The following is a 57,671-nucleotide window of genomic DNA, read 5'->3' as shown; positions in this document are numbered from 1 at the left end:
TCCATCTCGGTTAAATAACTGCACCAGACGCAATCGTTGGTCCCCAGCAATTAGACCTAACTCAACACCAAACTCCGCAAACGGCCCGAACTGCATGGAACCTTGCGAGAAAGCACCATTTTCAAAGAAGAGGGTCCCTCGATTGAGAGAGCTATATTCTAAAATTTTGTCCTGGATTTCTGGCTTTCCAGAAGCGTCTTGACTTGGCAGAAAACGACGCACCAATTGCCGCATCGTTTGATTATTGTTAATCCCTTCAAAGGCAACCAGGGTAGGCGTATTCGCTAAGACTTCTCCGTCAGGCCCAAGCTGGGTAAACGATCCCCGCCAGTCCCCCAGATTTTCTAGCAAGCATTCCCACTGAGACTTCATCTTCACCCTTAGCGAACGGCAAAGCGACGCACCGCAAATAAACTACCCATGAGACCAACTAACCCGCCGAAGCTGAGGAGGACTAGCGGCAATAAGAGCAGCTTAATAGGGCTGAGTTGTACGCCATCTGTTAGAAACTGGATCAGGTCGGGTTGTTGAGCTAACAGGTTTCCGAGGAAATGCTGAACAGCGCTAATCAAACCCCAAGCCACCACTGCACCAGCAATGCCAAAAGTAATCCCTTGCAAGATAAAGGGTAGATAAATCCAGGCTGTAGTGGCTCCTACCAACTGCATGATCTCAATCTCCCGTCGCCTGGCCATCACAATTAGGCGGATCGTGGTTGTAATTACGGCGATCGCAGTCAGTGTTAATACGCTTGTAATCGTGAAGCTAATCCAATTCAATCCCTGATTGAGCTGAGCAATACGCTTAACGGCTTCATCCACGTATCGAACTTCTTCAACACCTTGCAATTTTCTCAATTGCTCGGCTAAAGTTGGTACGCCCTCAGAGGTGCGGGCTTTCACCTTGAGTTCATCTACAAGGGGATTGCCGTTTAATTGCTGCGTTGCACCTGCAATGTCTGAGATTCCCATTTCTTTGACTAACGCGGCCCAAGCCTCCTCTTTAGAAATTGCTTTTACAGCAATTACTTCTGGCAGTGCCTCCACAATAGGTTCCAGTGTTGTTGCCTCCACCCCTGTATTCAGGTAAACCGACACCTCTAACTGGCTACCAAATTGACCCAACAGGCCTTCCAGTTGCCAAGAAGCTTGTAAGCTAATGCCAAACAGGAAGAGCAACACAGTTACTGTGCTGACCGCAGCCCAGTTCATCCACCCTCCCCGACGAAGGCCAAGCAGTGTCTCTCGCAATAAATAGTCCAACTTCGTTAGAAATCGAAACACATTTCCCTACGCCTTTGGAGTTACTGACAATTCGAAATAATTTTTAGATCGTCACAGTGTTAATTTTGACACCAATTCTGTCCATCCTGATTCATATTGGTGCCTCTTTAAAAATTTTCAGTTTTTTTGTATTTCAGCTTTTCATCTTAACTTCGCGCTTCAGTAGTAGGTAAATTGCATGACCCTGAGTATCAGCGACCTGTTCGAGGAGAGTTATTACCTCTTCAACAATCCAGATGTCGCAGAAGCCGTTCGCCAAGGATTTTTTAGCAGTGGTTTTGAGCACTTCATTCAGTTTGGCCAGTTTGAGTTAAGTAGCAGCCCTAGTCGTGCTCCTAGCCCTCTCTATGATGAAGGTTATTATCTAGCCAACAATCCAGATATTGCAGCAGCTGTTCAAGCAGGAGTGTTTAGGAGTGGGTTTCAGCACTTCATTCAGTTTGGGCAATCTGAGTTGGGCCAAAATCCTGGATCAGTAGAAGCTCCCTCCACGCGCTCTCCCAGTCCTATATTTAATGAGGCTTTCTACCAAGCCAATAACACAGATGTCACCTCAGGGGTTCAAGGCGGGCAATTCAGTAGTGGATACGAACATTTTGTTCGCTTCGGTCAGTTCGAGACTGATACAGTCGGCACCCGCGATCCTAGTCTTCTCTACAATGAGCAGTTCTATTTAGCCCACAACCCAGATGTAGCCAATGCGGTTACAAGTGGATTCTTTGAGAGTGGTTTCCGGCATTACATCCTATTTGGTCGGCGAGAAGGTCGCGCTGCTATTAATACGCCGCCAGTTGCTAATGGGGATAGTTTTACTGCAAACGAAGATAGTGTCACGATCACGCCTGTCCTGGTAGCAAACGATGGCGATCGCGATGGAGACACACTTGCGATCGCAGGTTTCACGCTCCCTGCTAATGGGACGTTGGTTGACAATCGAGATGGCACATTTACCTACACTCCTAGCCCCAACTTCAGCGGCACTGATTTCTTTACCTACACAGTCAGTGATGGTTTTGGTGGAGTAGCGAGCAGTACAGTCACCCTCACAGTCAATCCAGTCAATGATGTTCCTACTGCTGGAAACGATACTGCCACAGGGAATGAAGATACACCTCTCATTCTTAGCTTTGCTAACTTACTCATCAATGACACCGATGGGGATGGGGATACTCTCTTAGTAACAGGGGTCGGTCGTCAGCCTACTAACGGCACGATCACTAGTAACAATGGTGCTTTTACTTACAACCCTACAGCAAGATTTTTTGGTACTGATAGCTTTACCTATCTCGTTAGTGATGGGAAAGGAGGAACCGCCACTGCCACCGTTAACTTAACCGTTAACTTAGTTAACCTAGACCCAGCCGCAAACAATGATGCGCTGACGATCAACGAAGATACACCGGGCACAGTCAATCCCTTGGCCAATGACAGTGACCCAGATGGTAATCCACTGACCCTGGTTAGTTTTGGTCAACCTAGCAAAGGTAGTGTTACCAACAACAACGGTACCCTAACTTACACACCGAACGCTAATACTAGCGGCAACGATAGCTTTACTTATGTCGTTAGCGATGGGCGCACAGGAACAGCGACTGCCACAGTCAACATTACTGTCAACTCCATCCAAGACGCACCGATCGCTGGTAACGACGCGTTTACGACGAATGAAGACACACCATTCCCCTTCAGGTTTACTGACTTAACCAGGAATGATACTGATCCGGATGGCGATCAAATCTTCCTAAACGGCTTTACTCAGCCTAGCCAAGGTAGCGTCGTAGGCAATGGGGATGGCACTTTCACCTATAACCCTGGCTCCAACTTTAACGGCAGCGACAGCTTTACTTACACCATTCGTGATAGTGCAGGCGGCAGTGCAACCGCCACAGTTAGGCTAATCGTTAATTCCATTAACGACGTCCCTGTAGCAACCAATGATGCTGTTAGCGCGACTGAAGATACGGCATTCGCCATTAGCACTGCTACTTTATTAGCAAATGATTCCGATGCCGATGGAGATCCCAAGATCATTACTGGATTCTCGCAAGCAGGGAATGGTCGAGTTGTTGACAACGGCAATGGATTCCTGACCTATACGCCCAGCCCTAATTACAGTGGTACGGATAGCTTTACTTACACCATCACCGACGGCAAAGGTGGTAATGCTTCTGCCACAGTCAATATTACAGTTGCTCCAGTTAATGATGGACCTCCCGTACCTGGTAGTGACGCCTTTACCACGAACGAAGACACAGCAGTTCTGATCAGCGGTGCGGCGCTTCTAAATAATGACACCGATCCAGATCCGGGTGATCGCCTTTCCATTACGAGCGTAGGTTTGCCCTCTAGGGGTTCGCTAACCAACAACAACGGCACCTTTACTTACACACCGAACGCCAATGTCAACGGCACGGATAGCTTTACCTACGTTGTCAGCGATGGCAATGGGGGTACTGCCTTGGGAGTCGTTAATCTGACTATTAATTCAGTTAACGATGGACCTCCGGTTGCTAATGCTGATAGTGTCACGACGGATGAAGATACGGCTAGCGCTAGCTTCAACGTACTTGCCAATGACACTGATACTGAGGGTGATCTAATTACGCTGCTTAGTAACACGCAGCCAGCCAATGGATCACTAACTAGCGCAGGTGATGGCACGTTTGTTTATACGCCTAGGGCTAACTTCAATGGCTCGGATAGCTTTAGCTACACCATCAGTGATGGCAATGGTGGCGTAGCTTCAACGACTGTTCGCATCATCGTCAACTCTGTTCAAGATCCTCTGGTTGCCAATAACGATACGATCGCAACTAATGAGGATGCACAACTCAGTTTCGGCAGTAATCTTCTTACGGCGAATGACAATGATGGTGACGGCGATCCGTTTAGCATCAATACGTTTAGCCAACCTACCCAAGGCAGTCTAAGCCGTAATGGCAGTGGGACGTTCACATACACGCCTAATGCCAACTTTAACGGTAGTGATAGCTTTACCTACACAATTAGAGATAACGCTAACGGCGGCACAGCTAGCGCAACGGTTAACATTGTTGTCAATTCGACTAATGATGCTCCCATTGCGGGCAACGATGCGATCGCTGTCAATGAAGACACTCAAACTCTGATCACGATTGATCCGACGTTGCTCGGTAATGATTCTGATCCAGACGGAGACATCCCGTTTATTACCAGCTTTGCTCAACCAGGTCGGGGCTCACTGGTAGATCAAGGAGATGGCACCTATCTCTACACACCAAATGCCAACATCAGTGGGACAGATAGCTTTACCTACACGATTAGTGATGGTCGAGGTGGTACTGCAAACGGCGTTGTCAATCTTACGATCGCGCCCGTTAACGATGCTCCTACAGCGCGGAATGACGCCTACACCGTTAATGAAGACACTCGGCTCTCGATCACTGCTACGAACGGGGTACTAAGAAACGACACTGATATTGATGGCGATCGCCTGATTGTTAGTGTTTCTGACACTAACAGCGCCCAAGGCGGAACTGTCGTTGTCAATAACAATGGCAGCTTCACTTACCAGGCTCCCACTGACTTTAGTGGGACAGATAGCTTTACCTATACCGTTGCTGATCCAACCGGTGCCATCAGTTCAGCTACGGTCATTATGACGGTCAACCCAATTAATGATCGGCCTACAGCAACGCCTGATGCAGTTACCACGAATGAGGAAGAAGCAATCACAATTGACCTCACTGATAACGCCAGTGATGTTGATGGAGATGTTCTCACGTTTGCTACTGCAACCAATCCTAGAAATGGAGCGGTTACTAACAACGGTGATGGAACTTTTAACTACACACCAAATGTTAACTTCTTTGGCAGTGATAGCTTCACCTACACGGTCAGCGATGGTAGGGGAGGAACGGCTACTTCTAGGGTTTCAATTACTGTTGATAATGTCAACGATGCTCCAGTAGGCCGGAATGATAGCTTCACCACCAGTGAAGACCCAGTCCTTGGATCTGTCACGATTCCAAATGTATTAGCCAACGACAGTGACGTTGATCGTGACCCCCTCTCCGTATCAAGCAACACTGACCCAACTAACGGCACTGTTGTTAATAACGGTGACGGTACGTTCTCGTACACACCAACTACTAACTTTAGCGGCACTGACAGCTTCACTTATGTAGTTGATGATCTTCAAGGGGGTACAGCTGAAGCAACGGTTCTGCTAACAGTCACACCTGTTAATGATCGGCCTGTCGCAACGAATGAAGATGTCAGCACTGGTGAAGAAACCGCGATCGCCATTAACCTGCTAGATAATGCCAGCGATGTCGATGGTGACTCACTAGCATTCTCTGTAGGGACTAATCCTAGAAATGGTACCGTTGTCAACAACAACGGCGTCTTTACTTACACACCAAGGCTCAACTTCTTCGGCAGCGATAGCTTTACCTACCGAGTCAATGACGGCAGAGGCGGCACCGCTCTAGCCACCGTCAACATTACCGTAGAGGACGTCAACGACGCACCAGTTGCTAGAAATGACAGGTTCACGGGTAATGAAGACACAGCGTTCACCTTTAATGTGATAGCTAACGACACTGACCTTGAAGGTGATCGGCTCAATGTAGCTGAGTTTACTGAAGTTGCCAATGGTACCCTGACACCCAATACTGATGGCACCTTCACTTATCAAGCCAATGAAAACTTCAATGGCTCAGATAGCTTCACCTATGTCATTGATGATGGTCGGGGAGGCACAGCCACAGCAACCGTCAATCTCACCATTCGGCCTGGCAACGACGCTCCAACAGCCATTAGTGATGATCTAGTTACCAACGAAGACACCCTAGGCAGCATCAACGTCCTAGCCAATGATAGCGACGTTGATGGCGATACATTAGGTGTTCTCACCTTCACCCAAGCGGCTCGTGGCACGGTGAGGAACCTCGGCAACGGCAACTTCTCCTACCAGCCGCTGACCAACTTCAACGGCTCTGACAGCTTCACCTACACCGTTCGTGATAGCAGAGGCGCTACTGCCACAAGCACAGTGAATGTCACTGTCAACTCGGTTAACGATGCTCCCATTGCCCGCAATGACACCCTGACGATCAACGAAGACGCTGGGGCTACTCCTATCAACATCCTGGTCAATGACACGGATGCTGATGGGGACACGTTGACTGTGATTAACTTCACAGAAACCACCAAGGGGACGCTACTCGCCGACAACGGCACCTTCAGCTACCAGCCGAGTCCCAATGCTAACGGCTCTGACAGCTTTACCTACGTCATCGATGATGGGCAAGGTGGCTCTGCTTCTGCCACGGTCAACATCGTCATTCGCTCCCTCAATGATGCTCCTCTGGCCGTCAATGATGAGCTAACCCTAGACGAAGACACCCTAGGCAGAATCAACGTCATTGCCAATGACACGGATGCTGACAGCACCTTTAGCGTTCTCAGCTTCACTCAAGCGGGTCGTGGTACGGTGAGAAACCTCGGCAACGGCAACTTCTCCTACCAGCCGCTGACCAACTTCAACGGTTCTGACAGCTTCACCTACACCGTTCGTGATGCTGCTGGTGCCACTGCCACGGCCACGGTCAGCGTTGGGGTTAACTCGATTAACGATGCTCCCATTGCTCGCAACGATAGTCAGACGATCAACGAGGACAACGCAGCGATTCTCATCAATGTCATTGCCAATGACACCGATGTAGACCGCGACCCCCTCACCATCGTCAGCTTCACAGATGCCACCCGAGGGACACTCACCGACAACGCCAACGGCACCTTCACCTATCAGCCGAGTCCCAATGCTAACGGCAGCGACAGCTTCACCTACGTCATCGATGATGGGCAAGGTGGCTCTGCTTCTGCCACGGTCAACATCGTTATTCGCTCCCTCAATGATGCTCCTCTGGCGGTGAACGACAGCTTGACGCTAGACGAAGACACCCTAGGTAGCATCAACGTCATTGCCAATGACACGGATGCTGACAGCACCTTCAGCGTCCTCAGCTTCACTCAAGCGGGTCGCGGTACGGTGAGAAACCTCGGCAACGGCAACTTCTCCTACCAACCCCTGACCAACTTCAACGGCTCTGACAGCTTCACCTACACCGTTCGTGATGCTGCTGGTGCCACTGCCACGGCCACGGTCAGCGTTGGGGTTAACTCGATTAACGATGCTCCCATTGCTCGCAACGATAGTCAGACGATCAACGAGGACAACGCAGCGATTCTCATCAATGTCATTGCCAATGACACCGATGTAGACCGCGACCCCCTCACCATCGTCAGCTTCACAGATGCCACCCGAGGGACACTCACCGACAACGCCAACGGCACCTTCACCTACCAGCCGAGTCCCAATGCTAACGGCAGCGACAGCTTCACCTACGTCATCGATGATGGTCAAGGCGGCTCTGCTTCTGCCACGGTCAACATCGTTATTCGCTCCCTCAATGATGCTCCTCTGGCGGTGAACGACAGCTTGACGCTAGACGAAGACACCCTAGGCAGAATCAACGTCATTGCCAATGACACGGATGCTGACAGCACCTTTAGCGTCCTCAGCTTCACTCAAGCGGGTCGCGGTACGGTGAGAAACCTCGGCAACGGCAACTTCTCCTACCAACCCCTGACCAACTTCAACGGCTCTGACAGCTTCACCTACACCGTTCGTGATGCTGCTGGTGCCACTGCCACGGCCACGGTCAGCGTTGGGGTTAACTCGATTAACGATGCTCCCATTGCTCGCAATGACACCCTCAGCCTCAATGAAGATGCTGCGGCTACTCCTATCAATATCCTGGCCAATGACACGGATGCGGATGGGGATACGCTGACTGTGATTAGCTTCACGGAGACCACCAAGGGAGCATTGACGTTCAACAACGGCGCCTTTAGCTATCAGCCGAGCCCGAATGCTAACGGCAGCGACAGCTTCACCTACGTCGTTGATGATGGCAATGGTGGCTCTGCCAGTGCAACGGTTACGATCAACATCGCCTCTGTCAACGATTTACCAGTGGCTGTCAACGATGTCTTGACCGTCAATGAGGATGCTTCTGGCACGATCAATGTCATTACCAATGACACGGATGCTGACGGTGACCCAATCACGCTGTTCAATTTTGGTCCAGCTAGTCGGGGCGTGGTGCGCAATAACAACGGCACTATTACATACACACCAAATCCCAATGCTAACGGTACAGATAGCTTTACCTACAGCATTACAGATGGCAGAGGTGGCACATCAACCGGTACTGTGAATGTCACGATTAATCCTGTGAATGACGCTCCGCTCGCGGGCAACGATAGTGTGACCACTAATGAGGACACCCCAGCGACATTTAATGTGTTTACTAATGACACTGATGCCGATGGTGATTCGCTCATTGTGATTAACTTCACTGACCCTGGTAAGGGGAGTATCACAAGCGCAGGGAATGGCAGTTTCACTTACACTCCGAATGCCAATGCCAACGGCTCCGATAGCTTCACTTATGTGGTGAATGATGCCAACGGTGGTACTGCGGCGGCTACGGTCAACATCACTATTAGCCCAGTTAACGATCTACCGATCGCGGTGAACGATGCTGTTACGACTAATGAGGATGCGGCTGTCACCGTTAACGTATTGGCAAACGACACGGATGTAGACGGTGATTTCCTCACGATCGCTGGTTCTACACAGGGCAGCAACGGCGCTGTTACTGACAACGGCGATGGCACCTTTAGCTACAATCCCAATCCCAACTTCAGTGGCACAGATAGCTTCACCTACACGGTCTCGGATGGTCGTGGTGGCTCGGCGACTGCCACAGTCAATGTCGCGATCGCGCCTGTGAACGACTTGCCGATTACGAGTACTGACTACTTTGTAGTGGGAGAAGGTGCGTCGCGTACGCTCAGCGATACGAATCTCCTAGCCAATGACTTTGATGATGATGATCTACAAAGCAGCTTGAGGATTGTTGGTCTCGCTAGCTCACCTGTGAACGGCACTATCACTCGTGGGAATGGTGGGTTCAATTACATACCAAGGTCAGGCTTCAACGGCAACGATAGCTTTAGCTACATCGTTCGCGATCCTCAGGGTGGTACTGCTACGGGTACTGTCAATCTTGTGGTAGCTCGCAACCTAGATAGCCCGTTCATCTTCTCGAAGAGTTCCGATAACAATATCGAGAATTCGACGACGATTCCTCACGCAACTGTCTCTGCTACAGGAGATGGGACATTTGATTACTACTCATTTACAGCAGGAGGTCCGACCGCAATTCTGGACATTGACTTTGGTGTGAAAGCAACAGGGTCAATCGATACGCAACTCTTCCTCTTTGATCAGACAGGAGCTTTAGTAGTACAGAATGACAATGCGTCAACCAGTAATGGTGGCCTTGGTAGTGCCTCTGGAGCCGATGCTTACATCAAAGCAACTAACCTGACTGCGAACCAAGTCTACATTGTGGGGGTTAGCCAATCTGGAGCTGGCTTCTCTGGTGGTCAGTTATTTGGTAATCCACCAAATCCTGGGCAAACTTATACCCTGCAAGTTTCTGTTGAAGGTCATCCGTTTGTCTAATAATCTGGAGGCTATCACTCTATAGCTGTAACACTGCCTCAACTGCGATCGCGGAAGGGGCAGTGTTTCCTAGCTAGTTACGTAATTCATCAGGATCGCGAACTAGCATTTCTGGCGCTCCATCGCAAATTCCAACTATCGCTAGAGTTTGATGGAGCGCTTCGTCTTCACTTCACGCTTCAGTAGGTAAATTGCATGAGTTTGAGTATTAGCGACCTATTTGATGAGAGCTTCTATCTCGTGAATAATCCGGACGTAGCAGAGGCTGTCCGGCAAGGTTTTTTTATCAGCGGTTTTGAACACTTTATTCAATTTGGTCAGTTTGAAGTTGTCAACAGCCCTAGCCGCAACCCTAGCCCTTTATTCGATGAGGCGTTTTATCTAACCAATAACCCAGATGTAGCGGAAGCTGTTCGGCAAGGCTTCTTTCCTAACGGGTTTCAGCACTTCATTCAGTTTGGTCAGTTTGAGCTTGGGAACAGTCCAACTCGTTCTCCCAGTTTTCTGTTTGATGAGGCATATTATCTGGCCAATAACCCAGATGTCCTCTCAGCAGTTAAGGCAAGCGTCTTTAACAGTGGCTTCGAGCACTTTATTCGTTTTGGTCAGTTTGAGGCTGATACTACTCAGACTCGCAATCCAAGTATTTTTTATAACGAGCGATTCTATCTAGAACACAACTCAGACGTCGCGGCAGCTGTTGCGAGTGGCTCTTTTGCCAGTGGCTTCCGACATTTCGTCTTTTTCGGAATTAAGGAGGGACGAACTGCGATAAATACGCCTCCGGTTGCTGGTAGTGAGAGCTTTACTGTTGATGAAGATACTCTTACACTCCTCCCCAGCCTCTTGGCCAATGACAGCGATCGCGATGGCGATCCATTGGTCATTGCAGGTTTCACTAGTCCTGCTCATGGGTCGCTGACGACTAATACCGATGGGACATTCTCCTACACCCCAGAGCTTAACTATGAGGGAACTGATAGCTTCACCTACACAGTGAGTGATGGTTATGGTGGTGTAGCGAGTAGTACCGTCACCATTACCATTAATCCCAGCCCAGATACTCCGGTTGCCGGTAATGACGCGTTTACTACCAACGAAGACACTGCGCTTAGCTTCACTAGCACCGAGCTACTGAGGAACGATTTTGATCCTGAGGGAGACACCTTCTTCTTCGATAACTTCGTGCAACCTGCCAATGGCACGGTCGAGGGCTTGGGCAACGGCACCTTTATCTACAATCCCAAGTCCAACTTCAACGGCACAGATAGCTTCACTTACACCATTACAGATGGTAATGGTACTACAGTCGCTGGCACCGTCAACCTCACTGTTCGTTCCGTCAACGATGTCCCCATAGCGGGCAACGATACTTTCAGTACCAACGAAGATACGGAAGTCAGTTTCAGTCGAGCTACGCTGTTAAGCAATGACACGGATGCTGATAGCAATCCCATTTTAATTACGGGCTTTACTCAGCCACTAAACGGTAGGCTCGTTGATCTTGGCGGCTCCTATATCTATACCCCCAAGTCCAACTTCAACGGCACAGATACCTTCACTTACACCATTACAGATGGTCGCGGTGGTAATACAACTGCTGTTGTAACTCTGAACGTTAACGCGATCAACGACGCACCGATCGCGGGCAACGATATTATTACGACAAACGAAGATACATCTGTTACCTTTACTCAGGCCAATCTATTACTTAATGACAGCGATGCTGACCAAGATACCCCTTTAATTACTAGCTTCTCCCAACCGGGACGGGGAGTACTAGCGAGTAGTAATGGGAGTCTTACATACACACCTACTGCCAACTTTAGTGGCAGTGATAGCTTTACTTATGTCGTTACAGATGGCAAAGGTAGTTCTACGACTGCTACTGTCACCCTAGTTGTCAACTCAGTTCAAGATATTCCTGTTGCCAACAATGATGCATTCACAACCAGTGAAGACACAGAGTTACTCATTACTCCTAATGAGCTCCTTAGAAACGATAGTGATGCAGACCAACAGCAACTGCTAATCAATAGCTTTGGTCCAGCATTAAATGGCGCTATCAGAGATAACGGCAATCAAACCTTTACTTACACTCCAAACCCTAACTTTAACGGTTCTGATAGCTTCACCTACACGATTACAGATGGTAGTGGTGGAACCGCAACTGCTACGGTCAACGTCAATGTTACGTCAGTCAACGATATTCCGGTTGCGAGTAGTGACGCAGTGACCACGAATGAAGATTCGTTGGTTTTAATCACTAATGTACTCGCCAACGATAGAGATGCAGACCAAGACGCGATCGCAATTATTAGCTTCACTCAGCCTAGTAGCGGTACAGTAGACAGTCGCAACAACGGTTCGTTTAATTACATACCTAATCCTGACTTCAACGGGTCTGATAGCTTCACCTACACCATTAGTGATGGCAGGGGAGGCAGTACTACTGGCGTCGTCAACATCACGGTTAACGCGGTGAACGACCTGCCCATTGCCAATAGCGATACGGCCAGTGCTAATGAAGATACACAAGTCACAATTGTCAATGTCCTAGCCAACGACAGTGACATTGAGGGTGATACCTTTTTCCTCAGCAGCAGTACCTCAGCTACGAATGGTCAATTAATTGATCAGGGAAATGGCACTTTCCGCTACACCCCAAACACCAACTTCAACGGTACAGATAGCTTTACTTACACCATTACTGATAGTAACGGTGGCTCTGCTTCTGCCACAGTCAACATCACGGTTAACGCGGTCAATGATGCTCCGATTGCCAGCAGCGATACAGCAAGCACCACTGAAGACACCCAGGTCAACATCCCTGTCCTGACCAATGACACCGATGTAGAAGGCGATGTTCTGAGTGTTAGTAATTTCTCTCTGGCGACCAAAGGCAGCCTGAGCCAAAACAACGGCGTCTTCACTTACACGCCCAATGCGAATGCGAATGGCACAGACAGCTTCACCTACACCATCAGTGATGGCAATGGCGGTTCTGCCTCGGCGACGGTCAATGTCACCATCACCCCAGTCAATGATGCTCCCATTGCCAGCAGCGATACAGCAAGCACCACTGAAGACACCCAGGTCAACATCCCTGTCCTGACCAATGACACGGATGTAGAAGGCAATCCCCTTTCGATTACAGGGGTCTCTGTCAATCCCACCCGGGGCTCTGTGGTCAGCAACAACGGCGTCTTCACTTACACGCCCAATGCGAATGCGAATGGCACAGACAGCTTCACCTACACCATCAGTGATGGCAATGGCGGTTCTGCCTCGGCGACGGTCAATGTCACCATCACCCCAGTCAATGATGCTCCCATTGCCAACAGTGATACGGTCACAACTAACGAAGATACAGTAGTCACGATCGCAGCCCTAGCGAATGACACTGATGTTGAGGGCAACACTCTGTCAATTACCGGAAATACCAATCCTGCGAACGGCTCCGTTATCAGCAACAACGGTACCTTCCGCTATACCCCGACGACCAACTTCAACGGCTCTGATAGCTTCACCTACACCATCAGTGATGGCAATGGGGGAACTGCTTCTGCCACAGTCAATATCACGGTTGCTGCTGTCAACGACTTACCCAAAGCTTCGGCTGACCTATTGGTAGTAGATGCTACGACTTCAACCACCATCATTCCTGGTACCTTGTTAGCCAATGATACGGATGTTGAGGGAACCCTAACGATCGCCAGTACCACCCAGCCAACCCGTGGTAGCTTGGAGGCTAGACCTGATGGTACCTATGTCTACAACGCTACTAGTGGCGCTAATGGCAGTGATAGCTTCACTTACACGGTAACTGATGGTGCAGGCGGCAATGCGACAGCGACAGTAAATCTGATCGTGGCTCAGAGCATTGATTCTAATTTCTCCTTAGCCGCCAACGAAAACATCACTGCTGCTACCACCATTCCGCACACCTCTGTCTCAGTTAGGGGAGATGGCTCCTTTGACTACTACTCGTTTATTATCGGTAGTGCCTCAGGGCAAGGTTCTGTCCAAGGTATCTTCGATATTGACTTTGCCGATCAGGGTGGTACTGCGGCTTTGGATACCGAGATATTCCTCTTTGACAACAGAGGGACTCTCTTAGCAACAAATGATGATGCTGGTAGTCCTGATGCTGGTAGTTCGTCCTTGAATGATTCATATCTGACCTATAACTTTAATGCCCCAGGGCGTTACGTTATTGGAGTTGCCAAGGTTGAGTCAACCAACACCATTGGCAGCGGAATCACGGGTACACCGCTCACGGCGAATGATAGTTACACGCTCAATGTTTCCATCGAAAACCATTTCACAGTTTAGAGCGAGGCCACTGGAAACCAAGCTGATTTCAACCTGCTCTTGAGTAAAGGTTGAATCGACAACTAGTTTTAATTGAGAAGAGGTGTGGCCTACCACACCTCTTTTGTCTTTAAAGCAATCCCAGTTCAGCCGGGTGCGATCGCAAATTAGGCATTTTCTACCCAGGCAATCCAGAGCAAGGGTTGATAAGATGAATGTAAAGCGGAATCATTCCGGAATTTAGCCCTAATTGCGAGCATACGTTCATGACTTCTGAGGTTCTTGTCGAAAAGAAAAAGTTAGATAATCCGCCTCTGGAAATTCACCATCTTGGCGATCGCGTCTTACGTCAGCCAGCAAAGCGAATTAATAAAGTGGATGCAGAAATCCGCGATTTAGTACGTGAAATGCTCCAAACCATGTACAGCGCCGATGGCATTGGGTTAGCTGCCCCCCAAGTAGCTGTGCAGAAACAGCTGATTGTTATAGATTGCGAACCAGATGACCCCACTAATCAACCACTGATCTTGATCAATCCCAGTGTCAAGCATATGGGCCGCGATATTTGTGTAGCTCAAGAAGGCTGCCTCAGCATTCCGGGGGTTTATCTAGATGTCAAACGGCCTGCGGCAGTCGAGGTGTCTTATAAAGACGAGTATGGACGGCCACAGAAACTAACGGCAACTGGACTACTCTCTCGGGCGATTCAGCATGAAATGGACCACTTAAACGGTGTGTTATTTGTAGACCGAGTCGAGAATGGCCTAGCACTCAATCAAGAGCTGGCTAAGTATGGTTTTTCGGCTCAGGCTGTGAAGCCTGTTGCTTAGGGCGCTTGGCTAAATTCGGAAATGACGCTATAGCTTCTATGAGAGTTTTCTACGTGAGCTTGTACGTGAGCCTGCAAATTTCTCATAGAGGTTAATCGTAATCACAGGACCAAGCCCAGAGTGTTGCTGAGTTAATGATTGACCGAAGGGCTATTTATAGATCAGCCCTAGATTCTTTAAGCATTAGTGACTGATTGCATCTATTCTTTACTATTGTTGCTTGATTAAAGGTTGAATAGCATTGACCCCGAAAAGTGGTGTATTCTTGGGCGGTTCTTGTGTAGCCGCGATCGCTGCAGTTGGCTCTGTATTTGAGCTATCTTCTGGAAAACCAGATCTAGGTGGACTAGTCACCGGAGTTATTCTAGCCATTAGCATTCCGTTGGCTGTGATCTTTTTCTTGGCAGCGGTTCGAGATGCCAGGGCAAACCAGTGAAAGTGTGGCAAGATAAGCCTAGCTTTTAAAATCCAGCCTTCGTGACGATGACGGATCAGGATCCTTACGTCGCCTTCCTCTGGCAAGTTCCTTCTTCAATTTCTATAGAATGGAATTCCCCTTGCTACCCGTTGTCGCGCACCCAATCAGTAACGGTTGGACGAGATACTTATTGCCAGATTGTCTTAGACTCAAGTTTGTTTGGGATGGTGTCACGACGGCATGCTCAAATCCGTCCCATCCTCAACTTCAAAACTCAAGTTCAAGAACCGCTCTGGGAAATTTGCGACCTTAATAGCGCCAATGGCACTTACTTAAATGGACAGCGCTTACAGGGGTGCCAAGTTTTGCAGGTCGGCGATCGCATTGTGCTCGGTGGTAATGGCCCAAAATTTATTTTTGAGTGCCATTTAGTCGAGCCTTCAGCCGCTTCCCATGTAGCAGTGGTGCCACAGCCTAGCCATGCCGTGCCCTTCCAGTCTGCTGCCACCGCACCGCCCTTAAGAAGCCCTCGGTTAGTAGCGACAGACTCGGTCACTTTAACGCAACTATTTCCTATTCTTTCGACTGGAAGAGAGCTAGCGCACAAAGCCTACTTAGTTCCTGGTATCGTCACAGTCGGCTTTGTCGTGCTTATGTTTGCCGCTGTGGGTCAGCCAGTCGCCTTTAATCTGCTGCTTGCTACCTATCTAGTCGGGGCAGCTTACTATCTCGTTTATCAGCTCTGCGGTAAAAGAAAGCCGTGGTGGGTGCTACTAGGGGCTCTAGGCGTTATGGTGCTCATTTTGCGGAGTCCCATTCTATCAACTTTCATTGTGCTGTTTCGACAAGTACTTCCCGGTCGTTTACCAATTCCGGATGAGTCTACTAGTTTTCTCAGGCTCATCACTAGCATGTTCTTTGGGGCTGGCTTGATGGAGGAGTTGCTAAAAGCTCTGCCCGTCCTGCTAGCTTACTGGCTCGGTCGCTGTCTGCGATCGCCCTGGCGAGAACAAATTGGCGTTTGGGAACCTCTAGATGGCATTTTGCTGGGCACCGCTGCCGCCGCTGGATTTACGCTAGTAGAAACTTTGGGCCAATACGTTCCAGATATTGAGCAGCAGTCTAGTTCCCTAGAAGGTCTCCAACTCTTAATTCCACGAGTTCTGGGCTCTGTGGCTGGTCATATTGCTTATAGTGGCTACTTAGGTTATTTTGTGGGCCTCACTGTGCTCAAGCCTAGAAAACGTTGGTTCATTCTCAGCATCGGCTATCTTACCGCAGCGATCCTGCATGCTTTATGGAATGCAGCTGGTACCATTAACGCTCTACTGCTGATGATCGTTGGAGTTGTCTCTTATGCTTTTTTGGCAGCAGCAATCCTCAAGGCTCGACAACTGTCACCGACACGCTCTCAAAACTTTGCTACTCGGCTTTCCAAGTCTCCTTAGCCTTTGAACTTTTAGCTCAGTTCGCCCAGTTGGGCGATGATGCAGTTCTCAGAGGATGCTTGAATAGAATCATTGAAAGCAATCTTTTATACCTAAAACTCAACGGAGACTATCAATGCCTAGCTCATCATTCACAACTCTCATCAGCTTGAGCGCTGTCAGTTTGATGCAGCTGAGCCAAAGCACAACGAGCGATCGACAAGCTCAGACGGGCCTGCTCCAGTTCTGATAGCTCTTCCCAACTTACGGGTCGCACTGCCTTAAGCGTAGACTCCACAACTTCAGTGGTTTCTGCTTCTACCCCCCGCATCGCATAAGCCAGCGGACGTGCTAAGACTTGCAGGTCATCAGCATCCCAATTGGGTAAGCTTTGCTGCACACACTGAACTAGCTGCTCAGCGAGAGACAGATTGCTAGCAAACACCTTTTGAGCTTGCTGAACGATTGCGTTTAAAACACTCTGAGGAGCCCAGGTAGCAAAACGCTGCGATAGAGAATTTTGTGCCCAAATTCCATCTAGGCAAGCGAAGAAGTCCTGCGATCGCGCTGCTACTTCATCCTCAGGCCAGTTATCTAGAGAAAATCCTTGCTCTAGCTTTTCCAGATAGGACGTTGCTTCTGGATCTGCGATGTTCCAAGGGTAAGGCGTATCAATGCTCAGAGTAGCCTCTAGCAAATCATCTAGTTCAACTTGGAATTGAGAGTGCTCGAAATAGTCTGAGTGCATAGTTCCGTTTCTCATCGTGCTACTCCTGATTGCATTTGACGTGGGTAGCTACACGCCGATTTTTGGAAGTTCCGCAAGCAATTGAAATTTAGGCCAATTGGCTTAGATGTGGTTTTCCTCAGAAGTTGGGCGCTCGATCAAAAACTCTAACGCTTGCCCATTAGGATTGCCAAATTTTAGCTGAACTCCAGAGCGCAAAGAGACTTCCTGTTGGTGGATTCTTCGCCAGCCATTTGACCCTAAAATGAAAGTTCCATATCGAGACACATCTTGCAGAATGTAAGCTGGCTGGTTATCTGGCTGATCTGAAGCATCTCGATAGAAAATTTTGGCATGGTACCGAGAAACTCCAGCTTCTGGTAAAACCAAATCATTATCTCCTTGGCTACCCACCCGAATCACTCCATCTCGAATTGGCCAAGCTTTAGGTGGAAGTCCGGTTAAGCGTAAAGAAGCCATTGGAATTCGCGGTCTAATGTCGCTAGGAAATCCTTCTGGCGGCAGCATGGTGTTGTTGCCTTTATCTTCTTTGATGTCCTGACCGAACTGGATACTACCCTCCGTGTGGATCAATCGACCGTCAAATTGTGGATGCATATACAGAACTGGCAAGGTCCAAGCAGGCTGATTAAATTTGTACAGCATTAAAAGATGCTGTCTTGCCAAAGCTACTGCCCGATCGATCGGTTCACTTTTTCTCAAGGCTTGGGCAAAGGAGCGGATAAAACTCAACGCTTCTTGGTCTGTAATAGAGTCGCGCATGCCTAAAACCGCAGGGACTCCATGATGAATCAGGACTTCTGCCAGACTGCTGCGTGGAATTGGTTGGTCATTAGTGTGATCTGGCTGAGCACCCCAGCAAGCATTAAATACTGCGAGAGTAACGCGGCAACGAGTCAAAACTTGAGCTAATTCGGTGCCATTAAGCGCGTTTCCCGGACCCAACAAGAGCAAGCCACCGTCAGGTGCAGGTACACCATGCCCTGCGTAAAAGAAAATGTTGTATTTTCCTGTTTCCAGGTGCTCAATTAGCTGAGCTGGCGTGGGCTGGATCAGAGTGTCTACCTGGGAGCGCACTGCTACTGTTTGCTGACCACCTGTATCTGAAACCTCATGATTGGTCAGGATTTCTTCTAATGCAGCGGCTTCTTGTTCTAGATTCAGCGCTGCTGGTTGCGGGGATGCAGCCCCAGCCCCAACATTTTCAGAATGATTAGAGGCTGTATCTGTGCCTTGTCCTAAAACCAAAAGCACTTTGAGGGATTGCTCCATCCGTAAAGCTGGCAGCGATTCTACCTCACTGGTCGTGCGGCTAAACAAAATCTGATCACTAGCGATCGAAATCACTGAGCGGCCCATTTGGGATTGCATGATTTCCCAAGGTAGGGCAATCAATTCAGGGTCGCGAATCTCTAAACGCAATCGCAGCGGTGTGCCTAGCCCAAAAGCCATGCCTTGGCTACGATTGATGCTAGCTTCTACCGGTCCGTCAAATAGCCATTGCCACAAGTTGACCCCTAAGTTCTGCATCAAGCGAGCCCCATAGGGTAGGGCGTTGGGTTCTGGCGTAGAGGCTGGAGGCGATGTCGCTGATGGCACCGAAGAGACATGAGGCACTTGCGGCAGACCGCGCAGAGAAAACATTTCCTGCCAAGCTTGCCAAGCTTGCGTTAGCGTGTCAGGCCAAACGCAATCGTGTAAGACGTACCCACTCGGGTAGGGGGCATTGATAACCCAGATTACATATCGATTTGTTCCTGAAGCTGCCAAACGCTGAATGGACAGGCTAAGGCAAGGAGTTTCTGACACAGGCATTCAAAAACCGTAAGTTGTAAGAATCTGAGCGATCGCTAGTTTTCCTATCAGTCTATCTGGTCTTGGGAGAGTTGAGTTCTGACAGCAGAGTCCATTTATTCTGGAGCTGGCGATGGGCTGGGTGCAGGGGTAGGCCTGGGTGTCGGAGTTGATGGGGGATTGCTACAAGCTCCTAATTGATTTGGCGAAGGTGAATTAGGCTCAATCAATGGCATTAAAACTGCTTCTTCAATCCAGCCACTGGCTCCAGGTTGCAGAAAGCGATCGCTGGGTGACAGGGTTGTCGCGCGGTTGGAAGGCGAGGCGGTTGGAATGGGAGTTGCCGTTCTTGGAGACGCGGGTTCCTGAGCGTTCGTGCCACTAGAAATGGAGCAAACTTTTAATTTGACCCAACTGCCTTGAGCGGGAATGACTTGCTTGCTCAAGACTTGCAGTAGTCCCCCTGCAGGAACTAACTGAGCCGTTGCAGCATTAGGAGTGCGATCGCCTAATGCAGGACTGGATGCAACGCCTGATTCAGGTGATTCAGGATCAGGTGCAGTTGTAGAACTACCCGGCTGAGGTTGCAATTGAATTGATCCGGTCCCGCGATCGCTAGCAAGCCCTGAATTGGGTTGACGAATTTGAATCAAAGTCCCTGGGGCCAAGGTGAGCGACGAGACAAGGGGCGAGGGATTCGGTGAAGGCAGGGTAGAAATAGGCGTACCAGGGTTTACTTGCGCTCCATCTGGTTGGGGAGCCCGACCCAGTAGTGGATTGATGCGACGACTAACCCCAGGCAAAAGCAGATAAGCGAGAACGCCACCTAGACCAACCAACAACAGAATGCCTAGCAGCAGTAGGGCTCCATTCGGAGAACGTCGTGGCGGTAAGATTTGAGTTTTTAGGGTAGACGGAGCTGCATTCAACACCTGAGTGGGTGTGTCAGTCGCGATCGCCGTGGGCTGCCTACTTGGGGGGAGGTCTAGATCCGGTGACTCCGTCAACAGAGACGCTGGCAATTCTGCGATCGCTTCGGTATGCGTCACTTGGTAGTAGAGCAGGCCGACAGTAACGTTGTCATGCCCATTCCGCATGTTGCCAATTTCGACCAGGCGTTGGCAAGCAGTGGCTACATCCACCTTACCGTCCAAAATTGGCAGAATTTCGGTTTCCCAGCACTCCTCAACGCGATCGTTCTCAGTCAAGCCGTCCGAACAAAGTAAGAAGACACCCGCTTCATCCAGAATCAAACGCTGCACAGTCGGATGCAGCGTAGCTGAACTACTCATGCCTAGAGCTTGCACCAGCGAACCTGCAACTGGTTGCTGTACCGCATCTCGGTATAAGGCATAGCCCAAGCGCACTTCCCGCGAAGCGACATCGTCATCTACTGTGAGTTGGTAACAACCAGTTCGGGTAATCCAATAGACGCGGCTATCGCCAATATGAGTGATATAAGCTTCATGACCACGGGCCAACGCCATGACTAAAGTGGTGCCCATGCGTTGGCGCTCTAGCCGTCGCTCTTGGTCGTTGCGCTGACAAATTAAATCATTGGCAAGACAGACAGCCTGCTCCAGTTCTGCCATTAAGCTATCTGGGTGTTGCAGAGCTACGTCCAGTTCTAGAGCCTGAATTCGTTCCTGAACAGCAGCGATCGCGAGATTAGAAGCAACATCCCCTCCTTCATGCCCACCGATGCCATCACAAACCAAGGTGAGGGTTTTGGGCGTTTCTCCAGGATGCAATGGCACTGAAAAAGTAGTACCACTCGCCGGGTAGCAGGCATCTTCATTGCGTTGGCGACTGGGGCCTTGGTCGGTGCGCGTAGCAATCTGGGCCAAACGAGCTTGCGATCGCCCACAAACAACCAAGCCTCGGTCTAGTTGAGCAGTCAGCTGTTCGGGCGTACGAATCTGCCCTTGAATCATTTGATGACACAAGGCTGCTAGAAAACGCGCAATTTCAGGCTGGGCCGTCGGTGCCCACTGCAACCATAACTGTCCGAGTTCCCTCAAAGTAGGAGCGGATTTGCGATCGCTCTGTAGTTCCAGCAGGCGTACAAGCGGCCCTTCCACTCGCAACAGTTGCGGCTCGACTAAGCTAGAAGCTACCCTTTCACTACTAAACGGCTGCCATAACTGCGAGATTTGCCACAACCAATTCAGTTGTCGGATTGCCGGGGCCTCTGGCCACACATCAGCTAAGGCAGGGAACAGTGGATGCGATAATTCGCCTGCACTCTGGCTCCAACGCCTCGTCTCTAGCGGAACTTGCTCTAGCAGCACCACTGGAGCGCCCTTTTCCGTTTGCACTTGCCCATATACCTGGGGAATATGCAGTTGATACGGAAACAACCTTAGATAAGGGGCGATCGCGTCGGAAATATCACTGGGTAGATCGGGGAGCAAACCTGGCTTAGTGTCGAACAAAACTCGGCGGCTTTTTAAGACATAGCGATCGCCTAAGACATCTCCGATTTGATAGGCATCAACTCCTGTCCCTACAGCCCAGAGATACCGTTTGGGCAGAGAGGATCGGCATTGTTGGCAAAAGTTGTACGCCTCCGTATTGAGCGTCTGACAAATGGGGCAATAAATGGGTGCCGTAGCATGGTTCATGAATGGTCCTACCAGAGCCACCAAAGGGGCGCAGCCATAGTTTGCGAGCCTAACTGTTGCTATGTAACTGTTGCTATGGATTGTAACGTTTGCTGTTCACTACATTAGCTGGTTCAGGTGTGCGAACAGCGTCGTCATCTCACCATCTTGCCCCGATCCAGGGGAAGGGAGCTTAAATGAGCTTAACTCTTGAGGCGTTAGTGCTAAACAATCAGGGTAGAAACCCTGACTACGTATGAACTAGCGGATGAGAGGTAAGTTCCATAGGACTTCACTAAAGACAGAAGACAAAACCCGCCTCAGTTTATACCTTGTTACTTAGATATTAAAAACATGATGAATAACTCATTAATTAAAGACAATGAACAATCACTTGACTGACTGGCTTAACTGGTAGCAACGAATTTACTTCCATCGCCGACCACTCTACAGCCAATCTAGTTAGCGCCCTGAGCTATTTCTATTCAATCCTGAGCTGACTCCACCTTAAAGGTTGGATTGGGAGAGTTTGAGAGATGAGCTCTAACTCTAACTTGGCTTGTCTTATAGAGCAGTGGTCAACCTTTTATGACTTTTGTGCCCTCACAAATCGTCTATACCTTTGAAGGTGCTTCTGGAATGATTCAACTTCCCCTGCTACCGCCTGTACAGAACCATGCTGCCAGTCTACCGTTCACTATTCCTGCGCTATGGGATTGCTGTCCTAGGAGTAGCATTGGCTCTACTTCTGCAATCTCCCCTAGCTGATTTATTAGAATCCCAAGTTCCATTTTTATTACTATTTAGCGCTGTCATAGCCAGCGCTTGGTATGGTGGCTTCGGTCCTGGAATGGTTGCCACTCTGCTAGCTACCTTGGGCTGCGCTTATTTTTACGTTGCCCCGTTTGATTCCTTGACATCGCCGTCTTCAGAGCAGGCTTTTGCCCTGGGGCTCTTTGCGGTGGAGGGAGTTTTAATTAGCCTACTGAGTGCTGCTCTCCACAGAGCCCAGAAGGGCACAGAAGTTTTTTGGCTGAGATCAAAGCAGCACCAGGAAACCCTGCGCCGTAGCGAGGAACGGTATCGGTTGCTAATCGAAAATGTCAAAGATTATGCCATTTTCATGCTGGATACACGGGGCCGAGTTACGAGTTGGAATACAGGAGCCGAGAGGATCCTAGGCTATAAGGAAGCTGAAATTCTAGAGCAGCATTTTTCTTGCTTTTTTACGGCTGAGGATGTGCAGCAGGGCAAGCCAGACCAAGAGATTAAGCAAGCGATCGCTGAAGACCAAGCCGAAGACGAACGCTGGCATGTGCGAAAAGATGGTAGCCGTTTCTATGCTAGTGGCATCACTACAGCCTTACGCGATCGCTTTGGGCGCTTACGGGGCTTCTCGAAACTGATGCGCGACATGACCGAGCGTAAACGCACCGAGGAAGCCCTTCAGGCAGCCCACGACCAGTTAGAAGCCGAAGTAGTTAAAAGAACGGCTGAACTTTCCACTGCTAACTCAGCCCTAAAAGAGCAGATTTCAGAGCGCTTACGCACAGAAGCTTGGTTGCGCGATGACGCTGAGCGGCTGACAGCCATTATTGATACCCAGCATGACATCGCCACCGCAGAGCTAGATTTACTGCGCGTCATGAACTTAATAGCCGAGCGGACGCAAAAGATTACTTCGGCCACAGGCGCGGTGATTTTGTTACCCAACGGCGAAGACATGGTCTATCGAGTTGCCAGTGGAACGGCAGCGCCTTACGTAGGCTTGCGCGTTAAAGCTGACACCTGCTTTTCTGGGCAATGTTTTCACACCGGGGAAATTCTACGATGTGATGACGCTGAAACTGATCCCCGGATCAGTCCAGAGGTTTATCGGCGGGTAGGAGCTCGCTCGATGATTGCAGTCCCTTTGCGCTACGAACGCCGAATTGCCGGGGTACTGAAGGTTCTATCTCCTAACGTCAATGCTTTTAGTGAGCAAGACACGCACACGCTCCGCCTGATGGCAGGCTTTATTGCAGCAGCAGTAATGCATGCCGCTGAGTTTGAAGCCCGCCAAGCGATGGTGGTAGAACACACAACGGCGCTAGCTGCCCTGCGTGAAAGTGAGGAGCGCTTTAAGGGAGCCTTCCACGATTCGGCGGTAGGAATGGCCCTGATCGCCACAGATGGCCGCTTCTTGCAAGTGAATCGTTCCCTTTGCCAAATGCTGGGCTATTCAGATTCAGAACTGCTCAACACCAACTTTCAAGCGGTCACCCACCCAGACGACTTAGACAGAACCTTAATCTTTGTCTGTCAGATGCTGACTGGAGAGATTCAGGCTTATGAGATGGAAAAGCGCTATCTCCACAAGCAAGGACACGTTGTTTGGGTATTACTGAACGTTTCGCTGGTGCATAATTCCCAAGGCGAACCTGTACATTTTATTGCTCAGATTCAGGATGTTACGGAACGCAAGCAAGCCGAGGAGGAACGAGCCCAACTGATTTGTGAGCAAGCAGCTCGCGCCGTAGCCGAAGCCTCAGAACAACGCTCGACATTTCTAGCCGAAGCCAGCGCGGTCCTATCCGCCTCCTTGGATTACGAAGCCACGCTGATCAGCCTGGCTCGGTTGGCAGTGCCTTATCTAGCCGATTTGTGTGTCATCGACATGGTGGAGGATGGGGAGTCGCTGCGGCCTCTGACGGTGGCTCACATTGACCCTGCCAAAGAAGATTTAGCTCGCCAACTCCAGCAATATTATCCGCTGCGGCTCAGCCACTTGCGCCCCGTGCTCCAAGCTCTACAGACGGGAGAATCTCAACTACTGGCTGAGGTGTCAGAAGCGGCGATCGCTGACTCTACCACCGATGCTGACTACCTACGGCTGATCCGCTCCTTGCACCCCAAGTCGGTCATGATTGTGCCCTTGATCGCGGCTGGGCGCACCATTGGGGTCATTTCTTTCACCATTTCCGAATCCCAGCGACACTATAACTCGGTTGACCTCACCTTGGCTGAAGACTTAGCTCGGCGGGCAGCCTTAGCCGTGGACAACGCCAGACTTTACCAAGAAGCTCAAGACGCAAACCGGATGAAAGACGAGTTTCTTGCCACGCTTTCTCACGAGTTACGCACTCCGTTGAACTCGATTTTGGGTTGGTCCCGGTTACTGGGAAGCCGCAAATTTGATGAAGTCACTACAGCGAAAGCCTTGGAAACCATTGAGCGCAATGCTAAATCTCAAGCTCAACTAATTGAAGATATTCTGGACGTTTCGCGGATTGTGCAAGGCAAGCTACAACTACAGGTTCGCCCTGTAGAGTTAATCACAGTGATTACTGCGGCAACCGATGCAGTGCGTCCCGCAGCAGAAGCCAAAGGCATCAGCTTGGAGCCAAAGCTAAACGAGACGGCGACTCAAGTGTTAGGAGACCCCGATCGCCTGCAACAAATTGTCTGGAATTTGTTGGCCAATGCAATTAAGTTCACTCCCAGGGGTGGTCAGGTAGAGATTAGTCTGGAGCTGATAGACTCCTGCATTCAAATTCGGGTCCAAGATACAGGCCAAGGGATTCCGGCGGAATTTTTGCCCCACGTCTTTGATCGCTTCCGACAAGCAGACAGTACCAGTACGCGATCGCATGGCGGTTTAGGCTTGGGTTTGGCGATCGTGCGGCACCTGGTCGAGTTGCAGGGAGGAACAGTCAGCGCTGCAAGCCCTGGAGAAGGACAAGGCGCAACCTTTACGGTCAAGCTGCCGCCTCTGGTTCTATCAGCCTCCGACCCAGAACTTCCGCCTTCCACGCACTGCTTGCTGGAGGGCATCGCTAATGCCTTGGAGTCCTCCCTTTTAAAGGGCGTGAGTGTCTTAGTCGTTGATGATGAGAATGATGCCAGAGAACTGCTACAAACGATCTTGGAGCAATCTGGAGCCAACGTGACTGCTGTTGCTTCTGTCGCCGAAGCGATCGCCGCTTACGAAAATCTCCAACCGGACATTCTCATTAGTGACATTGCCATGCCAGGGGAAGATGGCTATGCCCTGATTCATAGAGTCAAGACCCTGGAACATCACCCAGTCAAACCGATGCCTGCGATCGCCTTAACCGCTTATGCAAGAGAAGAAGATCAGGCTCAGGCATTGAGTGCGGGATTTCAAATGCATTTTGCTAAGCCTGTAGAGCCAACTTCTCTCGTTAGCGCTCTCGCGAATCTACTCGGTCGAACTGTCGCGTCTTGAGTCAATTTGCTAAGTCTCTGAAACCAGGCTGAAGCCACCCCAGAATTGATAGAAATCTTGATAGGTACTTAAGGCAGCGATCGCAGTGAAATATCTAAATTATTAAATAGATTGTGCCCCAGCAATTCCTCTTTGAGAAGTCAAAATCTCTGTATTTCTTTGTAACTTTAATAACAAGCTAAACTGTAAATCAACTTTTTGAGCTTTAGTTGCGACAAGTAGCTTTTATACACACTGAAGATAGCTTCCCAAGAGGTTTCCACGACCTAAAAGGAACCAAAAAATTCTGAGCCACCTGAATAAAACGGCACCTAGTAACACAAATCAATCAATTCTGACAAAATTTCTTTAGCTTAGCCTGCGATTTGATCCGAAACGGATTCAGCAACCTCGGCTCTTAAAAAGTACCGATTTAATTATTAAATTGACCCTAAAATGAAGCCGATTAACCACTCCATCCGCTAACGTTGGAAATTAAGCCCAAGGAGCAAAGTTCCAGCCTGGATAAAAACAGTGTTAGCCCCTCCTTATTGGCACTGCAAGACTAGAAACGCGAGATTAAAAAATGACACAAGCAAAAATTGGTGATACCGTAACTGTTCACTACACAGGTCGTCTAGATGATGGCACTGTATTTGATTCCTCGACTAATCGTGATCCACTACAATTCACCCTTGGTCAGGGCGATCTAATTCCTGGTTTTGAGAAAGCCGTTGTCGGCATGGCCCCCGGAGAATCTAAAACCGAGAAAATTCCAGTCGAGCAAGCTTATGGCCCTTACCGCGAAGAAATGGTCGTAGAGATCGATCGGCAGCAGATGCCGGAAGATTTAGAGCCTGAGGTGGGTCAACAGTTGCAAGTTCGCGAAGAAACGGGGGGCGTGATTCCGGTGGTGATTACGGATGTCAACGACGGCACCGTGACTCTAGATGCTAATCACCCTCTGGCGGGCGAGGAGTTAACTTTCGACATTCAACTGGTAAATATTGCCTAAGCTCGTCATCCTAATGGTTTAGACAGACTTCCCTCGCCCTTCCTGCTCTTTAGACAAGAGACCTAACCCCCAACCCCTTCCCTTGAGGGAAGGGGAGCTAGATTCAAAGTCCCTCTCTGCTCCGGAGAGAGGTTTGGGGAGAGGTCTGCACGACCATTGATCTAGGACAAAAGCTCTGGCAAAACGCCGAGTGAGGCGCTGCGGGGCTACAATAGAGCCAAATTGTTGCATCGCTGCAATCTGTATCCCATGACGACTGCTGCTCCGGTTAAAACTCAGTACGAAGCGATTATTGGCCTTGAAACCCACTGTCAGCTCAAAACTGACACGAAGATCTTTTGCAACTGCTCCACCGAATTTGGCGGTGACCCCAACAGCCAAATTTGTCCAATTTGCATGGGTATGCCAGGGGTGCTACCAGTACTGAACCAGAAAGTGCTGGAGTACGCGGTTAAGACAGGCACGGCGCTCAACTGCCAAATTGCTCCCTTTAGCAAATTCGATCGCAAGCAGTATTTCTATCCTGACTTACCTAAAAACTACCAAATCTCTCAGTTCGATTTACCGATCGCTGAGCATGGTTGGCTAGAAATTGAACTGGTAGACTCAGACGGCAATCCAAGCCGTAAGCGCATCGGCATTACCCGCCTGCACATGGAAGAAGATGCGGGCAAACTGGTCCATGGCGGCAGCGATCGCCTGGCGGGTTCTAGTTTTTCCTTGGTTGACTACAACCGTACCGGAGTCCCTCTTCTAGAAATCGTTTCCGAGCCAGATTTACGCACAGGCCAAGAAGCGGCTGAATACGCTCAAGAGCTCCGCCGCATTATTCGTTATCTCGGCGTGGGTGACGGCAATATGCAGGAAGGCTCCCTGCGTTGCGATGTCAACGTTTCCATCCGTCCAGTAGGGCAGGAAGCATTCGGCACCAAGGTCGAGATCAAGAACATGAACTCTTTCAGTGCCATTCAAAAGGCGATTGAGTACGAAATTGAACGGCAAACTGAAGCGCTAGCCACTGGAGAGCGAATTGTTCAAGAAACGCGTCTCTGGGAAGAAGGCTCTCAGCGCACCATTAGTATGCGCGTCAAAGAAGGCTCCAGCGACTACCGCTATTTCCCCGAACCCGATCTGACTGGGATCCAAGTCACCACGGAACAGCTAGAGCAATGGCGCTCAGAACTGCCAGAACTGCCTGCTCAAAAGCGGCATCGCTACGAAACCGAGTTGGGCTTGTCTGCCTACGACGCACGAGTTCTGACCGACGATCGCAGCGTGGCTGAATATTTTGAAACCGCGATCGCCGCCCAAGCTAGCCCCAAACCAACGGCAAACTGGATCATGGGCGATATTGCCGCCTACCTCAATGCCAACAAGCTCAGCATTACCGAAATTGGTCTCAAACCAGAGGCACTGGCAGAACTCGTCAAGCTGATTGAAGACAACACCATCAGCAACAACGCCGGGAAGGAAATTCTGCCCGACCTACTGGCTAACGGGGGTTCTCCCGCCAAAATTGTTGAGGAGCGCGGCTTAGCTCAACTCTCCGACCCTGATGCGATCGCGGCCATTATTGATGAAGTGATTGCTTCCAACCCCAAAGAACTAGAGCAATACCGGGGTGGTAAAACCAAGCTGTTAGGCTTCTTCGTGGGTCAGGTGCTCAAGAAGACGAGTGGACGGGCCAACCCTAAACTAACTAATCAGTTGCTCGCTCAAAAGCTGAACCCATAACCCTCTGTTCAACGGAACTCGCCAGGGATCGTCCGCGTCGGATTAGACCCTGGTGTTTTTTTTGGATGAAATTTTGATGAGGGGTGTCACCCCACACCCCCTTGATGGCATAATGTGATAAGTAGATGCACCCTGATGGCGGGGAGAGTCGCTACAGACTCTCCCTTTTTCTTTGGCAATTTGTCATTGTTGACCATTTAGGGGCGAGCGCACTGAATTTTGCACCCAAGCAGACGAGTTTTGCACCTGCCGAATGTAGTGAAGTAATAGCGGCCAGTTGATATAATCCCCTTTCAAGCGTCTCAGTGGTGGGAGGAGGAACAATGTCAGATTGGCGAAAAATTCCCGGTGGAATCACAGCACCGCGAGGCTATCGGGCTGCGGGAATAGCCGCTGGATTGAAACCTTCTGGCTTACCCGACCTAGCTTTGATTTTGTCGGAGGCGGAGGCGATCGCGGCAGGCGTTTTTACTACAACTCAAGTCCGAGCCGCCTGTGTGGACTACTGCCGAGAGCGTTTACAAGTGAAGGGAAGTGCCCAAGCCATTCTCTGTAATGCAGGTCAAGCGAATGCCGCTACTGGCTCCCAAGGTTGGATTGACACGATCGAGAGTGCCCAAAGTTTAGCCCAAGCCCTAAATATTTCTTCAGACTCGATCTTGTTAGCTTCAACTGGGGTGATCGGTCAGCGTATCCCCATGGCAGCCTTGAAAGCCGCGATTCCGCATCTGATCGCTGCTGCTTCTGATCAAGGCTCGGACCATGCGGCTCAAGCGATCGCCACGACTGATCTCGTCACTAAATCGATCGCCCTAGAAACGACTCTACATGGTCGTCCAGTGCGAATCGGGGGTATTGCCAAAGGCTCTGGCATGATTCACCCCAACATGGCGACGATGTTGGCGTTCGTTACCTGTGATGCTGCTGTTTCCCCACCCCTTTGGCAAGACATGCTGAGTCGCGCCGCCGATCGCAGCTTCAACCAAATCACAGTTGATGGCGACACCAGCACCAACGATACTCTCCTAGCCCTGGCCAACGGTCAGTCGCGCACACCTGCCATTACCGAACCTGGTCCCGATGCCGACAAGCTAGAAGCCATGTTGACCGAGGTTTGTGTCTATTTGGCTAAGGCGATCGCCCGCGACGGGGAAGGAGCGACTTGCTTAATGGAGGTGCAAGTCTCCGGTGCGCCTGACGACAGCTCGGCTCGGCAAATCGCTCGCACGATCGCTGGTTCTTCCTTAGTGAAATCAGCTATTTTCGGCCATGACCCTAACTGGGGCCGCATTGCTGCGGCTGCAGGTCGCGCGGGAGTGTCTTTTGGCCAAGAAAATCTGCAAATCAAGTTAGGTGACTTTTTGCTGATGGAGCAGGGCCAGCCGCTGAAGTTCGATCGCGCAGCTGCGAGTGCTTACCTGAAACAAGCAACAGCCAAAGAGACGTTACCGCCCGATGTGGTCAGCACCGAGGTAAGTAATGACTTGATGGTGATGAAAAATGGTCAGTTAGTTCCTTTCCCCCGCATGACTACCAGCGAAAGCCAAGCTCAAAACGTCGTCACAATCTCAGTCAGCATCGGCAATGAATCTGGCTCTGGCACCGCTTGGGGGTGCGACCTCAGCTACGACTATGTGAAAATCAACGCCGAGTACACCACCTAACTGTTGAGTGGGGGAATTAACGTAGTGGCGCTTTGAGCTGAGTACGGTTCAGAGCTGCTTCTACCGCTTGCTGTTGGTCACGTCGCGTCAGCCACTGATGGTAGGTACGGGTGTGTACCGTGACGGAGTGCCCCATCATCCGAGCTGCGACAGTATCTGGCAGACCAAAGTGAATCGTTCTGACCGCCCAGGCGTGGCGCAAATCGTAGGGTGAGAAAGGCACTTGATAACGGCGAAATTGGGTCGTCACTTGTTGCCCAACTCGTTGCAGTGTCGTGCGGTTGAGATCAGTGTCTACGGGAGGCAAGCAAATGCTGCGGAGATCGAATTGCTCAATCCATTCAGGGAAGAAAGGCCAGACTTCATGACTTCCAGTTTTGGTTGTAGACAAGACTTGAATCGTGCTCGCCGCATCCCCTTGGCTTAAACCGGAATAATCAGAAAAAAATACTTCATGGTTCCGTAACCCATAGGTCGCCATAATGCCATAAACAAATCGCCACGCTGGGTTAGGAATTTGCTCAAACGTTTTGACAATCAGCTCATCGGACGGGAGCTCTCGCGCTTGAGTTTGATTCGGGCTATAGCTGCCCCAAAGTGATTTTAGGTCAATGGGCAACTCTAAATTGAGAAACTCTGCCAAGGCACTTAGTGCAGTACAGCAAGCTTGACGACTACGAGACTGGTCATCGGTTGAGCGCACCGTAGCGTAAATCGCTTCGGCCAAACTAAATTTGGGATGCTCTTGAGCGATCGCAACTAATTTTCGCAGGTACGGCGCATAAGTGAAGCGCCAAGTAGTTTTGGCGGAGGCTGAGTTTTTTATTCGCTGCGGCTGCATCAAGAAATGTTCTTCAAAGACCTGAATTTGTTCTGGCAAATCTAGGTCATACAATCGGCCTCCGCCAGAGACAGCTAAATAGTGCCGCCAATCAAACGTCTTTTGAATGAGCTGAGCCGCGATCACCTTAACTTCCTGTTCTGCCTGCTTCAACCCGCTTGGGGTAGCGGATAGTCCCAAAACCAGTCGTTGTTGGTGAGGACGCAGACGTGAACTATCCGGTCGAGGTGGCAGAGTGCCCCGCAAATTTAACTTCTGTCCCCGCCGCTCAATTTGCAGTCCCAACTTTGCCGCTTTGAGGCGTTGATTTACTTGAAGAATTTTCGCATCAAGCGCTTGATTGGCATCAGTCATGGCAAACTTAATAGTTAACAGGAGTTTTAAATCTTTTAAGAACTTGAAATATATAGCAGTCCTAAATAATTTATGAAACTGGCGGCTTGTGAGAGGTGCATCTTTCACAAGCCATTTGGGATCGCCATACATAACTTTAGTAATTAAAGTTGGGTATTTAGCACCATGATGTCAAACGGATTTAGGAAATTAATTGTTAAAATCAGTAACAAACATGAGAGGGTAGGGGGATCGTGACCACAATGGGTCGTACTGGCGTTCTATTGCTCAATTTAGGTGGGCCTGATCAACTGGAGGACGTCCGTCCCTTCCTGTTTAACCTATTCTCTGATCCAGAAATCATTCGTCTACCATTTCCTTGGTTGCAGAAGCCGCTAGCCTGGATTATCGCCACGAGCCGAGCCAAGAAATCTCAGGAAAACTATCGTCAGATTGGTGGTGGCTCCCCTCTACGACGGATTACAGAAGCTCAGGCCCAAGCAATTCAAGCTTCCTTGCGGCAAAAAGGCCATGATGCCTCGGTCTACATTGGCATGCGCTACTGGCATCCTTTCACTGAGGAAGCGATCGCCCGGATTAAGCGGGACCAAATTGAAAAGCTAGTAATTCTGCCCCTATATCCTCAGTTTTCCATTAGCACCAGTGGCTCTAGCTTCCGTTTGCTCGAGAAGCTTTGGCAAGAAGACCCCGCTCTCAATCAGGTTGAATATACAACGGTAGCGTCCTGGTACAACCGCCCTGGTTATCTCCAGGCAATGGCCCAGCTAATTGCTCAGGAACTGGATAAATTCCCCAACCCTGACCAAGTGCATATCTTCTTCAGTGCTCACGGTGTTCCTGTCAGCTATGTCGAAGAAGCGGGCGATCCGTACCAAAAAGAGATTGAGGAATGCACGGCGCTAATCATGCAAACCCTCAATCGGCCCAACGCTCATACACTGGCCTACCAGAGCCGAGTAGGTCCAGTCGAGTGGCTGAAGCCCTATACAGAGGATGCGCTCGCAGAATTAGGAGCTCAAGGTGTTCAAGATTTAGCCATCGTTCCGATCAGCTTCGTTTCAGAACATATTGAAACCTTGCAAGAAATTGATATTGAGTACCGCGAGTTAGCAGAAGAATCCGGAATTCATCATTTTCAGCGGGTTCCCGCTCTCGATACCCATCCTGGTTTTATTGAGGACTTGGCCGATCTCGTCGTTGAGGCATTGGAAGCTCCTCCGATCGCTCTGTCTCAAGTCACCCAAATGAAGAAGATGGTGAAGATGTACCCCCAAGAGCGGTGGGAGTGGGGTATGACGACTGCGGCGGAAGTTTGGAATGGCCGAATCGCCATGCTGGGCTTTATTGCGCTGATGATCGAACTGCTCAGCGGTCGTGGGCCGCTGCACTTTGTGGGATTGCTATAAGTTGGCTTTAAGCGAGTGTGGAAGCGCGGGATAACCTGATTTATTAGGCTCTCGCGCTTTTATCTAGCGAGTCTTGTCAATCTGGTTCTTGCTTGTGCCGCCGGGGTTGCTGGCGATCGCGAGGATGGGCTTGCTCGGCATACCAGCGTCGCCACTCTTTAGAACTCCGGATGGCTAGCCACAGCAGCAGTAAGGCGATGAGTCCACCTTGGCGAGGCGCATCAAAAGCAAAAAAGACCAAGATGATGCACAAACTATCTTGGGCAAAAATCATCCAAAGCGGCAGTTTGCGGAGGCGGTAAAACCAGCCGATTTGCACTAACTGTAAAACTAACGCTAACAGACCACCCACGACACCAATCAGCCCTACCAACCAAGGCGACATTGCGGCCACGCGAGCGATCGCCATCCCCATCAAGGCTCCAACAATGGGGCTAAAAATCACTTGAATAATTTGTAAAGCCCGCTGCCCTAACCGTCGCTTCGAAATCGAGACTTCTAATAACGACCAGCTCACCAACACCCCAATCACGACGGGAGGCGGCACCTGAGACAAGATTGGTACACGAGACCACAAGTCTTCGCCTTGCAGCAACCCAATAATCAATAGCGGCAAAGCAATTCTTAAACCTGCCGCTGAAGAAGCGGAGAGCGCGGCTAGAATCTCAATCATAATGACAAATTAGCCTGCACTAAAACCTAACAGCCCTCAAGGTTCGTTTTTTAGTTTAGGAGATTTGTAGCCAGAGGCTTGTAATCAGATTGACATGTTTTTGACTCTGTCTCTAAATAATTTTCCTTGAGAGTTTTCTCAGACCGGAAGTTTTTGCGGCAATTTAGTTTCTCTAGCCCTTAGAAAAACCAGTTCAGCGAATTGAGCCTTGCTACTACCTTAAACGACGCGCTAAGGCTGTGTAACGTTGTTGGTCCTTGACTTGATTAACCGCGATCGCGATCGCCTTTTTCGGTCCGACTAGAAAGGCAAGTTGCTTGGCCCGAGTCAGTCCGGTATAAAGCAAGTTGCGGCTGAGCATCATGTAGTGCTGCAAATATAAGGGCAAGATCACCACCGGATACTCACTGCCTTGGGCTTTATGAATTGTGACAGCCCACGCCAGCGTAATTTCATTTAAGTCAGCGCGATCGTAGTTGACGAGGCGATCGCCGAATCGCACCGTTACTTCTTGCTCTTCTGGGTCGATCGCGGCAATGACTCCTAAGTCCCCGTTAAACACTTCCCGGTCGTAGTCATTGACTTGTTGAATCACGCGATCGCCAACTCGTAAAGTCATGCCGCCTCTGGCAATCTCGGTTTTGCCGCTATAGGGAGGGTTGAGCAACTGTTGCAACACGGTATTGAGATTCCGAGTTCCTACTTCGCCGCGCGTCATCGGACATAGGACTTGCACATCCTGGGCAGGGACAAAACCCAATTGCGGAATCAAGTCGTTAATCAGGTCATGAATTGCCTGAACACCGTCTTCTGGTTGCGGTGCTCCTAACCAAAGGCAGTCCGTTTGAGGCACAGCAGAAACGGGTTCGAGTTGTGGCACCTGCCCTTGATTGATCCGGTGAGCATTTTGCACAATGTAACTCGCCTGAGCTTGCCGAAACACCTCGGTCAGCCGAATCACCGGGACTTGGCCAGATCGAATCAAGTCCCGCAGCACATTGCCTGGGCCGACACTGGGTAGCTGATCGATATCGCCGACTAGCAACATCTGGGCCTCCAGTGGCACAGCTTTGATCAAGGAATTGGCAAGAAACAAATCCAACATTGAGGATTCGTCTACGATCACAGCCTGGGTTTCTAGAGGATTGTCGTAGCCGCGCTTAAAGCCAAAGGTCTTCGGGTCAAACTCCAGCAAACGATGTAGCGTTTTGGCTTCCTGTCCGGTCATTTCACTCAACCGTTGTGCGGCCCGTCCGGTGGGAGCAGCCAGCGCGATCGCCTTTCCCATTGCTTTCCACAGCGCCACAATGGTCCGAGTCGTAAAGGTTTTGCCGCAACCTGGGCCTCCAGTCAGAATCAATACCCGTTGAGTGGCTGCCATTTCTACGGCTTGGCGTTGTTGCTCGGAAAGGGCCAATCCAGTTTTGGCTGTAAAGCGATCGATCCAAGCTTGGACTCTGGGCAAATCCACTGTGACTGGACGCTGCAACCATTGGCGCAACCGATCTGCCATATTGGTCTCTGCTTGGAAGAAGGCAGGTTTATAGCAAATGAATTGACCTTGTAACTCGCCAGAGCCACCTTGCATCACCAATTGATCTTCCAAACCCATTTGGGTCACGATCGCCGAAATTTGCTCTGAATCTGGCTCATGATCGCTCAAGGCTAAGCGCTGCACCGTTCGCTCTACCAACTCTGGCTGGGGTAAAAAGCAATGGCCTTCCTCGCTCGCCTCGGATAAAACATGCAACAAGCCGCTACGGTAGCGAAATTCTGAATCTGGAGCAATGCCGAGATTTCGGGCGATCGCATCTGCTGTCACGAAACCAATGCCATACACATCGGTTGCCAGTTGGTAAGGGTTGTTGGTGACTGTAGCGATCGCTTCTGCGCCATACTGCTTATAGATTTTGACGGCATAAGTGGTAGAAACACCGTGGCTTTGCAGAAACAGCATCACCTCTTTGATCGCCTTCTGAGTTTCCCAAGCCGCCTGGATCATTTTGACCCGCTTCTTAGCGATACCAGGCACTTCTCCTAGGCGATCGCACTGGTTCTCAATCACCTCTAAGGTTTCCAGGCCAAAGTGCGCCACAATCCGCTTGGCAGTTACAGGGCCAATCCCCTTAATTAGGCCACTTCCTAGATATTTTTCAATGCCTGTCAGGGTTGCAGGTTTGGTTTCTCGGTAATAAGTCACCTCAAACTGCGGCCCAAACTTGGGATGATCTCGCCAGATCCCTTGCATTTGCAGCGTTTGGCCCGCTTGAATACTGGGGAAGTTACCGACAATGGTGACTAGGTCTCTGGCTCGCGGTGCCTTGAGTCGAGCGATCGTGTAACCTGATTCTTCAGAATGAAAGGTCAGGCGCTCTACCACTCCTTGCAGTTGCTCGGTCTGAGCCGCTGGGGCGGCATTCGCTTGGCCATAGGATGGTGAACGAGTGGACATAGTAACCCGATAACCTTGTCAACAGCTACCAAATCAAAATTTCAAACACTTAAAACGATGAACCCGGTTGCTTCAAGAACTCCGCTTCTTCAGGAGTTGTCGTACGGCCCAAAATTTGATTGCGATGGGGAAAGCGCCCAAATCGTTCAATAATTTCTTTATGGCGAACCGCGTAGGGAAACATATCACCAGCGTCTGGATCGTCACTCAACTGCCGAAACAGTTCTACTGATAAGCGCTGGTGTTCTAAATTCTCACTGTGCTCAAAGGGTAAGTAAATAAACATCCGCTGCACGGGCAACAAAGCTTGGTCAAAATCCTGCGCGATCCCTTGCTGAGCCGTGATTAAAGCTTGAGCATCCGTAGTATAAGCTCGGCGATCGCCCCGAAAGATATGGCGCGGAAACTGATCGAACAACAATATCAACGCCAAGCAACCATCCGGGGAAGCTGTCCAACCATTGTAGTGACCAGCCACGGCTGCTTCGTAGTTGGATAGAAAGCGATCGCTGATGTCTCGATCAAAATTTGGATCCTTTGCGAACCAAATCTTGCGGCTCTTGCCATAACTACTTGATTCTGGACTGCCAAACCAGAAATTTAGGATTTGCTTAATGCGTAACATGCTGCCTACTTTTGTGGCTTACCCAAACTTGCCCTAATCAAAATTCTAGCGATCGCTACCACCTATATTTTGGTAGCCACCAGTTATCACTTTTGCTCCAGGGAAAATGTAACGAATTTTACCAAAATCCAGAGTGATCCCCATTCAGAAGGCTAGGCTACGGATAGATACCCAGTTCGCAGAGAGACTGCGATTGTGAGAGTAATGTTATGGGTTCACCATCACTCCTGCCTCTAGAACCTGCTTCACCTGCCCACATTTGTCCCTTAGATCAAACCTGTAGCTATTTGGACGAAGCCGCTAGAGAACTTCAACTAGATGCTGGTTTACAAGCTATCTTGAGCCATCCTCGTAAAGTCGTCACCGTCTCGATCCCCATCAAACTGGATAACGGTACTGTACAAGTTCTGGCGGGGCACCGAGTTCAGCACTGTGATGTCCTCGGTCCCTATAAAGGCGGTACACGCTATCATCCCGCCGTGACTTTACGGGAAGTTTCGGCTCTAGCCATGCTAATGACCTGGAAGTGCGCTCTCTTAGGCATTCCTTATGGAGGTGCGAAAGGGGGAATTGCCATTAATCCTAACGATTACAGTGTCAGTGAGCTAGAACGAATTACTCGCCGCTACACCAACGAGTTAATCAAAGATATTGGGCCCTCTGTAGATATTCCTGCGCCCGATGTTGGCACCTCCGCGCGGGAAATGGCCTGGATGATGGACACCTACTCCATGAACGTAGGCCACGCTGTCCCCGGAGTAGTGACAGGTAAACCGATCTCAATTGGTGGTTCCCTCGGACGAGAAATGGCTACAGGTCGAGGCGTAATGATCACGGTCCGGGAGGCGCTAGCAGCTCAGGGCAAATCCTTGGCAGGTGCCCGGATTGTCATCCAAGGATTTGGTAATGTTGGCCGATCCGCCGCCCAGTTGCTATACGAAGCTGGCGCTAGAATTTTGGCTGTCTCCACCAGTACCAACGGTCTGTTTGCTGACGCTGGCCTGGATATTCCAGCCTTGCTAGCCTATGCCGCCGAAAACCATAAGAGCTTAGTTGGATTTCCTAGTTCCACGCCGATTAGCAATGACGATCTCTTGCTCCTTCCCTGCGATGTCTTGATTCCAGCCGCTTTAGAAAACCAAATTACTGAAGCTAATGTCGCTCAAGTCAAGGCTCAGATCATCGTAGAAGCAGCCAATGGCCCAGTGACATTAGCCGCGGATCAAGCCCTGGAAGCGAGAGGTGTTACGGTATTTCCTGATATTCTCGCTAACGCAGGTGGAGTCGTCGTGAGTTACCTGGAATGGGTGCAGGGGCTTTCCTACGTCTTCTGGGACGAAGAACGAGTAAACCGCGAAATGGAAAGCTTGATGGTGCATGCCTTCCAGCGTGTCTTGCAACAATCACAAAATCGCCAGGTTCCACTCCGCTTAGCAGCCTATACTCTGGCTGTGGGACGAGTCGCCCAAGCTGTCAGCGATCGCGGTCTCTATCCTTAATTCTCGATCCCCACTATTTAGAGGATTGAGGTTTTAGCGATCGCCATTGCCTGATTTGAGGGGAAGATGGCGATCGCTTCTTGTCTCTCATTGTTATAGGAGTCGCAATGAACATAGGGGCGGGTTTAGCAGCAGAATTCGCATTATCGCGATACCTGAACTACAAAACCCGCCCCTACAGATGATGTCTAAGTTGTGGCTTAGCTAGCGTGCTGTTTGTACCACTCAATTGTGTTTTTCAGCCCTTGCCTAAATTCCATTTGAGCCGTAAAGCCAAACTGCTTGGCTCGTTCTGTATCCAAGCAGCGACGAGGCTGACCATTAGGTTTGTCGGTTTCCCAGACAATCTCGCCTTCAAAGCCCATCAGCTCACAAATCAGAGTTACCAGATCGTGAATTGTAATTTCGTAGCCAGTCCCCAGATTCACAGGCTCAGAATCGTTGTAGGACTGGGTGCCCATCACAATGCCACGAGCTGCATCCTCAGAATAGAGAAACTCACGAGTCGGACTGCCATCACCCCAGACAGGGAGTTGCTGGTCTCCCCGTTGCTGAGCTTCGTAAACCTTGCGAATCAACGCTGGGATGACGTGGGAACTGCGAGGATCGAAGTTATCCTCAGGCCCATACAAGTTCACTGGCAATAAGTAGATGCCATTGAAGCCATATTGCTGGCGATAAGATTGCAGCTGGACCAACAGAGCTTTCTTAGCCACCCCATAAGGGGCATTAGTCTCCTCAGGGTAGCCATCCCAAAGATTTTCTTCCTTAAACGGCACCGGGGTGAACTTAGGGTAAGCACAAATGGTACCCACACAGACAAACTTCTGGACCCCCGCTTGATAGGCCGCATGAATCAACTGCGTACCCATCATCAAGTTGTCGTAGAAGAGTTCAGCGGGTTTTTCTCGGTTCAGCCCGATCCCACCCACATGCGCCGCTAAGTGAATCACCACATCCTGCTGATCAACCGCGCGTTGGCAGTGATCGAGGAAACGTAGGTCATAATCCCGCGATCGCACCACCGTAATCTTTTGGGAATCAGCACCTGCCCGTTGGAGCTGGTCGATCACTTGACGACCCAGGAAGCCAGCCCCCCCCGTCACCAAAATCCGTTTATCTCTGAGATCCAGCGTTGTCATGGCTTTTTTATCTCTGTTGAAATAAATCAGAAATGCTCAGAGATTAGCTCATTACATTGCTGACTTCGTGGCGAATGGTAGCGTGTTCCAAAGACGCACCTCTACCATTTTCCATGGTAAGTCCCAAGGCTTGCAAGTCTGCTTCCACCATGATGGCGACAAGCTGCTCAAAAGTCACAGAGGGTTCCCAACCCAGCTTCTGCTTGGCTTTAGCGGGATCTCCAATCAGCAGATCAACTTCTGCGGGACGTAGGTAACGCTCGTCAAACTCAACGTAGTCGTTCCAATCCAGGTTGACACACTTAAAGGACAAATCTAGAAACTCACTGATTGAGTGCGTTTCACCCGTTGCCACTACATAGTCATCGGGTTGATCTTGTTGCAGCATCAACCACATCGCCCGCACATAATCTTTGGCGTATCCCCAGTCTCGCTTGGAATCTAAGTTGCCCAAGTAGATTTTCTTCTGCTTTCCTGCCACAATTCGCGCGATCGCTCGGGTAATTTTGCGAGTAACGAAGGTTTCACCCCGACGCGGAGACTCGTGGTTGAACAAAATTCCGTTGGACGCAAACATGCCGTAAGATTCACGGTAGTTTACGGTCTGCCAATGAGCATAGACCTTAGCGCAGGCGTAGGGACTACGAGGATAGAAGGGTGTGGTTTCGGTTTGAGGTACTTCCTGGACCTTGCCAAACATCTCTGAGGAACCCGCCTGGTAAAACCGCACTTCTAAGCCAGTTCGATGTTGGTAGTCACGGATAGCTTCCAGCAGTCTGAGTGTGCCCATCCCTACTGCATCTGCGGTGTACTCAGGTGAGTCAAAACTGACTCGCACATGCGACTGAGCCCCCAAGTTATAAATTTCTTGCGGCTGCACTTCTTCTAAAATGCGGCGCAACGTTGTCCCATCCGTTAAGTCGCCGTAGTGCAGAAACAAACGCGCTCCCTCTTTATGAGGGTCTTCGTATACGTGGTCAATGCGGTCTGTATTAAAAGTTGAAGTTCGTCGGATAATGCCATGAACTTCATAACCCTTTTCTAACAGCAATTCGCTGAGGTAAGAGCCATCTTGACCTGTAATACCTGTGATTAGCGCTCGCTTCCGTTGGGTCATTTGAAAAGTTCCTTCTGTGGCTGACATGGGGGCTGGGGAAACATAAGTTTTAGCGGTTTCAGCTAGTCACAACTCCAAGCAATTCCCCTGAGAGTCTGGAGTAGACAGATGCAATTTCAAGCTTGTGCCTAGCCGCTACACCTCTATACATCCCATTTTTGTTAAGAGTCAATCCATACGTTAGCTTGAAACTCTCAACAAAACATCAAAAAACTATGTAGTGTCTGCAAAGAATTGGTAGCCTCTGTATATTTTTGTCAAAGATTGCAGCTAGTGCTTCCAGAAGACGCTAATCAGCCAATACCGTATAATTGGACACAAAAACAAATGAAGTTTCCCCTCTCTAAGAGAAAGATGAGCTTCAATAGGCACCGTTTTTACTGGGAAAGACCACAACGCCGATTGTTTTAACAATTAACCATAGGTCCATCGAAAAACTGCGGCAATTAACGTAGTAAAGGTCCATTAAGACCCGTCGGTGGTAAGGAATATCATTGCGTCCAGAAACTTGCCACAAGCCTGTGATTCCAGGTTGAATCGTCAAAATCCGGTCCATATATCTGCCGTACCTTGGCAACTCTTCCTCGACAAGAGGCCGAGGACCTACGACGCTCATGTCACCTTTAAGCACATTCCAAAATTGGGGGAACTCATCCAAGCTGGTGACTCGCAAGAACCGACCAATCCAGGTAATCCGAGGATCGTATTTCAGTTTGAAGTTTTCTTCAAATTCTTGCCGAACATCAGGAGAGGTTTCCAACAACTTAAGTAGTACTTCGTCAGCGTTTTCGACCATCGTTCTGAATTTGATGCAACCAAAAGGTTGACGATTTTTGCCAATCCGTTCTTGCACATAAAAAATCGGCCCTGGAGAGCTAAAGGCAATCAACAGGACCAGGAGCAAATAAACCGGAGAGAACAAAATCAAAACCGCAAGCGAAAATCCAATATCAAACAACCGCTTGGAAAACTCTCCGTCTAGACTAACTAACGTGACTGGCGGCAAGCCCCGCTTGAAAATAGCCCGAATTGTCTTGCCGGAGATAAGTTGACTTTCGGCAGTCATTGTACTCCTTCAACTCACAAACTCACACCACACACAGTCCTGATCATAAAGCCAGAAACAGCTTCTACGGCAATTTAGGCCTAAAAGCCAGTACTTCACTGGGATCGCTAGACCTAAATTCTTGGCAGCAGTGTTCCACAAAACTGAGATATTGTTGCGCAAACGCTTTAGCGTCAAAGGTTAGGGCATGCGATCGCACCACCTCAGGATTAAACGCTTGGGCATGAGTTTCAAAATACTCCACTGCTTCAATTAAAGCCACCTCCGATTGAGTTGAGAACAAAACTCCTGTGGCAGTATCCGAATACTGACGCACATCTCGCACCGTTTCTAAAGCTCCTCCTGCTCCGTAGGCAATCACAGGAGTACCACAGGCTTGAGCTTCTACGGGAGCGATACCAAAATCTTCATGGGCCGCGTAAACAAACGCCTTCGCTTCAGCCATATATTTTGCCACTACGGCATCTGGTTGCCATCCCAGTATTTGGATATTGGGTTTAGCGAGTTTGCGTAGCTCTTGCAGTTCTGGACCGCTGCCAATCACCACCAGCGATCGCCCTGACTGATTAAAAGCACGCACAATCAGCGAAGTTTTTTTGTAGCTCACCAAGCGAGAAACTGTGAGGTAAAAATCTTGCTTCTGAGCTTGAAAAGGAAATCGCTCCGTATGCACAGGCGGATAAATTACCGTGGCGGGTCGCCGATAGTAGCGCCAAATGCGACGGGCTGTATTTTGCGAATTGGCGATGAAATAATCTACCCGATTCGCAGATAAAACATCCCATTGTCGCAGATAGTGCAGCAGCCAACGTGTTGCCCAGCCTAGGACCCCACGCCCCAAGGCACTGCTGCGTAAGTAGTCAAAGGTTAAATCCCAGGCATAGCGCATGGGAGTATGGCAATAACAAATGTGCAACTGATGGGGGCCAGTCAGGACTCCTTTAGCCACCGCGTGGGAAGAAGAAAGAATCACATCATACGGGCGTAAATCTAGTTGTTCGATCGCCAAAGGCAACAAGGGCAAATATTTCTGCACACCCCCGCGAGCCCCCGGAAAATACTGCAAAAAAGTCGTGCCAATCTGACGCTTAAACAAATAGCTCTCTGGATTTGTGGATTCGAAATCAATTAGGGCGTAGGGATCTGCATCGATATGCTGCAAAATCTCCTGCACGACTAGTTCCGAGCCACCCGTTGCTTTTGGCGTCAACCATTCATGAACCAGCGCGTACTTTAATTGCACAGTCAGTTTAGAGATTAGGGAGATTAGAGCCGCTTAAGGACGTTATCGCCGAGTTTGTCACACTCTGGGATAAAAAGTTGATGAAAATATGAATTATTTTCCAACCCCAACTCTTCTTTAGTCAAAATGCGGGGAGCAGTAAAACATGCACCCCGCTTACCAAGCCTTTGAGGCTGAAAGAAATTCGATCTCGCTAAATCTCAAACACTTTTAGATCTTTACGATTCCTCAGGTCACAATCAGGAAATTGCTGCATAATCCTTAGGCTAGAAAACGCTACGACTTAGGTTGGTAATGCTTTCAGCTTGGTCAAGCTCAGTACAAGCAGAAAGAGCACAAACTGAACTAACACAATACTAGGGCCAGAAGCAAAATTCAGTGCTCCAGACACCAACATGCCCAAAATGCTGCTCAGTGCCCCGATCGCTACCGATAGCAGCAAGAAGCGAGTGAATCTTTGACTCAGCAGTTTGGCAGTTGAGGCTGGAATGACTAGAAAGGCATTCACTAGCAAAATCCCGATCGCTTTGATGGAAACGGCAACTGCTAGAGACAGCAAGACTACAAACAAATAGCGATGCAGTTGAACTGGAATCCCTTGCACTTGCGCGACTGCTTGATTCAGAGTTAGCAAAATTTGTTGTCGTAGCGTCGATAGCAAAAAAATAGCACTGACAATCAGCAACAGTAGGGTCAGCACTAAGTCGGTGCGGTTGATGGCTAGGATGTCGCCGAACAACACTCCCATCAGGTTGCCTCGGTAGCCTTGAATAAAGCTAGTCAGAATCACCCCGATCGCTAAAGCGCCTGAGAGCACAATGCTGAGGATGTTGTCACTCCACAAATCGGTTTGGTCAATCAGGTAGAGCACTGCTAGACCAAACAGCAGGGTAAAAGGGAGCAGCATCCAAGTGGGGTTGAGCTGTAGCAGAACGCCTAGAGCGACTCCGACCAAAGCCGCATGGCCAACTGCATGACTAAAGAATGACAACTGCCGCAGTGTGACAAAGCAACCCAGTAGCCCACCCAACACACCCATGAGAATCCCACCTGCGATCGCCCGTTGCATGAAAGGAAATTGTAGGAGATCAAGAAGTTGTTGGGGTTGCGTGACCGCAAACTGGTCAACCTGAAGCCAAGGTAGACAGTCTAGGAGCATGATGAGCAGGTGAAAAGCATGAATGAATAGACTGTACAACCTGCTGCTACTGTTCTCTACTGTGCTTATTGGGGAGGTCGTGGGAAAGAGACAGGCAAGCCTTGACTTGGTCCACCGGATTCTGATCAGACTGCGCCATAATTGGGAAGGACTGAAGAGTCTTAGAGATAGACAACTTTGATAATTTCAGAACCCAGGCTTTGTAATCGTCTTTGATTTTACATAAAGAAAAGTTAATCTTTGCATCGTAAAGCTTTACTCTGGTTTTAGACTGTCCCTGCTTTTGACATAGACAACTGTGACTAACAGCAGCAATTGGGCCTTGCTTGCGCTCTAGGACAGCTTTGGCATGTGATCATTTGAAAATTATGGCTAAGCAGCGGGTTCTTTCTGGCATTCAACCAACGGGCAATCTCCACTTAGGTAACTACTTGGGAGCCATTCGCAATTGGGTGGAAGGCCAAAGCCAATACGAAAATTTTTTCTGTGTCGTCGATCTCCATGCCATTACTGCACCCCACAATCCAGCCACGCTAGCGGCTGACACCTACGCGATCGCAGCTATCTATTTGGCTTGTGGCATCGACTTGCAGCACGCCCACATCTTCGTGCAGTCCCACGTTCCCGCTCACAGTGAGTTAACTTGGCTACTGAACTGCATTACACCCCTAAACTGGCTCGAAGACATGATTCAGTTCAAGGAAAAAGCGGTGCGGCAAGGCGAGAATGTCAATGTGGGTTTGCTTGACTACCCCGTGCTGATGGCTGCCGATATTTTGCTTTACCAAGCTGACAAAGTTCCGGTGGGAGAAGACCAAAAGCAGCATTTAGAGCTAACTCGCGATATTGCTGCACGGTTTAACCATCAGTTTTGCAAAGACAAGTCGCCGACCTTTAAACTACCAGAGCCATTGATTCGGGCGGCAGGTGCACGAGTCATGAGCTTGACCGACGGCACTCGCAAAATGTCTAAATCTGATCCTTCAGACTTGAGTCGGATCAATGTTTTAGATGCGCCTGAGCAGATCCAAAACAAGATTAAGCGCTGCAAAACTGACCCGGTCAGAGGGTTGGAGTTTGACAACCCAGAGCGACCTGAGTGTAACAACTTGCTGACGCTTTATATGCTGTTGTCAGGCAAAACTAAAGCTGAGGTAACAACGGAGTGTCAAGATATGGGTTGGGGCCAGTTCAAGCCTTTATTGACTGAAACTACGATTAGCGCTCTCAAGCCTATCCAAGACAAATACAACGACATCATGGCGGACAAAGGCTATTTGGAATCGGTGCTGCGCCAAGGCCAGGAAGCTGCCGCTGCGATCGCCAACCAAACTCTGAACCAGGCGAAATCAGCCTTGGGCTATGCCTTGCCCTTATAAAACGGATACTCCACAGCTCATTGCTCAACAGGAATACGGAATGCCAGATGAAGTGACGATGGTGAGGTTAATTAGGTGATGGATAACGGTCAAAACAATCTCGCGATGCTTAATTCATCTCTATTTCCATCTCCTTCTTGCTTCCGCAATGCGCTTCAGTCAGGTGAATTTTTAGTGACCGCTGAAGTGGCCCCGCCCAAAGGTGGCAATGCGGCTCACATGCTGCAAATGGCCCTACTGCTCAAAGATCGAGTCCATGCCGTCAACATTACCGATGGCAGTCGGGCTGTGCTTCGTATGAGTTCCTTGACAGCGTCCATTATTCTGCTGCAGCACGGCATTGAGCCAATTTGTCAGGTAGCTTGCCGCGATCGCAACCGCATTGGTTTACAAGGTGATTTGATGGGAGCTCATGCCCTTGGCGTTCGCAATATTTTGGCTTTGACTGGAGATCCAGTGAAAGCAGGCGACCACCCAGAAGCACGGGCGGTGTTTGACTTGGAGGCAGTACGGTTGCTGCAACTGATCTCTAAGCTAAATCAAGGCTTTGATGCCAATGACAAACTCATGCCTGATGGCCCCACCGATTTGCTAGTGGGTGCAGCGGTTGACCCTCAGCTCAATAGCTGGTCAGGCTTACAAAGTCGCTTTGAACGCAAATTAGTGGCTGGAGCCCAATTTTTCCAGAGTCAACTAATCTGCGACTTTGATCGGCTGGAAAAATTCATGACTCAGATCGCGGCAGGTAGCAATAAGCCAGTTCTAGCAGGAATTTTTCTGCTCAAATCAGCTAAGAACGCTCAGTTTATTAACCGCAATGTTCCAGGTGTCTCCATTCCAGACGAGATTATTCAACGTCTAGAACGAGCTGCTGATCCCCTACAAGAAGGCATTGCGATCGCGGCAGAGCAAGTCAAGTTAGCAAAAGAGCTTTGCCAAGGCGTACATATGATGGCTGTGCGTCGGGAAGACCTAATTCCTCAAATTTTGGATTTAGCTGGAATTCCGCCCATTACTCAAGCGGCTCCTGCCTTTCAACCTGCGAGAAGCTAAGGGCAATCGCTCAACTTGGCTCATTGAGACTTATGCCAACCAGCCTACTCAGGCTTCGTATCGTGATTGAGTGACTCCAGCGTCTGCGGCGGGCCAAGCTGCGTAAGCTGATAACCGTTGGGATAGCTCCGGTGATCAGCATCGGTGTAGAACTTTGGTTGTTTCCGGGGTGGCAACCAACGTAAAACTCGGCCTCTCAATCTCAAGCTGTAGGCGATCGCTTGTCGCAGGAAAGCAGGTGGAGCGGTGAATCCATAAGCTTCTAGCATCCGGTCATCTAGGAAGCTGTGGACGCTTGGCCTAACTAAAGGGCGCAACCAGCATGGAAACCAACTCAGCATCAAGTTTTGCGTGGAGTCACCCACCAAACGATTCGTTTGGGCGTAACGGAAGTGCTGTTGCTCATATTCCACGTTGTAGCGCTCAAAGGCTTCGTAGGTGTCAGGAATATTTTGAATCTGCATTCGCTGACCCACGGCCTGCCAGAAATAGAAGGAAGCCAAGCGTTCGTTCTCAGACATAGGTCGCCAGCCGAAACGGTCGAGCCAACGTACAGGTTCATAGATGAATGTGGAAAGCACATACAAGAAATCGGCGTTGCTGATCTGAAAGTGCCCATGCATGTGATTCATGCGGCGAATGACTTCTTGCCCGCGATCGCTGTCATACCCCCATTTCAAAATTTCAGCCACAGTTAGAGCTGTATCGTCATAACGTTTTTGCGGGCGCTGATGAAACTCTCCAGTTTTGTCGAGCAGGGCTGAAATACTTGGCACACAAAACGTCCGAAACAGCGCAATTTCTAGAGCTCGATTAATATCCCACGGAAATTCGTAGCCTGCCATGAGGCGGCAAATTTCCTGATGATCCTGGATAGGGTCCAATTGCTGAATTTGATGTAGATTCTGGTGGCGCTTCATACATCCCTGCTGTAACCTAAGTTCTACAGAAACTATTAACCTGTACGGCACCAAATCCGCCAACATTAGGCACAAAAAAAGCCAGCTCCCATAGCTGGCTACTATTAATTTTTAATGACGTTGTCTTCTCACTTTGGAGGAACCCAAGCTGCGCGTTCCCACACTTGCAGCGGGTATAGGGTTAGTGTTCCCTACTCCGAAAGTATTGTAACAAGATACACAAACTTTTCGTCATGAATGTTTACAGCAGTTTTTCAGCATCTGCATCATTCGTGCGCTAAAGCAGGATGATATATTACCATTCATTGCCTACTTAATTCGTTCGACGCAGATAAATAGAGACAGGCTCGCTGAGGCTGCCCCCAAATCACTTGCTCTTGCTTATAAATCGCCATTCCTGGCTTTGCCCCCTTGGGCTTATAGACATGTTTTGGCTCGGTGTAAACCACAGGAACTTGCTCACTCTGACGGGCACGACTGTAATAGGCAGCTAAGTCAGCCGTAAATTCCAGGTCTGATTTTTCTGGCACTTTTCCTGGATCTAGACGCAAGAGGACATGGCTGCCGGGAATTTCTTGGGTGTGAAACCACAGGTCATAATCGCCCGCAAGTCGGAAGGTTAACTGATCGTTTTGGCGATTGTTGCGACCGATCAGCAGCTCAAACCCGCTGGGCGTTTGAAAGCGGTAAAATTCTGTACTAGCTTTGCTCTCCGGGCGGCTGCGATACTCCAGCGACTCCAAATATTGCTGCTGAATCAACTCATCGCGAATTTCTTCTAAAGCGATTAGGTCTGCGGGTGCTTGGTAGCTAGCCATTTGCACTAAGGCCGCTTCTACTTGCTCTAAATAATCCACCTCCACTTGCACCTCGGCCAGCAATGGCTCTACTGCCAGACGGGCTCGCTTGAGTTTCTGGTGTTTTTTGTAGAGAGACTGAGCATTCTGTACCGCATTTTTTTCTGGATCAAGGGCGATCGCTACAGGTTGCTCAGTATGGAAATCTGCCAGGGTCATGACTTTCATTCCGGGTTGCCACTCTTGCAAATGGGCCATCAACAAGTCTGCTTGCTCCCGGTATTGGTCTGCTTGGTCCGATTGGGCTAAGCGCTGCCGAAATAAGTCAGCTTTGAGGCGCACTTTCGCCAAAACATTATTGACTTTTTGGGTCAGCTGATGGTGAAGCTGGACAAATTCTTGGCGATTCAGTTGCGCAGTGTAGTACTGGTTGAGCAAGGTTTGTACGCTCTCTACCGCTTGCGTCTTGCCCCAGCCCAAAACGGTATATCCCTGCTGAGTCCAGCCTGGATGCAGTTCACAACTTTCTAGCGATCGCAACCAAGTTTGCCAAGTTGCAAACAACCGCTGCCACTCCGACTCGCTTAGCTCCTCTGTTGATTGCTCTGGGTCAAGTTCGATGGCCTGCAACATTGACAACACTAAGGCTGAGCTTAAGCCACGATAATTCTTGATTAAGGTACGGCGTAAAGCCCCAGGCACTAAGCTAATCCGTTCTCGCCAGCGCTCATAAGACTCACTTAAACTGGGAGCGGGATCGGTAAGAGCAGGCGGTAACTCATAAGGTTGTCCGGTCAGAATCGGGCGAACGCTAGATTGCTGGGCACTAACCTGATGAGCCGCTGTGACAATCAAGTTCTCCTGGTTCGCCAAAATCACATTGCTGTACTTGCCCATGATTTCGACATACAAGTGCCACAACGGAGGGTCTCCAGGTCGTCGAGCAAACTGCAAATCCAAAGCCCGCTCCCAAGGGGCGATCGCCTCAATGGCAACTAGGGCCAAGCCGCCCAGTTGATGTTGGAGTTGCTGGCTAAAGGTAAAGGTGTCAGGAGTGCGAGGGGGTGGATCGCCAATACAAAGCCGAGCGGCTTGCGGGTGCCAGGAAATAGTTAGCCAACTCCGGTGCTTCAGAGTTCGCAAGGCAATGGCAAGGGTAAAGCGATCGCGCTGATAGACCTGCTCCAGTCGGGATGGCAGCCAATCAGCTCGAAGTTCACAGCAGGCAGCAGTTAGCGTAGTAAAGTCAACAGGTTGCAAAGTGAGAAATCGTACAAGTCACAGGATCGCTGCCCAGTCTAACGCTAATTGCACCGGATCGATCACCGAGCTAAGGGATTAGTGAGTCAGATCTATACCCAAAGATAGAAAGCTTCTTAGCAAGCCAAAAAACTCTGTTATGCTGCGAATTTTAGCCTTGTTAGTCCAAATTTTTGTAGATACCATTGAAATTAAATACTTATGAACCCCTCACGCGGTCAAGCCGCCGTTCAGTATGGATATTAAGCTGATCAATATCGGTTTTGGCAATATTGTGTCTGCCAACCGAGTGGTTGCCATTGTCAGCCCAGAGTCCGCACCCATCAAACGAATCATTACGGATGCTAGAGACCGGGGGCAACTGATTGACGCAACCTATGGGCGGCGCACCAGAGCGGTCATCATCACCGATTCAGGCCATATTATCCTTTCTGCCATTCAGCCTGAGACTGTTGCCAACCGCTTCATTGTCAGTAAAGACGGAGCGGGCAACGACGAATAGCAAGCATGTCAAGCTCCCGCTACAATCCTAATCCCTGCGGCTCAAACCGTTGAATCGATCGCCTATAGATAGTGCTACCCTAAGAGGTTTAAGCAACGTAAGTCGAACGGGTAGTAGGAGCATGCAAGCAGGCAAGTTGGTTGTATTGACTGGGCCGAGTGGAGTTGGAAAAGGCACCTTACTGCGATCGCTTCTACAACGCCATCCAGATCTTTATGTTTCTATTTCAGTCACGACTCGTGCTCCCCGCCCTGGCGAAGTGGATGGGCAGCATTACTACTTTGTCAGCCGCACCGAATTTGAGCGCATGGTCGCTGGTGGTGAACTTCTAGAGTGGGCAGAGTTTGCAGGAAATTATTATGGCACGCCCCGCCTAGCTGTAGAGCAACAAGTTCAGCAAGGCAAGTGTGTGATCCTAGAAATCGAACTGGAAGGAGCTAGACAAGTTAGGCAAACCTTTCCGACGGCCTTTCGCATCTTTATCCTGCCACCTTCCTTGAATGAACTAGAGTTGCGCATTCGTAATCGCGGGCAAGACTCGGAAGACGCGATCGCTCGACGGTTGCAGAGGGCACGAGCCGAAATCGATGCCGCCAGCGAGTTCGATATTCAAATCATCAACGACGATTTTGAAAAAGCTTTAACTGAGATTGAGGCGGCTTTGCTTGCCCCCGTTCACTGCTATAGCGCCTAGCTTGCAGTTGAAGCCATAAATTAAGGCAGTCAATCACACTTCCATTCCGACTAAAGGTACCAGTGAAGTAAATTATCAAGCTGGCAACTTTGGAGACTAAAAGTGAACGATTGACTGCCTTAGAAATAATTCTAGATTCTGGTCAAGAATTACTAGAACAGATTTTGTAGCAACTGGATATTGGCGAGTAAGGCGTAAGCAAAAGCTGCTCCGCCAATTCCACCAATTAGGAAGCCACTAGCATACTCATTCCATCCTTCTGCGGTAGTCAAAGCCGCTGGAGGATTTGGAGTAGTAATGGTTTTGGTTGGATCAGGAGGGCAGCTGTTTGCGTACAAGGACAGGGCAATAGTTGAGATAACAACTAAGCCAACCGTGGACAGCAAACCAGCTAAGTTTGCCACATCTGTATCTCTCAAGGGGCCTAGCTTGGCAAAGGGGCCAATGAGCCAGTAACCATGAGCCATCCCCACTTCTAGACCACGCCGTAATGGAGAAAGACCACGGCGATAAGCAGGTAGGTTATTAATGAAAGCTTCTGTGAAACCTGAGGCGTTAATTGGGGTTTCCAAATTACCAGTTTGAGGGTCGCCGCCTGCTGGACGAACGACTTCCCGGTTTCTCGGATCGCCTAAGCGATCTTTTGATCTATCTATCGCGTCTACGGGTACCATATTGCTCTTTTAGTTAATAACGTTGTAGCCCTATTTTAGGTGAGAAATTTATTCTCACTCCTGGGACCAAAGTGCACTTAAAAAAAATTAATTTTACACTTCGGTCACCATTGGTTCGGCTAGGAAACTCGCGACTTCAAAAGGGCGATCGCGAGTTTCGCAAGTTAAAAACCTTGATCTTTCTAGAACCAAGGCTGCCTAACTTTAGCAAAGCAAGAATTCTAGGAAAAAGAAATTCTTAGTGCAGCCTAAGGAGACAGAAAAAGACCATCTGGAAACGTTTTATTGATCAGAATAAACGCTGTCAGGGCACCACTCACGAACAACACTGCTAACACAGGAGCATTAGACAGATACTTGACAAAATCGTTCATACCAAACTCCTAAGAACAAGCTAAAGGAGAAATTACGAAAATGAAAGCGAAGAGAGAATCACCTAAACTCTTGCAATGGAGTTTAGAGGACTGTTTTAGCGAGGAGAAACAGGGATGTTTTCCTCTTTTTCAACTAGCTCTCCACTAATCAATTCTTTTATTGCTGCCAAAGGCCACAGCAACCCACCAATAAAGCATTGAATCGCCAGAGGTACATTGATTTGAATTTCGCTGTATTCTGGATATTCGCTCTTTTTCACAGTCCTGATATAGCTACGGCCAGACCAACCTAACCAGCCAGCTAGATACAAGAAAAGCAGCCCAGGATATTGGAAATCACCCCAGTGGCTAGGGCGACCATCGGTGATCAAACGGGGCAGACCTTCAGGGCCGCAAAGCATCCCTTCATAGCGTGCAAACCGTTCCCGAGCCCGATCAATTCTGCCTTTGATAATTGCAGCAGAATCGCTGTTGGGATCATATTTTTGTAAGCGAGCCTCTTGGCTTCTCACAGTGTTATTTAGACGTTGCTGAAAAGCAGGAGTCTCACCGCAGGGAACTAACCCAGCTACATCTGCTGAGGCAGGGGGGGCCATGCCTAGCCAGAGGCAAACAATGAGAACTAAAGCAAACAGTCGTTGCATGGAATCATTTCCTTTTGTTACAAAACTCAAAGTTTGTTGTACAAAAAGATTACGCTATTTGTACAGGAAAGTTTGCTGAACTTGGAAGCAATCATACTCTTCCGAGTAGACCCAGTAAAGTTTTAAGTTACTAGAAGTAGCTCATTCATTCAAAAAATTACCAGCGAATGGCAACGGTTTTAGCACTTGAAACAAGTTGTGATGAAACAGCAGTCGCGATTGTTAAAAATCGTCAAGTTTTAAGTAGTATTGTTTCTTCTCAGATTGATATTCATCAACAATATGGAGGCGTTGTACCAGAAGTTGCCTCCCGTCATCATGTAGAGATGATTAATCTAGCGATCGCTCAGGCCTTTCAGGAAGCGTCACTAGATTGGTCTGCGATTGATGGCATTGCCGCTACTTGTGCCCCTGGGCTGGTGGGTGCCCTGCTCGTCGGTCTAACAGCCGCTAAAACCTTGGCCCTAGTCCATCAAAGGCCCTTTATTGGCATTCATCACCTAGAAGGCCATATTTATGCTTCTTACCTCACCGAACCATCGCTAGAGCCACCTTTTCTCTGTTTGCTGGTTTCAGGTGGGCATACCAGCCTAATTTATGTCAAAGCTTGTGGCCACTACGAAACTTTAGGCCAAACTCGCGATGATGCCGCAGGAGAAGCCTTTGACAAAGTAGCTCGTTTGCTTGACTTGGGTTATCCCGGTGGTCCAGCGATCGATCGCATTGCCACTGAAGGCAATCCTCAAGCCTTTCCCTTGCCCGAAGGCAATGTCTCGCGGCCCGAAGGTGGTCATCACCCTTACGACTCCAGCTTTAGCGGTCTTAAAACTGCGGTGCTGCGCTTAACCCAAAAGCTTCAACAAGAAAGCAACCAACCTCTCCCCGTTGCCGACCTTGCTGCGAGCTTCCAAGAAACGGTGGCGCGATCGCTGACTCGACGGGCGATCGCCTGTGCCCGCGATTATGGCCTCACCACAATCGCGATTGGGGGAGGAGTTGCCGCCAACAGCAGCCTACGCCGTCACTTACAAACCGCTGCCGAAACGCATAATCTCCGGGTGCTGTTTCCACCCCTGAAGTTTTGCACCGATAATGCGGCCATGATTGGCTGTGCTGCCGCCGAGCACCTTAAGCATGGTCATACGTCATCCCTCACGCTAGGGGCACAGTCACGGCTAGCGATCGCCAACGTCATGCAGCTTTATCAATAACGCCTGAAAGTACCGATTAAATTCTCCAATCACCCAGTCGCCGTGCGGGGAGTTACTTGCTCCTGAACTTCGTGTCGAGCGACAATCGCACGCAGTTGAGCCACCACGGTATCAGGTTGCTCCACCATCGCCATGTGCCCACAATTGGGAATCTCAATCACGTTATCGCCACAGACTCGAAAAGTTGGATGAAAACTGGCTAAATGCCGTACGTACTTGGGCTCCATGATTGGATCTTCCGCCCCCGCCATAAAATAAACAGGCTGTGACAAGCGGGACACCACATGAGGGAGATGATGCACCTCCTCTTCGGTAGTGGAATCCAGCAATGCTCCCAAGGCGGCTTGAGGATTGGCCACGACAAAATCAATCACGCGCTGTCGTCCCCAAACCCGCTCAATCGGACGAGCGACAGTGGCACGACTAAACAGCAAATCAATCAATGGCAGTTGTGCAAACCAGCGAGGCCGAAATCTTAAAATCTTGGCTCCTGCCGAGCGAAACCGCTCAAACTCCTCTTTGAGGTAAATACCACCCCCTGCATTGAGGCAAATCACACCTTTCACAGCTTCAGGCAACTGCTGCCCTGCCCAGAGCGCAATACTCCCGCCCAAGGAGTGACCGACTAACCAAGCACTCGTGATGTTGAGCTGCTTCAACAAAACGGCTAGATCTTGAGCGTAAGCAGCGGGGGTATATTTTGAAGCTTTGGGTGAGGCGATCGCTTCATCTATCAATTCCGCAGTCGCAGTAGACAAACTGGGCTGGTGATCGGGGATTAAGCATTGGGACTCCCCAAACCCACGCAAATCATAGGACAAGCACTGATAATCTGGCGACAACCGCTCAATTAACGGTTGCCAATATCGACGGCTCAGGAGCCAACCGTGAATAAAAACAAGGACAGAGGGAGATGCAGTAGCCGCCGTCAAATCGTAGGCGTGCGGAACTCCTAGGACGTTAATGCTGGTCATACTTTTATCCTAGCCCGAAGTTCAACTGAAATACCCTAGGAGCCTCAGCCGACGTTGCAGCCGACATTACAGCAACAGGTCTTGGGCATCAAGCTACTCTTTAAGCCGAGTTTAGTGTCGTCGTCCTAACAACCGCTGTCGGACTCCCTCAGCAATTTTTTGCCCCAAATACTCTGGAATCAAATTCTCATTAGGGCCGAGCAAGTACAAAATCAAGCGGGTTCGGCCTCGCCACACCAAGAGATTGGCATTGACCACTAGCAAATCTTCTTGCCAAATGGCGTACATGACTTTGTAAAACAGGCCCGGTTGGTTGTCGGCCTCAATTAGCAAGGCTGGCAGGTGGAACACCGGGTCTACATAAAACTCCGTTTCTACTTGCTCCAAGCCAGCGTCTAAATTAAACTCTACTGCTAGCATTTCTTCCACTTCAAACCGCCCTGCCAATGCCTCTCGCACTGCCCGACAGACGTTTTCCGCAGTTTTCTCGGTTAAAGTCTTGCCGCCTCGGGATACAACCAGCTTGATGAAGACCAGCATGGGTGGATAAATCTGCCCATACAAGCTGAGGCTATGAATAGTTAGCCCGTAAGCTGCCAAAACTCCAAAAATATCACTGAGCAAAAAAGACTGATTACGGTAGGCAAAATGTAGCGCGCTCTTACTACCTTCCGGTTTCAGTTCAATCACCGCTTGCTTGGTTTTATAAAGCTGGTAAGCCAGCCTCAGGTTTTGTAACTGAATTTCGCTACTGACAAATTGCTCATAGAACTGGGGAAACGCTCGGTTGAAGCGCTTCAGCAGTTCTAGTGTGGACGATTTCAAACCCGAGGCCATAACGGGGAGTACAACTCACTTGCTACAACGGAAGCCTAGACGAGAGAGCGATCGCCAAGGTGCAAAACTCAACCTTAGGTCAATTTCTCACAAATTTTCATTGTTCAACTTTTATTTCCTCAGATGATTTTCCCAATAACTCGATCAATCTGATGAATAAGTGCAACGATGAGAATCAAGTTCGGAAGATATACTAGCTAGTACTGTCTTCTAACTCCTACTTACCTTAACCACGCCTACATGGGTTTCTGGAAAAGTTTATTTAGTGGTTCTGACACTACCCCCAGCTCTAAGCCCACTGCTGTTGAGGGATATATTGCTGAGGATGAAAACAGCCTACCCACTGAGGCACCACGCGATCCTAACTTAAGTAGCTCAGCGGCCCGAAGCCGCAGTAGTTCTCGCATTTTCTTTAGCACCGATCGAGACATTGACCTCTACGAACTAGAGGAACTGTGCGATGCGGTGGGTTGGTCGCGGCGACCTCTACGCAAGGTCAAGAAAGCAATCCAGCACAGCTTTCTCGTCGTTACTATGTGGGAGCAGCGAGGCGTACAGCGACGCTTGATTGGCTTTGCCCGAGCCACCTCTGATCATGCCTTTAACGCCACGCTTTGGGACGTTGTGGTTCATCCAGACTTCCAGGGTAAAGGATTCGGGAAGGCGCTGATGAAACACGTGATTAAGAAATTGCGGAGTGAGGATATCAGCAACATTACCCTATTCGCTGATCCTCAAGTCGTGAACTTTTATCAGAACTTGGGCTTCATGGCGGACCCAGAAGGCATTAAGGGCATGTTCTGGTATCCCGACTAACCGAAGTTAGCACCTCGCACTTTCTCTAAGCAGTATTCCCCAACTCTGAAGCAGTCCTTAACCTTGCTTCTAGGTTTGTTATCGCAAAGCTAATTTTTTTACTCACGGATGCTTGAGAGTAGGGTATACTAGCTAAGTGACGTTAACGGGATGTAGCGCAGCTTGGTAGCGCGCCTGCTTTGGGAGCAGGATGTCGCAGGTTCGAATCCTGTCATCCCGATTCAAACAAGTTTTTACTTAAGCTCAGAACTTTCGGGCTCTGAGCTTTTGGCATTTTATGAGCCGCCAACGCTGAGCTGACCTTTAACTGCTAACTCGCCGTTTTCTTGAATAGTCCAGATATCGTAAGTACCGACAACATCGCCTTGGGCGTCAAGTTCTAGTGTGCCACTAGCACCTTGGTAGTTCACATCTTTCCCTTGGCGGACGAGGTCTAAGGCTTGGCAAATATCGGTGACTTCTTGCCCCGGTGCGCTTGCCACTTCTCGAATCTTGTCTTTAAGGGCAGAACCTGTGGCTGCTTTAGCGGATTCGGCGGCTAAAACCATTAAAGCTGTGGCATCCCAGGTATTAGGATCGTACACACTAGGCTGGCGCTTGTACTCAGCGTTGTAAAGCTGACGAAAGGCGGCGATCGCAGGTCCGCCGGCGCTGGCAGCCGTCCCAATCAATCCATTGGCAATAAATTCGCCTGCCTGATTTTTGCCAACTAGGTTAGCGATCGCGGGATCTTTCAGACCATCGGTTGCCAGCACTTTCGTCTTCTTGTTCAACAACCCCTGCTGATAAGCGGATTTCAAGATGAGGCTGCCTGTCTCTGGATAAGCAATCAACAAGACTGCATCTGAATTACTACCAAATGCAGCGCCCACTTCCGACTCAAAGGTGGCGGCATCAGGCGGATAGCGCGTGGGTTGGCCTGAGACTACTTTGCCGCCCAACGCCTCAAAAGCTGGAATGAAGGATGCCACCAAGCCATTGCCGTAGTCATTATTAATGGCTAAAATCGACACCGTTTGGAACCCTTGAGCTTTCGCCAATTTGGCTAGTGCTTGCCCCTGAAAGGTGTCGGGTGGAGCCGTACGAAACCAAAACCCCTGAAAGTCACCATTTTTAGCTCGTTCCGTGAAAACAGGACTCGTGCTAGCAGGCGAGATTTGTGTCACTTGATTCCGAACAGCAATATCGACTGCTGCACTCGAAACGGCACTTGATGCGCCTCCTACAACACCAGCTACTCGATCGACTTCGGCTAATTTAGTCATGGCTGAAGCACCAGCCGCAGGTTCAGTTTGGTCATCTTCTGAGATCAGCTCTACTGGCTGGCCTAAGACTCCACCA

Annotated in this window: 39 protein-coding genes and 1 tRNA gene (2 of these 40 running past the window's edge); 18 read left to right on the top strand and 22 right to left on the bottom strand. The window is 49.6% G+C overall.

Going from position 1 to position 57,671, the window contains the following annotated elements:
• Both H6F68_RS22840 and H6F68_RS22835 read right to left on the bottom strand, forming a co-directional pair.
• A protein-coding gene (locus H6F68_RS22840; protein ID WP_190562557.1) for a DUF3598 family protein crosses the window boundary here: on the bottom strand, window positions 1–372 show its beginning. It extends 489 nt beyond the left edge of the window; 372 of the gene's 861 nt are visible here — the first part of the coding sequence; it begins with the start codon at window positions 370–372; its stop codon lies beyond the left edge, outside the window.
• Window positions 373–380: 8 nt separating this feature from the next.
• The gene (locus tag H6F68_RS22835; protein WP_199300253.1) at window positions 381–1,211 is read right to left on the bottom strand and encodes an ABC transporter permease; all 831 of its coding nucleotides are present in this window, start codon (window positions 1,209–1,211) and stop codon (window positions 381–383) included.
• A 250-nt stretch (window positions 1,212–1,461) separates the two neighbouring features.
• Between H6F68_RS22835 and H6F68_RS22830 the strand changes: the two genes are divergently transcribed.
• The 5 genes from H6F68_RS22830 to H6F68_RS22810 all read left to right on the top strand — a co-directional run bounded on the left by H6F68_RS22830 (window position 1,462) and on the right by H6F68_RS22810 (window position 16,874).
• A complete protein-coding gene (locus tag H6F68_RS22830) occupies window positions 1,462–9,864 on the top strand; it encodes a tandem-95 repeat protein (protein WP_190562553.1) in 8,403 nt (2,800 codons plus the stop codon).
• Window positions 9,865–10,059: 195 nt separating this feature from the next.
• Complete coding sequence (locus tag H6F68_RS22825; RefSeq protein ID WP_190562551.1) at window positions 10,060–14,199, top strand: cadherin-like domain-containing protein; 4,140 nt, start codon at window positions 10,060–10,062, stop codon at window positions 14,197–14,199.
• A gap of 245 nt (window positions 14,200–14,444) precedes the next feature.
• Window positions 14,445–15,008, top strand: a complete 564-nt coding sequence (def, locus tag H6F68_RS22820) for a peptide deformylase (RefSeq protein ID WP_190438033.1) — start codon at window positions 14,445–14,447, stop codon at window positions 15,006–15,008.
• A 241-nt stretch (window positions 15,009–15,249) separates the two neighbouring features.
• Entirely contained in the window at window positions 15,250–15,444 is a 195-nt protein-coding gene (locus H6F68_RS22815) for a hypothetical protein (RefSeq protein ID WP_199300252.1), read from the top strand.
• A gap of 47 nt (window positions 15,445–15,491) precedes the next feature.
• Window positions 15,492–16,874, top strand: coding sequence for a PrsW family glutamic-type intramembrane protease (locus H6F68_RS22810; RefSeq protein ID WP_190562549.1), 1,383 nt, complete (start codon window positions 15,492–15,494; stop codon window positions 16,872–16,874).
• A 127-nt stretch (window positions 16,875–17,001) separates the two neighbouring features.
• Here the strand turns inward: H6F68_RS22810 and H6F68_RS22805 are convergent, their stop codons facing one another.
• The 3 genes from H6F68_RS22805 to H6F68_RS22795 all read right to left on the bottom strand — a co-directional run bounded on the left by H6F68_RS22805 (window position 17,002) and on the right by H6F68_RS22795 (window position 22,019).
• On the bottom strand, window positions 17,002–17,616 hold the full coding sequence (locus tag H6F68_RS22805; RefSeq protein ID WP_190562547.1) for a hypothetical protein: 615 nt from the start codon (window positions 17,614–17,616) through the stop codon (window positions 17,002–17,004).
• A gap of 87 nt (window positions 17,617–17,703) precedes the next feature.
• Window positions 17,704–19,416: a CHAT domain-containing protein gene (locus H6F68_RS22800; RefSeq protein WP_190562545.1), complete on the bottom strand. Its 1,713-nt coding sequence runs from the start codon at window positions 19,414–19,416 to the stop codon at window positions 17,704–17,706.
• Between the two features lie 95 nt (window positions 19,417–19,511).
• On the bottom strand, window positions 19,512–22,019 hold the full coding sequence (locus H6F68_RS22795) for a protein phosphatase 2C domain-containing protein (protein WP_190562543.1): 2,508 nt from the start codon (window positions 22,017–22,019) through the stop codon (window positions 19,512–19,514).
• 655 nt (window positions 22,020–22,674) lie between these two features.
• Between H6F68_RS22795 and H6F68_RS22790 the strand changes: the two genes are divergently transcribed.
• The 4 genes from H6F68_RS22790 to argJ all read left to right on the top strand — a co-directional run bounded on the left by H6F68_RS22790 (window position 22,675) and on the right by argJ (window position 30,618).
• Entirely contained in the window at window positions 22,675–26,226 is a 3,552-nt protein-coding gene (locus tag H6F68_RS22790) for a PAS domain S-box protein (protein WP_190562541.1), read from the top strand.
• A 565-nt stretch (window positions 26,227–26,791) separates the two neighbouring features.
• Window positions 26,792–27,220, top strand: coding sequence for a peptidylprolyl isomerase (locus tag H6F68_RS22785; protein ID WP_190438017.1), 429 nt, complete (start codon window positions 26,792–26,794; stop codon window positions 27,218–27,220).
• 249 nt (window positions 27,221–27,469) lie between these two features.
• The gene (gene gatB / locus H6F68_RS22780) at window positions 27,470–28,954 is read left to right on the top strand and encodes an Asp-tRNA(Asn)/Glu-tRNA(Gln) amidotransferase subunit GatB (protein WP_190562539.1); all 1,485 of its coding nucleotides are present in this window, start codon (window positions 27,470–27,472) and stop codon (window positions 28,952–28,954) included.
• Window positions 28,955–29,277: 323 nt separating this feature from the next.
• Window positions 29,278–30,618 carry a bifunctional ornithine acetyltransferase/N-acetylglutamate synthase gene (argJ, locus tag H6F68_RS22775; protein ID WP_190562537.1) on the top strand — a complete coding sequence of 447 codons (1,341 nt, stop codon included), beginning with the start codon at window positions 29,278–29,280 and terminating at the stop codon, window positions 30,616–30,618.
• Between the two features lie 16 nt (window positions 30,619–30,634).
• Here the strand turns inward: argJ and H6F68_RS22770 are convergent, their stop codons facing one another.
• A complete protein-coding gene (locus H6F68_RS22770; protein WP_190438009.1) occupies window positions 30,635–31,813 on the bottom strand; it encodes a site-specific integrase in 1,179 nt (392 codons plus the stop codon).
• A gap of 242 nt (window positions 31,814–32,055) precedes the next feature.
• Here H6F68_RS22770 and hemH point away from each other — a divergent pair, with 242 nt between their 5' ends.
• Complete coding sequence (gene hemH / locus H6F68_RS22765; protein ID WP_190562535.1) at window positions 32,056–33,219, top strand: ferrochelatase; 1,164 nt, start codon at window positions 32,056–32,058, stop codon at window positions 33,217–33,219.
• Between the two features lie 76 nt (window positions 33,220–33,295).
• Here hemH and H6F68_RS22760 read toward each other — a convergent pair whose 3' ends face one another.
• The 3 genes from H6F68_RS22760 to H6F68_RS22750 all read right to left on the bottom strand — a co-directional run bounded on the left by H6F68_RS22760 (window position 33,296) and on the right by H6F68_RS22750 (window position 36,969).
• Window positions 33,296–33,892 carry a DUF4126 domain-containing protein gene (locus H6F68_RS22760; RefSeq protein WP_190562533.1) on the bottom strand — a complete coding sequence of 199 codons (597 nt, stop codon included), beginning with the start codon at window positions 33,890–33,892 and terminating at the stop codon, window positions 33,296–33,298.
• A gap of 214 nt (window positions 33,893–34,106) precedes the next feature.
• Window positions 34,107–36,344, bottom strand: coding sequence for an ATP-dependent RecD-like DNA helicase (locus tag H6F68_RS22755; protein ID WP_190562531.1), 2,238 nt, complete (start codon window positions 36,342–36,344; stop codon window positions 34,107–34,109).
• Between the two features lie 49 nt (window positions 36,345–36,393).
• Window positions 36,394–36,969, bottom strand: coding sequence for a DUF924 family protein (locus H6F68_RS22750; RefSeq protein ID WP_190562529.1), 576 nt, complete (start codon window positions 36,967–36,969; stop codon window positions 36,394–36,396).
• A 209-nt stretch (window positions 36,970–37,178) separates the two neighbouring features.
• Between H6F68_RS22750 and H6F68_RS22745 the strand changes: the two genes are divergently transcribed.
• The gene (locus H6F68_RS22745) at window positions 37,179–38,468 is read left to right on the top strand and encodes a Glu/Leu/Phe/Val dehydrogenase (protein ID WP_190562527.1); all 1,290 of its coding nucleotides are present in this window, start codon (window positions 37,179–37,181) and stop codon (window positions 38,466–38,468) included.
• Window positions 38,469–38,668: 200 nt separating this feature from the next.
• Here H6F68_RS22745 and H6F68_RS22740 read toward each other — a convergent pair whose 3' ends face one another.
• The 5 genes from H6F68_RS22740 to H6F68_RS22720 all read right to left on the bottom strand — a co-directional run bounded on the left by H6F68_RS22740 (window position 38,669) and on the right by H6F68_RS22720 (window position 44,195).
• Window positions 38,669–39,610 carry a GDP-L-fucose synthase gene (locus H6F68_RS22740; RefSeq protein WP_190555282.1) on the bottom strand — a complete coding sequence of 314 codons (942 nt, stop codon included), beginning with the start codon at window positions 39,608–39,610 and terminating at the stop codon, window positions 38,669–38,671.
• Between the two features lie 43 nt (window positions 39,611–39,653).
• Window positions 39,654–40,727, bottom strand: coding sequence for a GDP-mannose 4,6-dehydratase (gmd, locus tag H6F68_RS22735; protein WP_190437997.1), 1,074 nt, complete (start codon window positions 40,725–40,727; stop codon window positions 39,654–39,656).
• 361 nt (window positions 40,728–41,088) lie between these two features.
• Window positions 41,089–41,793 (bottom strand): sugar transferase, encoded by a 705-nt coding sequence (locus H6F68_RS22730; protein ID WP_190562525.1) that lies wholly within the window; start codon window positions 41,791–41,793, stop codon window positions 41,089–41,091.
• Window positions 41,794–41,857: 64 nt separating this feature from the next.
• Window positions 41,858–43,036: a glycosyltransferase gene (locus tag H6F68_RS22725; protein ID WP_190562523.1), complete on the bottom strand. Its 1,179-nt coding sequence runs from the start codon at window positions 43,034–43,036 to the stop codon at window positions 41,858–41,860.
• 283 nt (window positions 43,037–43,319) lie between these two features.
• A complete protein-coding gene (locus H6F68_RS22720; RefSeq protein ID WP_190562521.1) occupies window positions 43,320–44,195 on the bottom strand; it encodes a metal ABC transporter permease in 876 nt (291 codons plus the stop codon).
• Window positions 44,196–44,563: 368 nt separating this feature from the next.
• On the opposite strand from H6F68_RS22720, the gene trpS reads away from it, so the two are divergent.
• Window positions 44,564–45,574: a tryptophan--tRNA ligase gene (trpS, locus tag H6F68_RS22715; RefSeq protein ID WP_190562518.1), complete on the top strand. Its 1,011-nt coding sequence runs from the start codon at window positions 44,564–44,566 to the stop codon at window positions 45,572–45,574.
• A gap of 105 nt (window positions 45,575–45,679) precedes the next feature.
• Window positions 45,680–46,627, top strand: a complete 948-nt coding sequence (locus tag H6F68_RS22710; protein WP_190562860.1) for a methylenetetrahydrofolate reductase — start codon at window positions 45,680–45,682, stop codon at window positions 46,625–46,627.
• A gap of 44 nt (window positions 46,628–46,671) precedes the next feature.
• On the opposite strand, the gene H6F68_RS22705 is transcribed toward H6F68_RS22710, so the two are convergent.
• Window positions 46,672–47,547: an oxygenase MpaB family protein gene (locus H6F68_RS22705; protein WP_190562516.1), complete on the bottom strand. Its 876-nt coding sequence runs from the start codon at window positions 47,545–47,547 to the stop codon at window positions 46,672–46,674.
• 302 nt (window positions 47,548–47,849) lie between these two features.
• Window positions 47,850–49,604 carry an NFACT family protein gene (locus H6F68_RS22700; protein WP_190562514.1) on the bottom strand — a complete coding sequence of 585 codons (1,755 nt, stop codon included), beginning with the start codon at window positions 49,602–49,604 and terminating at the stop codon, window positions 47,850–47,852.
• Between the two features lie 235 nt (window positions 49,605–49,839).
• On the opposite strand from H6F68_RS22700, the gene remA reads away from it, so the two are divergent.
• Both remA and gmk read left to right on the top strand, forming a co-directional pair.
• Complete coding sequence (gene remA / locus H6F68_RS22695; RefSeq protein WP_190437987.1) at window positions 49,840–50,106, top strand: extracellular matrix/biofilm regulator RemA; 267 nt, start codon at window positions 49,840–49,842, stop codon at window positions 50,104–50,106.
• Between the two features lie 121 nt (window positions 50,107–50,227).
• Window positions 50,228–50,800 (top strand): guanylate kinase, encoded by a 573-nt coding sequence (gene gmk / locus H6F68_RS22690; protein ID WP_190562512.1) that lies wholly within the window; start codon window positions 50,228–50,230, stop codon window positions 50,798–50,800.
• A 152-nt stretch (window positions 50,801–50,952) separates the two neighbouring features.
• Here the strand turns inward: gmk and H6F68_RS22685 are convergent, their stop codons facing one another.
• The 3 genes from H6F68_RS22685 to H6F68_RS22675 form a co-directional block, all read right to left on the bottom strand.
• Window positions 50,953–51,474: a photosystem I reaction center subunit XI gene (locus H6F68_RS22685; protein ID WP_190437983.1), complete on the bottom strand. Its 522-nt coding sequence runs from the start codon at window positions 51,472–51,474 to the stop codon at window positions 50,953–50,955.
• A gap of 248 nt (window positions 51,475–51,722) precedes the next feature.
• Entirely contained in the window at window positions 51,723–51,848 is a 126-nt protein-coding gene (locus tag H6F68_RS22680) for a Photosystem I reaction center subunit IX (protein ID WP_190437982.1), read from the bottom strand.
• Between the two features lie 95 nt (window positions 51,849–51,943).
• Window positions 51,944–52,492 (bottom strand): Photosystem I reaction center subunit III, encoded by a 549-nt coding sequence (locus H6F68_RS22675; RefSeq protein ID WP_190437980.1) that lies wholly within the window; start codon window positions 52,490–52,492, stop codon window positions 51,944–51,946.
• Window positions 52,493–52,659: 167 nt separating this feature from the next.
• Between H6F68_RS22675 and tsaD the strand changes: the two genes are divergently transcribed.
• Window positions 52,660–53,703, top strand: coding sequence for a tRNA (adenosine(37)-N6)-threonylcarbamoyltransferase complex transferase subunit TsaD (tsaD, locus tag H6F68_RS22670; protein ID WP_190562511.1), 1,044 nt, complete (start codon window positions 52,660–52,662; stop codon window positions 53,701–53,703).
• A gap of 29 nt (window positions 53,704–53,732) precedes the next feature.
• Here the strand turns inward: tsaD and H6F68_RS22665 are convergent, their stop codons facing one another.
• On the bottom strand, window positions 53,733–54,677 hold the full coding sequence (locus H6F68_RS22665; protein ID WP_190562509.1) for an alpha/beta fold hydrolase: 945 nt from the start codon (window positions 54,675–54,677) through the stop codon (window positions 53,733–53,735).
• Window positions 54,678–54,788: 111 nt separating this feature from the next.
• Window positions 54,789–55,502: a hypothetical protein gene (locus H6F68_RS22660; RefSeq protein ID WP_242016986.1), complete on the bottom strand. Its 714-nt coding sequence runs from the start codon at window positions 55,500–55,502 to the stop codon at window positions 54,789–54,791.
• A gap of 252 nt (window positions 55,503–55,754) precedes the next feature.
• Between H6F68_RS22660 and H6F68_RS22655 the strand changes: the two genes are divergently transcribed.
• Window positions 55,755–56,330 (top strand): GNAT family N-acetyltransferase, encoded by a 576-nt coding sequence (locus H6F68_RS22655; RefSeq protein WP_190562507.1) that lies wholly within the window; start codon window positions 55,755–55,757, stop codon window positions 56,328–56,330.
• Window positions 56,331–56,476: 146 nt separating this feature from the next.
• A tRNA-Pro gene (locus H6F68_RS22650) sits at window positions 56,477–56,550 on the top strand.
• 55 nt (window positions 56,551–56,605) lie between these two features.
• Here the strand turns inward: H6F68_RS22650 and H6F68_RS22645 are convergent.
• Window positions 56,606–57,671 carry the 3' portion of an ABC transporter substrate-binding protein gene (locus H6F68_RS22645; RefSeq protein WP_190562505.1) on the bottom strand. The gene runs 275 nt beyond the window's last position, so the window shows 1,066 of its 1,341 coding nt (coding positions 276–1,341); its start codon lies beyond the right edge, outside the window — the gene reads right to left on this strand; its stop codon occupies window positions 56,606–56,608.

The sequence above is a fragment of the Trichocoleus sp. FACHB-262 genome (assembly GCF_014696035.1).
In the GTDB taxonomy this organism is placed as follows: Bacteria; Cyanobacteriota; Cyanobacteriia; order FACHB-46; family FACHB-46; genus Trichocoleus.
The sequence above is the reverse complement of the archived record's forward strand: the minus strand, read 5'-3'. Positions and strand labels throughout refer to the sequence as shown.

Bases quoted from the DNA above. Each gene is read 5' to 3' on its own strand.
- argJ (WP_190562537.1), top strand. From the start codon at position 29,278: ATGTCAGATTGGCGAAAAATTCCCGGTGGAATCACAGCACCGCGAGGC.
- H6F68_RS22675 (WP_190437980.1), bottom strand. From the start codon at position 52,492: ATGCAACGACTGTTTGCTTTAGTTCTCATTGTTTGCCTCTGGCTAGGC.
- H6F68_RS22760 (WP_190562533.1), bottom strand. From the start codon at position 33,892: ATGATTGAGATTCTAGCCGCGCTCTCCGCTTCTTCAGCGGCAGGTTTA.
- def (WP_190438033.1), top strand. From the start codon at position 14,445: ATGACTTCTGAGGTTCTTGTCGAAAAGAAAAAGTTAGATAATCCGCCT.
- gatB (WP_190562539.1), top strand. From the start codon at position 27,470: ATGACGACTGCTGCTCCGGTTAAAACTCAGTACGAAGCGATTATTGGC.
- remA (WP_190437987.1), top strand. From the start codon at position 49,840: ATGGATATTAAGCTGATCAATATCGGTTTTGGCAATATTGTGTCTGCC.
- tsaD (WP_190562511.1), top strand. From the start codon at position 52,660: ATGGCAACGGTTTTAGCACTTGAAACAAGTTGTGATGAAACAGCAGTC.
- H6F68_RS22800 (WP_190562545.1), bottom strand. From the start codon at position 19,416: ATGCCTGTGTCAGAAACTCCTTGCCTTAGCCTGTCCATTCAGCGTTTG.
- H6F68_RS22730 (WP_190562525.1), bottom strand. From the start codon at position 41,793: ATGACTGCCGAAAGTCAACTTATCTCCGGCAAGACAATTCGGGCTATT.
- H6F68_RS22790 (WP_190562541.1), top strand. From the start codon at position 22,675: ATGCTGCCAGTCTACCGTTCACTATTCCTGCGCTATGGGATTGCTGTC.
- gmk (WP_190562512.1), top strand. From the start codon at position 50,228: ATGCAAGCAGGCAAGTTGGTTGTATTGACTGGGCCGAGTGGAGTTGGA.
- H6F68_RS22785 (WP_190438017.1), top strand. From the start codon at position 26,792: ATGACACAAGCAAAAATTGGTGATACCGTAACTGTTCACTACACAGGT.
- H6F68_RS22810 (WP_190562549.1), top strand. From the start codon at position 15,492: ATGACGGATCAGGATCCTTACGTCGCCTTCCTCTGGCAAGTTCCTTCT.
- H6F68_RS22835 (WP_199300253.1), bottom strand. From the start codon at position 1,211: ATGAACTGGGCTGCGGTCAGCACAGTAACTGTGTTGCTCTTCCTGTTT.
- H6F68_RS22710 (WP_190562860.1), top strand. From the start codon at position 45,680: ATGCTTAATTCATCTCTATTTCCATCTCCTTCTTGCTTCCGCAATGCG.
- H6F68_RS22680 (WP_190437982.1), bottom strand. From the start codon at position 51,848: ATGAACGATTTTGTCAAGTATCTGTCTAATGCTCCTGTGTTAGCAGTG.
- H6F68_RS22745 (WP_190562527.1), top strand. From the start codon at position 37,179: ATGGGTTCACCATCACTCCTGCCTCTAGAACCTGCTTCACCTGCCCAC.
- H6F68_RS22755 (WP_190562531.1), bottom strand. From the start codon at position 36,344: ATGTCCACTCGTTCACCATCCTATGGCCAAGCGAATGCCGCCCCAGCG.
- H6F68_RS22825 (WP_190562551.1), top strand. From the start codon at position 10,060: ATGAGTTTGAGTATTAGCGACCTATTTGATGAGAGCTTCTATCTCGTG.
- H6F68_RS22665 (WP_190562509.1), bottom strand. From the start codon at position 54,677: ATGACCAGCATTAACGTCCTAGGAGTTCCGCACGCCTACGATTTGACG.
- H6F68_RS22830 (WP_190562553.1), top strand. From the start codon at position 1,462: ATGACCCTGAGTATCAGCGACCTGTTCGAGGAGAGTTATTACCTCTTC.
- H6F68_RS22720 (WP_190562521.1), bottom strand. From the start codon at position 44,195: ATGCTCCTAGACTGTCTACCTTGGCTTCAGGTTGACCAGTTTGCGGTC.
- H6F68_RS22750 (WP_190562529.1), bottom strand. From the start codon at position 36,969: ATGTTACGCATTAAGCAAATCCTAAATTTCTGGTTTGGCAGTCCAGAA.
- hemH (WP_190562535.1), top strand. From the start codon at position 32,056: ATGGGTCGTACTGGCGTTCTATTGCTCAATTTAGGTGGGCCTGATCAA.
- H6F68_RS22805 (WP_190562547.1), bottom strand. From the start codon at position 17,616: ATGAGAAACGGAACTATGCACTCAGACTATTTCGAGCACTCTCAATTC.
- H6F68_RS22770 (WP_190438009.1), bottom strand. From the start codon at position 31,813: ATGACTGATGCCAATCAAGCGCTTGATGCGAAAATTCTTCAAGTAAAT.
- gmd (WP_190437997.1), bottom strand. From the start codon at position 40,727: ATGACCCAACGGAAGCGAGCGCTAATCACAGGTATTACAGGTCAAGAT.
- H6F68_RS22740 (WP_190555282.1), bottom strand. From the start codon at position 39,610: ATGACAACGCTGGATCTCAGAGATAAACGGATTTTGGTGACGGGGGGG.
- trpS (WP_190562518.1), top strand. From the start codon at position 44,564: ATGGCTAAGCAGCGGGTTCTTTCTGGCATTCAACCAACGGGCAATCTC.
- H6F68_RS22795 (WP_190562543.1), bottom strand. From the start codon at position 22,019: ATGAACCATGCTACGGCACCCATTTATTGCCCCATTTGTCAGACGCTC.
- H6F68_RS22705 (WP_190562516.1), bottom strand. From the start codon at position 47,547: ATGAAGCGCCACCAGAATCTACATCAAATTCAGCAATTGGACCCTATC.
- H6F68_RS22655 (WP_190562507.1), top strand. From the start codon at position 55,755: ATGGGTTTCTGGAAAAGTTTATTTAGTGGTTCTGACACTACCCCCAGC.
- H6F68_RS22685 (WP_190437983.1), bottom strand. From the start codon at position 51,474: ATGGTACCCGTAGACGCGATAGATAGATCAAAAGATCGCTTAGGCGAT.